Here is a 57,671-nt window from a genome sequence, read left to right as displayed (position 1 = left end):
CGCGGCCGGAATATCGACATTGTCGACACCGATGCCGGCGCGGCCGATGACCTTGAGATTGGTCGCAGCAGCGATGATCTTCTCGGTCACCTTGCTGGCCGAACGGATGGCGAGGCCATCATACTGGCCAATGGCTTCAAGGAACTTTTCCTTGTCCTTGCCGAGATCGGGCAGGTAATCCACCTCGACGCCATTGTCCTTGAAAATCTGGACGGCGGTCGGGCTGAGCTTATCCGAAACGAGAACCTTGGGCATTGCGCCCTCCTGCATATTGGTTGCGGGAGCAGGATTTGAACCTGCGACGCCGCGAGAATGAGTGGGAGTGCCCCGCCGCGTGGCGGGGCCAAAAATTCAGGCAGCAGTCTTGAGGGCGGCCTTTTCCTGAGCAAAAGCCCAGTCGAGCCACGGGGTCAGGGCCGCAAGGTCGGAAGCTTCCACCGTCGAACCGGCCCAGATGCGCAGGCCTGCCGGAGCGTCCTTGTAGGAGCCGAAATCGTAGCCGACGCCGAGCTTATCGAGGCGGGCAACGATAGCCTTGGCAAACGCGGCCTGGCCTTCGTCGTCGAGCGCCATGATTTCCGGATCGACGATCGAGAGACATACGGAGGTGTTCGAACGCTGGTCGGCCTTCTTGGCGAGGAAGTCGACCCAAGAGGTCTCTTCCACCCAATCGGCCAGCACCTTGAAATTGGCATCGGCGCGGGCCTGCATACCCTGCAAACCGCCAACCTGAAGGCCCCACTGCATGGCGTCGATCGCGTCTTCAATGCAGATCATCGAAACAGTGTTGATCGTTTCGGCCTTGAAGATGCCTTCGATCAGCTTGCCGCCCTTGGTCATGCGGAAAATTTTAGGTAGCGGACGGTCGGGCTTGTAGGTCTCGAGACGTTCAACGGCGCGCGGCGACAGGATGAGAATGCCATGCGCGGCTTCACCACCCAGCGCCTTCTGCCAGGAGAAGGTGACGACGTCGAGCTTGGCAAAGTCGAGCTTCTGCGCGAAGGCGGCCGAGGTGGCATCGCAAATGGTAAGGCCTTCGCGATTGGCCGGGATCCAGTCCGCATTCGGCACGCGCACGCCCGAAGTCGTGCCGTTCCAGGTGAAAACCACATCGCGGTTGAAATCGACCTGCGTCAGGTCAGGCAGTTCGCCATAGGGCGCTTCGAGCACGCGAACGTCAGGAAGCTTGAGCTGCTTCTGCACGTCGGTCACCCAACCGGCGCCGAACGACTCCCAGGCCAGCATGTCGACGCCCCGAGCGCCCAGCGCGCTCCAGAGGAACATTTCGACGGCGCCGGTATCGGAAGCAGGAACGATGCCGATGCGATAATCGGCGGGAACTTCGAGGAGTTCGCGAGTCAGGTCGATCGCCTGCTGAATGCGCGCCTTGGCGATCTTAGCCCGGTGCGAACGACCGGTCAAGGCGCCAGCAAGCGCTTCAACCGTCCAGCCTGGACGCTTGGCACAAGGACCCGACGAAAAATTGGGGTTAGCCGGTTTTACCGCCGGTGCGGTCAGGGGCGTATCAGCCATCTCAAGCGGCCCTCCCAGGCCTATGCGCCTCGCGTTAGGGCGAGGTGTCCTGAGGCCGGAGATACTCCTTGTCCGGTTGGTCGTCAATGGGGATTGGGAGGGTACATTGCACGATATGGAGCGAGCGTGCGGAAACTGGGAAAGCGCATCTTTTGGCACCATGAGGCTTGCTGCAGAGAAAACGCCCGGCCCCTGCGGTAAAGACCGAAGCGGGGTGACAGTAGACAGATGGGGGCGGCGCATAATAGCTCCGCCCGACGTTCTCAAGGGACAGTGGCCATTCCCCCGTGGCGATCAGACCAGTTCCAATTGGTCCGCGACGACACGACCCTGGTGCAAGACGGTTCGGTCCGTGGGGCGGTCCATGACCGCGGAGGTCGGCGACTCGCCGGCAAGGAGGAGCAGGTCGGCCGGGTTGCCGACCAAGACTCCCTGGTGGCCGCCGCGAACCAATCGCGAAACCGGATTTGGCGTCATGATGGACGCGCTGCCGATGGTGGCGACGCCCAGGCACATTTCGATGTCCTGATCGTGCGAGAAATTATTGGTGAAGGCCAGTTGCCAGGTGCGGTCGAGCATGTCGGCATTGCCGTAGGGCTTCCAATAATCCCGCATGCCGTCTTCGCCCAGGCCAACGCGAACACCCGCCTCGACCAGGCCGCGAATTGGCAGAGCCGTGCTGACGGACGGGGCGACGGTACACATGGAAATGTCGAGCTCTGCGAACTTCTCGATCAACCGTCGCGTGGTGGCTTCGGACACGCCGCCAAGGGAATAGGCATGCGAGATGCTGACCTTGCCCTGCATACCCAGCGCGCGCACGCGCTCAAGGATCAGATCGACGCTGAAGACGCATAGATCGCCCGGTTCGTGCAGGTGGAAATCCACCTCGACCTGATACTTCCGAGCCAGCCCGAATACGACATCGAGATGGTAGATCGGATTGCGTTCGAGCTGGCAGGGATCGATTCCGCCCATGACGTCGGCACCCGAGGCAAGCGCTTCCTCGATAAGCGGTATTACCCCCTCCTCGCGCGAAAACCCGGTTTGCGGGAAGGCGATGATCTTGACCTCGGAACGCGCACGATGCGCCTCGCGGGCGGCCAACACGGCCTCAAACCGTTCCAGCCGGCAATCGGCGTCGATCTGAGCGTAGCTGCGCACCTTGGTCGTGCCCCGCGCGATCATCAGCTCCAGCGTGTGGATGGCCCGCGACGCGGCGGTGCCGGGGGCCGAGCGCCAGTTGGCGCGATCGTTCATCACCATGCCCCACACGTCAGGAGCGCCGCTATGCGAACGGAACGGCAGGCCAAGCCGGCTTGAGTCGAGATGGGTATGAATATCGGTGAAGGCCGGCAGCACGAGCCGCCCGCGACCATCGACGATTTCGCCCTGCCAAGTCGCGTCAGGCCGGTGTGGCACGACCTGGGCAATGACGCCGTCAATGATTTCGATATCGGCGGCTTCGTCGCCCCAGGGGCGGGCGTTGACGATGGTGGTGCGGTTCATGAGTTCAGGACACCTTTTTTGTTGGATTGGCAGAGACCGGCGCGAGCGGGAAATGGCATTTCACGGCCCGGTCAGGACCACCAGCCAGTATCGGCGCGGTACGCCGGCAAATATCCTGCACGATGGGGCATCTTGTGTGAAAGCGGCAGCCAGACGGAGGATTGGCCGGTGTCGGAATATCACCCCGAAGTGCTTGATGCTTGCGCTGGCGCTCGACCCGAGGATCGGGGTCCAGCGTCGCATCAAGAAGAGCCTGTGTATAGGGATGGGCCGGTGCCCGATAAATCTGCTCGGTATCGCCAATTTCGACGATTTGGCCGAGATACATCACTGCCACGCGATGGGCGAGCCCAGCCACGACAGCCAAGTTGTGGGCAATGAAGAGGTAGGCAAGGCCGCGCTCGGCCTGGAGATCGGCGAGAAGCCTGGTGATCTGCGCCTGGATCGAGACGTCGAGCGCAGAGACAGGCTCATCCAGCACGATCAGGCTGGGATTGAGCACCAGCGCCCGCGCCATGGCGACGCGTTGCCGCTGCCCTCCAGAAATCTGGTGCGGGTAGCGCGTCAGCGCATCGGGAGCGAGGCCGACCCGGTGCAGCAAGTCGGCAGCGGCCTTGGCCCGCTCCGCTCTCGTGCCGATACCGAAGACGTTGAGAGGTTCGGCAATGAGGTCGCCAATCCGCATGCGCGGATTGAGCGAGGCATAGGGGTTCTGGAAAACGGCCTGCATCTTGCGCCTGACATCGCGCAACTGACGGTCGCCCATGGTGCTGATGTCGGTGCCGTCTAGCCGAACCGCTCCGCTGGTCGGCTTCTGCATCCTGAGGACCAGCGAGGCAGTGGTCGACTTGCCCGAGCCAGATTCTCCCACGAGGCCAAGCGTTTCGCCCGGCCGGATCTGGAAGCTGACACCATCAACCGCCGAAATCTCGATGGGCGTGCCATCGGGCCTGACCCGACCCAAGTCGAACTTCATCACCAGATCGGAAACGTCGAGCAGTGCCTCAGGCATGGGACAACTCCTGCGGCTGCAGCGGGCGGAAGCAGGCGACACGCTGCTCCGAGCCGACGAATTTTTCGAGGACGGGAACCGCTTGGCTGCAGGTGTCTGCGGCGCGGTCGCAGCGGGGGTGGAAGCGGCAACCCTTGGGGAAGTCGCGAATGGAGGGCGGCATCCCCGGTATTTGCTGGGGCAAGGTCCGCCCATCGCCCAGCCGCGGCGTCGCGGCCAACAAGGCCGCGGTATAGGGATGACGTGGGCGCAGCAGAACCTCGTCAACCGTCCCGGACTCCACGACCCGGCCGGCATACATGACCGCCACATCATCGGCGAGCGAGCTGACCACGCCGAAATCGTGGGTGATCAGGACGATGGCCATGCCAGTGTCGCGCTGCAATTCGCGCAGCAGCACAAGCACCTGGGCTTGCACCGTGGCATCGAGGGCCGTGGTCGGCTCGTCGGCGATGAGCACCTTCGGCTCGGCCGAGAGCGCCATGGCCAATAGGACGCGTTGCCGCATGCCACCTGAGAATTCGTGGGGGTACTGCCGAGCCCGGGCCTCGGGGTCGGCGATTTGCACCTTGGCCAGCATCTCGATGGCACGCTGGGTCGCGTCGCGATGCGATGTGCCGCGATGCACCCGGATCATTTCGGAGACCTGCGAACCGACGGTGAAACAAGGGTTCAGCGAGGTCTGGGGGTCCTGCGAAACCATCGCGATCTCGCGGCCCCGCAGCTTGCGATGCTCCCTTGGATCGAGCGAGCTGACCTCGCGCCCCCCCAACCAGATTTCGCCCGCGCTGATCCGTGCGTTGGTGGGGAGCACACCCATGACGGCCTTGGCCGAAATGGATTTTCCCGAGCCAGATTCCCCAACAATTACCAGCGTCTTGCCGGGTTTAACGCCCCAGGAAACGCCATCGACGGAATCCACCCAGGCGCCTTTGACGGGAAAGGCGACGCTGAGGTCCCGAACAGAGAGAACATCGTCCATCAGGCACCTACCTGGAGTTGTGGGTCGAAGCGGTCCCGCAGCGCATCGCCGAGGAGATTGATGGCCAGGGTCACGATCGAGATCACGATGCCGGGCATGATGGCGACCCACCAGGCCGTCGAAATATAGTCGCGGCCGTCGCTGACGCTGGAGCCCCAGGTAGCAGTGGGTGGCTGGATACCCAGCCCGAGGAAGCTCAACCCGCTTTCGGCGATGATCACCTGGGCCACCACGAAGGTCCACACGACCAGCAGCGCCGGCGCCATATTGGGCAGCAGGTGCCGGAACAATATCCAGCCATCGCTGGCACCGGCCGAGCGCGCAGCCTTGACGTAGTCGGCGCGCTTGAGCGCTTGAGCGAGGCTAAAGGAAAGTCGGGCGAAGGGCAGCCAGGTCCAGAGCGTCAGCACCACGATAATGGTCAACACATTGGCACCGATGACGCCCACCACCGCAATGGCGATCACCAGGAACGGAAACGCCGTCTGGATATCGAGCACGCCACGCACCGCGGCGCCCAGCTTGCCTTCTCGATAGCCGCCCAACGTGCCGATGCCGATACCGATAACAGCGGCCAGCGAGGCAGTGACGAGGCCGATCGACAGGCTCACGCGGCCGCCATAGAGAATGCGGGTGAAGATATCGCGGCCATACTGGTCGGTGCCGAGCAGATGCAGCAGTCCGTCCCGGCCATAGGAGAATGGCGCCAGCAGACGACTGGCCAGTTTCTGGGCATTGGGGTCAAAGCCCGAGATCAGCGGCGCGGCGACGGCAGCGATGATCGCAATAGCCAGGACCGCGGCGCCGATGATGCCGGCAATCGATCCCGCGTTGGAGCGGGGAACCTTGGGTTCCCGCCTGCGCCTGATCTCAGCCGGTTTGGTAGTGCTCAATGTCGTGCTCATGCGGAAGTTCGCAATCTGGGATCGATTTGGTTGCTCACAAGATCGACCAGCCGGCTCACGATGAAGACCGTAACGGCGATCACGAAGATGGCGGCCTGGACCAGCGGGAAGTCGCGCTGCAGCACGCCATCGACCATCAGGCGGCCGATACCGGGCCAGGCAAACACCACCTCGACGATCACGGCGCCGCCGAAATAGACGCCGAAGTCGATGCCCAGCAGGGCAATGACCGGAATGGCGACATTGCGCAGCGCATGCTTGAACAGCACTCGGAACGGACCATAGCCATTAGCCTGCGCCACCATGATGTAGTCGCGAGAGAGTTCCTCGAGCATGTAGGTGCGGATCAGGCGGGTCTGTCGCGCTGCGAGAAACGCCGCGAAGGTCACCGTCGGCAGCACCAGGCTCAGCGGCCCGTCAAAGCCGAAGCTAGGAAAGATGGGAATGCCGACCGAGAACCATCGGATCAGCAGCACGCCTAGCACGAAGCCGGGCACGCTCTGCCCCACCAGGGTCAAGGCGACGATTAGCTGGCCGCGTTTGCTGCCACGGTGAACAGCCGCATAGATGCCGGCGGGAATGGCAATCAGCGCCGCCAGCGCGATACCGGCAAAGGCCAGCAGCAAGGAAGCGGGCACCCGGTCGAGCACCGCGTTCAGCGCCGGCTGGCGCAATTGGTAGGAATCGCCGAAATGCAGGCGCGCCGTGTCGCCGAGGAACGTGATGTATTGCACGAACAGAGAACTATCGAGCCCCAGCTCACGCCGGACCAGGCCAACCTGGTCCGGCGTGGCATAAGGACCTGCGAGCAGTGCAGCAGGGTCACCGTTGATGCGCAGGATGAAGAACAACAGCGTGCTCAATCCCCACACAACGACCACAAAGCTCGCCAGGGTACGCAACCCCACAAAGAGCCATTCGGGGAGTTGCGTATTCATTGGCATTTAGTTCCCAACCTCGACGGCTTCGAAACGCGGGTCGCCTTCGACGCCAAGCTCGAACCCGGTGACGTTCTTGTTGCTGGCATAGAGCACCGGCAGGTTGAGCCCGAATAGCGTGGGCGCATCTTCCCGAACCAGCGCGATACCATTGCACAAAGCGGCCAGGCCCTTTTCCTCACCCTCGGACTGCCATGTGGCATAGTCCTGGTCGAACTGGGGGTTGCTGTAGCCGGTGGGGTGAGTGGTCGCCCCGCTGAGATACCAGCGCGCCGAAAGGTCTGCGGTCATGAACGGCGCCGTCGTCAGGCGCCAGGCGAAGATCGGCGCCCGTTTGCTTTGGTTGCGATAGGCGTCCTGGAACGTGCTGAGCTCGAGGAACTTGATGTTGGTATTGACGCCAACCTCGGACAGCATGGCCGCGGTGGCCTCGGCCAAGGCACGATCATTGGTCACAAAGCCGCTTGGGCTCTGGAAGTCGAAGGTGAGCTCGCCCGGTGCATAGCCGGCCTCCGCCAGCAGCGCCTTGGCCTTTTCCGGATCGTAGGGATAGGCCTTCACATCAGGGCAATAGCCGGTGACGCCTTCGGGCACGACCTGGCCCTGCGACACGGCGCCGTAGCCGCCCATAACCGCCTCGAGCAACAATTCCTTGTCCACGGCATAGTTGAGCGCCTGACGGACGCGCTTGTCGTTGAGGGGACCCGCTTCCTGATAGATGGTCATCTGCCAGGAACCCGGCTCGACCTTGTCCACGATGTTGAAGTCGTTGATCAGCGAGGCAACCTGATCGGAGGGAATGCCCTGGGCGATGTCGACGCCACCGCTCTGGAGGGCGGCGATACGGCCGCTGGCTTCCGGGATGGCCCGGAATTCGAGGCGGTCGGACTTGGGCTCGGCGCCGACGGTGTCCGGATTGGGCACCAGGGTCAATGACTCGTTGGGCACCCACTTTTCGACCATCCACGGACCGCTGCCGATCGGGGCGGCCATGAACTTCTGCGGATCGGCCATGAACGCCACCGGCGGCACCACGGCCAGCGCCGCGAGGCGCCGCGGGAAGATACCGTCAGGGGTCTTGGTCTCGAAGCGGACAGTGGCAGCGTCGACCACCGTGACGCCAGCGATCATGCTCAGAGCGCCCAGCAGGCCCTTGGCGTTTTCCGGGTTCAGCAGATAGTCGGCCGACGCCTTGACCGCTGCCGCATCGAGCGGTTCGCCATTGGAGAAAGCCAGCCCGGCGCGGAGCTTGAATTCCCAGGTGGTAGGATTGATCTGGCTCCAGGATTCAGCGATGCCTGGCGTCGTTTCCACCTTGCCGTCTGGCGTGGCGCTAACCTGGGTCACGTAGGAATAGATCGCGCGGTTGGCGATAGAATAAGGCGGCGTGGCCGCCTGGAACGGGTCGAGCACTGCCGGCAGGGCGCCGAAAGCGACCCTAACCGTCGAGTCCTGCCCATAGGCAGTGAACGTGCTGGCCGCCATGAGCACGCCCGCGACCACTGCGAGAATTCCGGCTCGCGCTGTTGACTTCTTCATTGTGGCACCCTTTCTCCATCCATTGTGACACACTCCATGTCAGTCCTTGAACGCTGTCCCGGCACAGGAACAGCGCGGCATACGAAGTCGCTCAGGCGCCGGCAAATGCCTCCGGCGGATAGTTTTTCTGGAAGTAATCGCTGATTTCCCCGCCCGTGGTGATCCACACATCGGAGTGTTTGGCGACGTGCTCGAGGATACGGTCGAGCATATCGATGCGGTGCGCTGCGCCCACGATGTAGGGATGCAGGTTCAGCGACAGCACCTTGCCGGTCTTTTCGCTCTCTCGGTAGAGAACATCGAACTGCCGCCGGCAGATCAGTTCGAACTCATCCGGCGAAATCTTGTCGGACTTGATCAGGACGTCATTGGCTTCCCAGGAATAGGGCATGGAAAGCAGCTTCCTGTCGCCAACATCCATGTAATAGGGCTGGTCATCGTTGACCCAGTCGCAGACATAGTCGGCGCGTTCGGCCACCAGGTGGTCCAGCGTGTTCCAGGTCTCAGCCAGGCCCGCGCCGAGCCAGCCACGCGGCCGCCTGCCGGTCGATTTTTCAATCGTGCCGAACACGTCTGATATCAGCGCCCGCTCCTCTGACAGTTCGACCTCGTTGAGGCGCACCGCATTGGTCCGGCCATGGCCGATAAACTCCCAGTTGAGCGCCTTGCAGGCCTCGATGATCTGCGGGTGGTAGAGGCAGACGTCGCTGTTGAGCGCAACCGTGCCGCGCATCCCATAGCGCTCCATGACCTCCATGACGCGCCAGACGCCGACCCGGTTGCCATAGTCGCGATGCGCCCACGAATAGACGAAGGGGATCTTGGCCAAGTGCTTGGGCACGCGCTCGTTGCTGTCGCCCGGCATGGGCTCGCGCAGGTCGAAAAACTCGATATTGGGAACCACCCAGAAGGCCAGGCGCTTGCCATCGGGCCAGTGAATGGTCGGACGTTCATGCGGCGCGAGAAACTGAAACGGGCCGTAAGGCGAAGGTTGCATAGCTAAAACTCCTTGACGTCCCTGCGGCTAGAGCTTGGCGATCGCCTCGACGAGCCGGTCCGTGTGAAAGACGTCCGCATATTTGTGATGCATGTCGAACAGGTTGATCTTGTGCGTCAGCAGCGAGCGATCGAAGACGCATTCCTCGGCGACCACGGCGTGAAAGCCATGCGAGAAAGCATCGACCGTGGATGCACGCACGCAGCCGCTGGTGGTTTCGCCGGCAATGACAACGGTATCGACCCCGTGCTGCACCAGCGAAGTGGCCAGCGGCGTGGCGAAAAAGGCGCTGGCGCGCTTCTTGTAGATGAACTGCTCGCCCGGCGCCGGAGCGAACTCCTCCTTGATCGTGAACAGGCTCGGATCGAACACCTGCTTCTTGCGGAAGGTGGGATTCATCGCCTGGTGATCGGTTTCGGGCCGGTCGTCATAGGTCACATGGATGACCGGCAGACCCTTGGCCCGGAAGGCGCCGATCAAGCTCTGGATCGGCTTGATCGCCGCCCAGGCATATTCGCCGCAACTTGACGGATATTGGTCGACCAGCTCACCGACCGGACGGTCGCCACCCTGGAAAACCAGGTTGTAGAGATCGACCAGCACCAAGGCCGGCTTCCTGCCGATCCTGATCTGGCGCTCGTAATGCGCATAGATCCGACGCATCTCCGGCGTCAGTAGATCGCGCCAGACATAATCCTCGAAATCGTCGGATGCCATGCTGCCCTCCCCGGCGTCGACAAGCCAAAGATTGTCGACAATACGAACTACTGTCAACGATCTTTATCATAGTTGAATGATTTTTTTAGTTGCCGACAATGTGTGCAGCATGCTCAACTTGTGAGCGATGGTTCGACACAGGCTGGGAGACAGGGGCGAATGGCGCGACGATTGACGTTTGGGCTGGGGCGGAATGACCGCACCCAGGCAATCATCGACGGGTCGGTCGCGCTGCCCGGCTGCGAGGCAGTCTTTGACAGCAGTCCACATGAGGAACTGTTTCGCGTCGCGCTCGACGAACAGCGCAATGACGTGACCGAGCTGTCACTGGCCAACTACGCCCTGCTGCACGCCGCCGGAGGCTGCGGATACCTGGCATTGCCGGTTTTCATCTCACGTATGTTCCGGCATGCGGCGATTTATGTCCGCACCGATCGCGGTATCGATGCGCCCGGCGATCTCAACGGCAAGACCCTCGGCCTGCGCGAATTCTCCAATACCGCCACGGTGACGGCGCGCGGGATGCTGAGCGACGACTATGGCGTCGACCACCAGAGCATTCTCTGGCGCTACGGCCGCATCAACCGGGGCGAAAAGGCCCCCATCGTGCGCCGCATTCCGTCCAATGCCAGCGCCCAGCCCATTGGCACCGACGACAACCTTTCCGACCTCTTGGCCGGAGGCGAGCTGGACGGCATCATTGCCTATGATCCACCGCAATGCTTCCTTGATGGACATGCCAAGGTCAGGCGGCTGTTTGCCGATCACGGGCGGGTGGAACGGAACTATTTTTCCCGGACGAGTATCTTTCCCGTCATGCACCTGCTGGTCATCCGCGAGTCGCTGGCCGCTGACGCGACTCTGTGCACGCAAATCTGCGACGCCTTCGAGGCCGCCAAGCAGCACGCCCTGCGGGAGTTGCACAGCACCCGCGCACTGCCGGTCATGCTGCCGTGGCTCGATGAAGCACTCGCGCAGACCGAAGCTACCCTTGGCGCCGACTACTGGCCCTACGGCGTCGACCCCAATCGCACCGCCCTCTCGGCCACCATGCGCTGGCTCCACGAGCAGCGGCTGATCGATGCGCCGCTCGACCCCGACCGGCTCTTCGTACCATCGACCCTGAGCTGGCAGCCGCAATCGGCCGCCGCCCATCAAACAGCACATTGAAGCAGGATATCTCACCATGACGGATGCAAAATCCTTCCCCAAGGGCGGCTATAGATATGCCAAGGGCGTGTTCCAGTATTCCGCCGGCGTTGCGGCCGAGCCCGGCTTCGAAATCGTGCGTGCGCGGTTCCTCAAGCCGGTCCCGCTCGAAGAGGGCTTTGCGCGCATCAAGAACCATCTCGAAAGTGCCGGCCGTCCGCTGACAGCCTTCGCCGCATGCGAGCTGCGTTCGCCAAAGCCATTCGACGAGCAGGGCTTTCTCGCTTTCAACAAGCGCTATGTCGAACCGCTGCACGCCTGGGGACTGATCGAAGGCGACGAAAATCCGGTCGCACGCAGCAATGTCTGCCCCATTGCCGACCCGCCGTCCGAGCCGAGCTTCCACGCCTTCAGCTATACTATTCCCTCAACACGCAAGGAGGGCACCTTCATCGTCGCCGGAGGCGCCGAGGCGCCTGAAGGAACGGCGTCCTATGAACAGCACACGGTGAGGCTGCGCGACCGTTCACCCGACGCGATCAGGGAAAAGGCGCAATGGGTGCTGGCCGAGGCCGAGCGCCGTATGGCATCGCTTGGCTTTGGCTGGAATGACTGCACGGCGACCCAGCTCTACACCGCCTACAACGTCCACCACATTCTCGAAGACGAGATTTGGCGCCGGGGCGCGGCAAGCGCGGGACTGACCTGGCAATATTGCCGGCCGCCGGTCGACGTCCTCGATTATGAAATGGATATGCGCGGAGTCAGTGTGGAATATGTGCTCTCCTGATCATCCCGGCTCCTGCGATTCCCACGCTCCGGATAGTAGCCCGGCCACCGATTCCGGCGCGTCCGACTTGACTTTGGCCGCCGCGAAAAGCCACATGAGCAGCGCTTCGCGCCAAATCGCGGTGAATCCACTGACAGCCAAAAAGAAAACCCCGGCTCAGCCCGCTGTCGCAGCGACGAAAACTGCACCGACGGGCGAAACCAGGACTGCCGCGAGTCGCGCGGCGGTGGTGGAGACCATTCGCGCGGCCATCATGGATGGCCGCCTTCCTGCCGGCGTAAAGCTGGGTGAGGGCGATCTGACCAAGGCGTTTTCGGTCACGCGCAATGTCGTGCGGGAAGCCTTGTCGGAACTCAAGCAACTCGGCTTCGTGTCGCTGGTGCCTAATCACGGCGCCTACGTCTCCCAGCCGACGCCCGAGGAAGTCAGCGACGTGTATGGCGCTCGCCGGATCATCGAGGCAGGTATCTTCACGGAGTTCGCACAGAATTGCACGGCGCGCGACATCCGCGCCTTGCGCGAGCATGTGCGACTTCAAGAAGAGGCCAACCGGCGCGGCGATCATCAGGAATTGCTGCGCCTGCTGGGCGAGTTCCATCTGCTTGTGGCACGACTCAACGGCAATGCAGTCCTGGCCGAAATCCTGGAACGGCTCATTGCGCGCACCAGCCTGATGACCATGCTCTACCAGGAATCGCATGGTCAGTGCGCCGTGGACGAGCACACCAGGCTGATCGAACTGCTGGCCGCAGGCGAGTCAGTGGAGGCCGCCGAATACCTGCAAGCGCATCTGCGCGGCAATAGCAGCAGGCTGACGCCCAAGCACACGGACGTCCAGGTGGATATCGTGCAAGTTTTCGCCACCAAAAAAAGCGCCGGCTAAGAGGCGACGCCGTCGAGTCCATCATTGGACCGTCGCGCCGGGCCAAATCCAAACCACACTGTGACCATCGGTGGTCATAGCTCCGTCACGCCGCTTGCTCGTCAGTCCGAGGCCGCGAGCCAAGCTGCCCGTTTGTCGAATATGGAGGACCACATGAAGTTGTGCCGATATGGAGAATTGGGTCAGGAACGGCCCGGAATGGTCGATGCAGGGGGGCAGTTGCGTGACCTCTCGTCGCTATGGGCCGACATCGACGGCTCAAAGCTCGCCCAGGATGAAATCGCCAAACTGCGCGACATTGACACGGCGGCCCTGCCCGTCGTGCCCGGATCGCCCCGCATGGGCGCACCGATATCGGGCATATCCAAGTTCATCTGCATCGGCCTCAACTACTCCGATCATGCAAAGGAATCGGGGTTGGCAGAACCGACTGAGCCCATAATCTTCCTCAAGGCCGTCAGCGCGATTTGCGGTCCGAACGACGATACGCTGAAGCCAAGGGATTCCACCAAGCTGGACTGGGAAGTCGAGCTCGGCATCGTTATCGGCACCAAGGCTCAGTATGTCTCCGAGAGGGACGCGCTCGACTATGTCGCCGGCTATTGCGTGATCAATGACGTCTCCGAACGCGCTTTCCAGATGCAATCGGCACAGTGGGACAAGGGTAAGGGCTGCGATACCTTCGGTCCCATCGGCCCATGGCTCGTCACAGCAGACGAGGTGCCCGACCCTCAGCAGTTGGACATGTGGCTCGACGTCAACGGCAAGCGCATGCAGCGGGGCAATACGCGCACCATGATCTTCGATGTGCGCACCATCGTTTCCTACTGCAGCCGCTACATGACCCTGATGCCGGGCGACATCATTGCCACCGGCACGCCGCCGGGCGTCGGCATGGGTATCAAGCCGGAACCGGTATGGCTGCAAGCCGGCGACGTTGTCACCCTCGGCATCGACGGCCTTGGCCAGCAGAGGCAAAACATCGTTTCCTGGAAGGGCTGACCGGTTGAGCTGTGGCCGGTCGCCTGCAGCGGAGAACGCGCCGACCGCGCAATACCGCTTAGTAGCCGGCCCAGTGTGCCTGCCGATGTGGACAACCTGAGGCTCTGCCAGATCACGCTCGTCAACGAGGCATCGATCAAGCGGACCAGGTTGTCCAGATTGCAGGGCAAACGTTCAACCTGCGCCGCCTTTCATGCACAGGCTGACACAGTGGCCTCGCCTAAAACCGCCCCAACGAAGCGGCAGCGCAGTCGCCACGCTGCAGGCCTTAGTCCGGACGTGCATAAACATCGCCCGGACCGTGGTTTATCCGCTTCAGGGCATCGCGAGAAAATTGTGAACCGCGTCGGCCCCTGACCTCAAATCCACTGGAATTGCCTGATGGCCAGCATGTATGCGGACGCTCCGGTCATTGTTGCTGCGGGCGCGCATCCAGGTCACGCGCCCATCCTCCCAGGCGAAGTCGAGTTCGACCCCGCCGCGGGCGCGGACGCCGCGTATCGCTCCTCGCGTCCAGCCTCGCGGCAGGGCGGGCAACAGCCAGATCTCGTCTTCGTTCGACTGCACCAGCATTTCGAGAATCCCGGCCGCGCCGCCGAAATTGCCGTCGATCTGGAAGGGCGGATGCGCATCGAAGAGATTATTGTAGCTGCGCGCTGGGCTGAGGAGCAGGTTGAGCACGGTCTTGGCGTGTTCGCCTTCGCGCAGGCGCGCCCAGAGATTGATGCGCCAGCCAATGCCCCAGCCAGTCGCTTCATCGCCGCGGATTTCGAGCGAGCGGCGTACGGCGACGGCAAGGTCGGGCGTCTTTTCGACCGAAATCTGGTTGCTGGGATAGAGCCCATAAAGATGCGAAACGTGCCGATGATGGATTTCGGGGACCTCCATGTCCCAATCTTCCATCCACTCCTGCAATTGCCCAGCTTTCCCAACGCGGTGCTCGGGGAGACGCGCATGGGCCGCAAGTGCCTGCGCAGCGAGATCAGCATCTTCGCCCAACTGTTCCGCCGCTTCAGCGAAGGCAGAGAGCAGATCACGAAGTATCTGGTTGTCCATGGTGGGGCCGGCGCAGAGTGAGGCGCCGTGCGGGTGGCGGTTTTCCGGCGAAATGGAAGGGTTGGTGACGAGATAGTTGGAGCCCGGCATGGGCACCAGGGTGTCCAGGGCAAAAAGGGTCGCGCCCTTGAGCGGGCCGTAGAGCCTGCGGACAAGATCGATCGGCCGGCCGGCGAAGCGGACATGGTCCCAAAGTTGCGCCATCAGCCAGGCGCCGCCCGTGGGCCACACGCCCCAGTAGGCGCCGTCAACCGGTCCGGTGGCGCGCCAGATATCGGTATTGTGGTGCATGACCCAGCCGCGGGCGCCATAATGGGCCTTCGCCATTTCGGCACCGGTGATGGCCAGTTCCTCGGCCATCTGCAGCACCGGTTCCACCATGTCGGGCAGGTTGGCTGGGTCGGGCAGCCAGTAGTTCATCTGTAGGTTGATATTGGCGGTATATTTGCTGCCCCAAGGCGGCCGCGTGTCCTTGTTCCAGATGCCCTGCAGCGTCGAAGGCTGTGTGCCCGGGCGGCTCGAGGAAATCATCAGGTAGCGGGCATATTGCACATAGAGGGCGGCGAGATCGGGATCGTCGCCGGTGGCGAAATTGGAAATGCGCTCGTCGGTCGGCAGATCACTGCGTCCCTCGCCGAGGTCGATATCGAGGCGATCGAATTGGGCGCGATGTGCTGCGATGTGGCGCAAGAGGAGCGCGTCGAAATCGAGCGCATCATACCGTTTGCGTCCGGCTGCAAGGCGAGCGTCCGGGTCGCCGGAAACGTCGTCAAAACGGACGAAACTGGTGGCGATGTCGACGAGGATAAGCGCCTTGGTCGCGTCGCGCACGACGAGGCGACGGCCACGCCGCTCGACGCTGCCGCCTTCTATCCGCAGATGCGTGTCGATGCCAAAGGTTAGTTGGCCCTCGATGCCGTGCTTGCCGAAATTGTGTCCGCGATAGCTCAGCGTTTGGGCGTTGCTGCCGATCAGATCGCCCGGCTGCGGGCTGTCGAGCCAGAGTTCAAAATCGAGTTTCCCTGGAAGCGAGCATTGAAGCTGGAGCACGAGAACATCGTCGGCGGCCGAGGAGAAGGCCGTGCGGGTAAACACCGGCGCATCGGGATCAAGCCCTGAGCCAAGCAGGGTGTATTGCGTCGTCGTCACGGCCGTCGTGATATCAAGCTTGCGCTCATAACTCCCGGGCACGGCTTCATGCCGAAAATCGACAAAGAGATTGCCAGCGGGCTGGTAGCTCATTTGCAGGTATGGCTTGGCCATGAGATGCGCCTGCGCGATGTCGTGCGCTTCTTTGTAGCGCCTGGCAAAGATATGCTCGCGCACTTTGGCAAGGTTCGGCAGCGCTTCGGGATTCGTCGGCTGATAGGGGCCGCCGGACCAGAGCGTTGACTCGTTGAGCTGCAATTCCTCGCGGCCGACGCCGCCATGCACCATGGCGCCGAGGCGGCCATTGCCTAAGGGGAGAGCGTCCGTCCACTCGGTGGCCGGTTGGCGATACCAGAGAATGTTTGTCATCAGATGTTCCGCAGACGCGTGCCAGAAGTGGAGAAAAACATGGCCCGCTCGGGCCTTATGCCGAAGGAAATGGTGTCGCCGGCCTTGAGGCCCAGCCGCTCGCGCGCCTCGATGACGACGCTTTCGCCGGAAGAAAGCGTGCCATAGACAAAGCGCGTGCCGCCGAGATTTTCGACGACGTCGACAGTGACGGCAATATCGGCAGCCCCCTGCCCCGCCTCGACGAAGTGCTCGGGACGCACCCCGACCAGCACCTTGTCTTCCGTGCCGGTGGCCGGCAGCGCGCCGCCGCTTTCGAGTTTTACCTGACCGCCGCCCAGCGTGCCGCGCAGAAAATTCATGCGTGGGGAGCCGATAAAGCCGGCAACGAAGAGATTGTCGGGATTGTCGTAGAGCTCTTCGGGCGTCCCTGCCTGTTCGATCTTGCCGGCGCGCATGACAACGATTTTGTCGGCCAGCGTCATGGCCTCGGTCTGATCATGCGTCACATAGATCATGGTCGAGCCGAGCTGATTGTGCAGCTTGGCGATTTCGACGCGCATGGAGACACGCAGCTCGGCATCAAGATTGGACAGCGGTTCGTCGAACAAAAAGACTTCGGGATCGCGAACGATGGCGCGGCCAATGGCAACACGCTGGCGCTGGCCGCCCGAAAGCTGGCCGGGCTTGCGCTTGAGCAGAGGTTCGATCTGCAGCGTCTTTGCCGCCACCGCGACACGCGACGCAATCTCGTCCTTGGTCAGCCCCGCCATGCGCAGCGAAAAGCCGATATTTTGCTCCACCGTCATATGCGGGTAGAGCGCGTAATTCTGAAACACCATGGCGACGCCGCGCTCGATCGGGTCGGCCTGGTTCATGGTCTTGCCGTCTATTTGCAGCGTGCCTTTGGTGATGGGCTCAAGGCCGGCGATCATGCGCAGGAGGGTGGATTTGCCACATCCGGAGGGGCCGACGAAAACGGTGAATGAGCCATCCTCGATCTGCAAATTGAGGCCCTCGATGACCTCCAGGCTCCCGTAGGATTTGCTGACTTCACTCAGCGCAACATTTGCCATTCTCGCCTCCTCCAGGCGGGCCCTCTACCGTCGCAGGCGACGGGTCGAGCCTCTCAAGGTTATTTCCGCATCGATGCGCATGGTTCTCTTGCCAAGCGCGCCATTGGGGCCCAGCCGCTCGGTCAGAATGGACACGATGGCCTCGGCCATCTTGTCGACCGGCTGGCCGACGGCGGTAATGCCGGGGCTGTGGACAGAGAAGGCCGGCACATCGTCAAAGCTCACCAGCGAAATGTCTTCGGGTATGGAAACATCGTGCTCGCGCAGCCAGCGCAGCGCGCCAATGCTCATATTGTAGTTGGCGCCGAACACGGCCGTCGGTGGATTGGGCAATGCCATCAGGTCGCCCATGCAGGTATAGCCGCGATATTCATTCCAGCCGGCATCGACGACCAGCTCGGGATGCTCCGGTACGCCATGAGCCTTGAGGGCATCCCGATAGCCTTCGAGGCGGTCGCGGGCGACGGAGTCCCTGAGATTGCCATGAATGATGGCGACCCGCTCGTGCCCGAGGTCGAGCACGTGGTCGACAAGGCGTTTGCTGGCGCGGCGGTTTTCGACGAAGACCCGGTCGGCCGAGAGTTCGGGCAGGTCATTGTCGTAGAGAACCACCAGCATGCCTTCGGCGATATAGGGCGCGAGACGCTGGCGCAGGTCTTCATTGCCGTCCATCACCACGGCATCGACACGATGCCCGGCGAAAAATTCGAGCCCTTCCATGAAGGAGGTCGGCTCGGTGTCGTGGCAATAGCAGAGCACGGCGCGGCCGGTCTGGCGCATCCGCCGCGTCAACCGGTCGAGCAGCGCCGCGTGGAATTCGCCCACGGCCGGCACCAGGAGGCCCACGATATGGGTCGTATTGGTTTTCATCGACGCCGCAGCGCTGTTGCGGCGATAGCCCAACTCGTCGATCACCTGGGCGATGCGGTCCCGATTGCCGCCGCGGATCGGCTGGCCGTTGAGATAGCGCGAGACCGTGCCGACGGCGACTCCGGCTGCCCGGGCGACATCGATAATGGTGGCCGGGCGGGCCCTGGTGATCACTTGGTCGGTCATTTTCTTGTTCCTTGGTGAAAACGCCCGAGAGACATGCGTCGGGCGCCTTCTGCTTGCATAGTCCGGCTTTGGCCGGCTTGCCAATGCAAGTGGCCAAAGCGGCAATGCGCTAGGCATTCTGTTCGAACACCACGGCGGCATGGATTCGCAGCGATGGCAGCGTCACGCCATACTGGCCGTCACCGAAATCGGTCACCTCCAGCGGCTCGCCGGACACGGCCTCATAGGCCCGCTTCGGAGCGTTGGGCAGCCGCACCTTGGCGCTGACCGGGCCGATGGCCGGAATGTCCTCGATCATCTCCATGACGCGAACACCGTCGCGGTTGGGCACGGCATTGCCGCGCACCTGCGGCGCGCCATAGAGCATATGCAGCACATGCCGCCCGCGCGCTTCCTGCCGGGTCAGCGAGGCGCGCCCGGAGCTCGGGAGATCGGTCGTCAGCGCCGGATCGGGCAATAGGCGATCCAGCAGACCACGGATGATGTAGCGATAGAGCGGCTGCCCCATGGCCCGATAGATCGAGAAGATCGGATAGGCGACGTAAGCGACGCCTGCATTGATGGTGACCCCAGCCCCGAGCGGGGCCGCCGCCACATCGTCGGGCGCATGCGCGTGCGACGAAAAATGCTTGTAGCTGCGGTTGAAATAGGGCGGCACGACCTCGGCCAGAACCTCGGCACCTTCCGCCACGATCGCTTGCGCCCGTCCATAGACGACGAAGGGCGAGGCAGTCATCGATTTGTCGAGCTTGGAACTCGCCCGCAGATAGGACGGATCGAAATCCACCGGCCCCACATTGCGAATGCCGGCAGGCACCGCAAATGAGCCATCGTCCTGCAGCGCCGAAATCCCGCTCAGCAACAGCTTGCCGCCGCCGCGCACATAGGCATTGAGGCGCTCGGTCAGTTCATCCTCAACCGGCACTTCGTCAGGCAGGATGATGACGCGATACTTCGAAAAATCCGCCGAGGGGTCGATGACGTCGAACGGCCGCTGCAATTCCTGCAGCATCTGCGCCGCGCCATCGTCGGCATTGTTGTTGCGATCGCCGGCATGGTGGAAATACTCGGCTGAGAGAATGGCCACTTCCGAGACCTGTCTGGCGTCCTCGAGATAGGGCTCGAGCTTTTCTATACGGGCATAGGCCGGTCCGATCGACGCATAGGTATCGGGGTTGATTGCACCGCTCGGATGCAATTGGTCACCCACAAGGCATTTCGAGCCCAGCGCCACCATTTGCGCCGCTTCAAACTCAAGCGCGTCGGGATGCTTGAAGCCGCCGAATTCGCCCCATGACGTATGGAATTTGCCCGTATGGGCGACGAAATCGAGCCCGAGTGTCGCCGCATAGCGCGCGCTGGCCGGGAAGTGGTTGTAGCCCCAACCACCCGTCGGCAGGCTTTCGAGTTCGAGGTGGCTGTAAGGCGCAAAGCGCTCCGGCCCCTGCTTATGGATATGGCCGCAATTGTAAAAGACGCGCAGGCCCGGGAATTCGGCATTGAGCGCCGCGCTCATTTCTGTGCGGAACCGCTCGTTGACCCACTCGTCCTTGGTCAGGCGATCGGCATGGATTTCGGGATCGAGATCCATCGCATCCATTGTCTGCAAACACTCCTCGCAGACGCAGTCCGGCGCGAGGACGATGTCGAAGAAGATGCCGGGCGTCGCATAGGTGCTGGCGACTTCGCGTGCCATTTCCAAGAGTTCGTCGCGATAGGCCTTGTGGTTGAGGCAGAGCGTGTGCCAGCCGGCCTTGAGCTGGCTCGGGTCGAAGCGATTGTCGGTTGCCGAACGCACCCGCCATTCCGGATGCAGCCGCGCATTGCGCTCGTCCCACTGCACGGTGATGTAGATCGGGCATTCGATATCGGCGGCATTGAGCGAATCGACCATTTCGCCGAGGAGGTCCGGCCGCGAGAGGTTCGGATGTGGCGCGCCGGCCTTGGTCGGATAATAGGCCCAGCCATGATGGCATTTGGCAAAGACGGTAATGGAATCGACATGCGCCTTCTTCAGCGTTGCGACGAAATCTGCCGCGTCGAAATCCTTGCCGATATCCGGGATGTGCTCGGACGTATGAAAATCCAAATGAATCTGGCGATAGCGCAGCGGCTTGTTGGTACGGGTTTTGGTCACTCTTTGGCCCCTGTGCGGGTCTGCGACCCGGCGGCAAATTGACGTTGGAAGATGACGAAGACGATGAGCGGGACGATGGTGGTGACGATGGCCGCCACGCTCCGCAGGTCCCAATTGCTCTCATAGGTGCCGGCCACTTTGGTCAGCAGCACCGGCAGCGGCTGCATGCTCCTGAGGTACAGCATCGGCAGCAGCAGGGCATTCCAGGTCCAGAGGAACTGCAACACGCCCACGGCAAAGATCGGGCTTGTGGCATTGGGCAGCACCACATGGCGCAGGGTCGAGATCGGGCCACAGCCGTCGATCTTGGCGGCCTCGATGAGTTCCTTCGGAAAATCCTCGAGGAAATTCTTCACGAGGAAGATCGACCAGGCAAAGCTCAGCCCAATGTAGGGGATGAGAACCGCCGCGATGTTGTCGATCAGTTTGAGATCCCGCCACAGCGTGAAGAGCGGAATGACCACCACCTGTTGCGGCAGCACGAAGGCGTTGATGATGAGGATCAGCAACAGCCGCCGGAACGGAAATTTCAGGAAGTGGAAGGCATAGGCCGCCACCGGTGCCAGCAGCATGGTGCCGAGGGTTGCCAGCGCCGCCAGCATGCCGGTGAACCAGAAGGCCTGGGCCAGCGGATATTCATCCCACACCCTGATCCAGGCGCTGAAGGTGATGCTGAACGTGTCGAGCCGCCACCAGCCGAGCGCCACTTCGCTGGGCGGGCGCAGCGAGGTCACGACGATTCCCAGCACCGGAATGATCCAGATGGTCGCGATCACGCCGACGAGGATCACCGTCCACCAGTGAATGCGCCCGATCATTTGGCACCTGCCGTACGCTGGATGATGGCGGGGATGGAGATCACGAGCACGGCCACGAGCAGCACCACGGTCGCGGCGGCGCCATAGCCCAGTTTGAACTGGGTCATGGACTCTCGATACATGAAGTAGCCCACGGTTTCCGTCGCGCGGACGGGACCGCCGCCGGTCATCACATAGATGATGTCGAAGGCCCTGAGCGCTCCGAGGAGGTTAATGAAGATCGCGACACGCACACCCGGCAGCGACAGCGGCATCATGATGTGCCGCATGATCGAGGTCGGCTTGGCGCCATCCATATAGGCGGCCTCAAGCACAGTTTTGGGAATGGACTGCACGGCAGCAAAGCACAACATCAGCGGAAGGCCGACCCCGCTCCATGAGGCGACGAAGATCAGCGCCCAGAGCGCGGTATTCGGGTCGCCAAGCCATGAATGGGCATAGCCGGGCACGAAAATGCCGATGACGGCATTGAGGAGGCCCGCTTTGTCGGGGCGCAGGATGTTGAGCCACATATAGCCCGACACGGCTTCGGAAATGCCGAAGGTCACGAACATCATGCCGCGGAACGGGGTCGTATGCACCGGCGCGAAGGCGCAGAGCATGGCCAGAACCCAGCCGAGACTGACCGAAATCACCGTCGTCCCGAGCGTGAAGATCAGCGTGGTAAGCAGCGTGTTGCGGAAGGTCGCGTCATTGAACAGCGTGACATAGTTGCCGATGCCGACCCATTTGGCCGGCGCCAGGCCTTTTATGTCGAAGAACGACAGGCGAATGGTGTCGATCAGCGGATAGACAACTGAAATACCGAAAAGAATGATGACGGGCGCGATGAGCAACCAGGCCGCCGGCGCCTCCTTGATGCGCCAGCCGCGGGTGGTGGGCAGCCGAAGCTGTCCACCCCCAGCGCGGGAGGGAACTCCCGACCGGTCTGTCACTGTTTCTGCGACAGACCGGATCATCAGTAGGCCGTCGCTGCCTTGGCCTCGATAGCGGCCAGGACTTCGTCGACAGTGGCTTCAGTCGGGTTCTGCAGGAATTTCTGCAACTGCACGCGATATTCGTCGACGAGATCACCCGGCAAGAGATCGCCAAGCACGAACTGCACCTTCGAGCTCGACACCGCCCCGGTCGCGATCTGTTGCACCGGACCAAGCAGCGAACCATCCATCGCCGTGCTCGGCGAAGCGTAGCCGTAGTTGGCCATGATATTGGAGGCTTCCGGGCCGACGATGAAGTCGAGGAAAGCATCCGCCGCCGCCGGATTGGCGCCATTGGTCGTGACGTTCAATTCCTTGGCGTCGACGCTCGATGTATCGTCAAAGCCCATGCCGAGGCTCGGGAACTGGAAGATCGAATAGTCGACGCCTTCTTCAAGCGCGAGATCGTTCTTCAGCGCCGAATTGGTCCACATGCCGAAGAGCAGATAGCTCGAATCTTCGGACGTATAGAGCGTCGGATAAGGCTGCTCGATGGCCAGCATGGTTGCTGGGTCGGCGCAGCACCCGGCCTGTAGCATTTCGGCATATTTCATCAGCGCCGTTTTGACCTTGGGATCGGTCCACGGAATCTGATGTGCGGCCAACTGGGCCGCAGCCTCGACGCCGGCCGTACGTAGCAGCAGCGTTTCGAACCATTCGGTATGAGCCCAGTATTTTGCCGGGATCACGACGGGAGCGGGATAGCCAGCGGCTTTCAGCTTGTCGAAGCTTGCCAGAAACTCTTCCCAGGTCGCGGGCGGCGTAATACCGGCCTTTTCGAGCTGGGCGGTTTTGTACCAGATCGCCGAGCGGTCGCCGTAGGTATAGGTGATGCCATAGGTCGTGCCGTCGATCGAACCGAGATCGCGCCAGGACTGGCTCAGCTTGTCGTCCCAGCCAAAGCTCGCCCACTGGTCGTCGATGGGCCTGAGGATGCCGGAATTGACGAGTTCGGCGCGGAAAGCGGGCCAGGTGTTGATGATGATATCGACCACCTCGCCACCGAGCAGTGCCGTGCGCATGCCGCCGCGCGCATCGCCCTGGCCACCGGCCGGCTGGAATTCGCGAACGGTGACGCCCGGATGCAGTTCCATGAATTTGGCCTCGACGTCTTTCCACATCTGGCCATCGGTACCGGTCTGCCACTGCAGGATAACGAGCTCGCCACTGAGATCCTGAGCGAGGACGGATGGGCTGACCCCGGCAAGAGCTGCGAGCATGACGCCGGCCATGACGGTACGGCGCCGCAAAGTGCGGTTGAACATGATTTTCTCCTCCCTTGACGCGGCTGTATCGCCGCTTCCGTCAAGTAAGTTGAAACGTTATCAACTACGACCAACTTTGCAATAGGAATTTGACGTGTGGCTCGAAGCCAAAGGGAAGCCGGTTTGGGGCACGGCAAATTCACAAGGTGCAAAGCGTGTTTGTAAAAGACGCGGACTTACGGCGAAGGAATGAGCCGCTTTAGGCCCAATCCAGTCCTAGGATGTCTCGAAAGAAATTCCTTGGTCCCGTTACGATCCGCCGTCGCACTGGCCATCTTGGGACAGAGTGCGAGCGATCCGCAAAACGGCAGGTCGGCAACGGGAGGGGTTAGCAGCGCCTACCGGTACGCAGATCCTCGAACACCACGCAGTCTCGCCCGGGCCCGCCCGCACAGGTGGTGTCGCACTGCTCCGCGAATGCTTCTAGGTTCGCCTCGAGCGCTTTTAGCTCGGCAAGCTTCTCCCGGACCTGGCCGAGATGAGTGTGCGCCATGTCGCGCACTTGGCTGCAATCCTTTTCGGCGCTGATCGACAACCCGGCAAGAACACGAACTTGATCGATGGAAAAACCAAAGTCGCGGCAGCGTCGAATGAAAGTGAGGCGTCCGAGTTCGCTTTCGGCATATATTCGCTGACCAGCGGCGCTGCGTCCGGCCTTCGGCAAAAGACCAATCTCTTCGTAGTAGCGGATTGTCGGGGTTGTTACGCCCGCTGCCCTGGCAAGCTGACCAATGGTGAGCACGGGAACGTCCATCGCGAAGGCCTCCTATTGCTCTTCAAGTTACTTGAAGGATTATCTTGCTGTCCATCATCGAAAGGAGATGGACATGATGACCGCATCTGCCTGCTGCGACACCTGTTTCACCGGGGACAACGACACCACGCTGCCGATCGCCTGTACTCTTGAGGCGGACGACTTCAAGGAGCGCGTCACCGGCATCCGCGCGCTTGCCGCCCGCTCGCTTCGCAGCAGTCGTCGCGAACCACTTCAGCTCATTCTCGTCTACGCACCAGAGGCCCTTACCGAGGTCCAGGACCTAGTGGCAAAGGAATCGAATTGCTGCAGTTTCATGGACTTCGACCTGCAGCACGATGCTCAGGCCGTTCGGCTGACGATTACCGCACCAATTGAGGCACTGGCCGCTGCTGACGAGCTTTTCGCCCATTTCGCTCCGGCGCTGGCGAGGGAAGTCGCATGAACTCAGCAGCCAAGAAGGGGATCGTCGCGACCGCCGGCCTGACCGCGGCATGCGCCGCCTGCTGCGCCGTCCCCATTGTAGCCGGAGCTGGCATGGTCACCACGGCCGCTCCGATGGGGATCGCAGCAATTATGCTCACTGGCATAGCCAGTGCGTGGGCATGGTTCAGGAGACGAAGCCGGCAATAGCACTAGGAACAAAATGCTGGTGATCAAGGTGGCCGCAGCGATACTTACCCGCAAGCGCTAGCTGGATTTGTCACCATCGATGATGGCCTGCACCTCGCGCTCGACCACATCGATGATGCGGCCGATGGCATCGACGGCGCCGTCCGGGCTTTCCGCGAGAATGGCATCGGCGAGGTCGCGGTGGATCGGGAAGGAATCGAGGCCGAAGACGTCGGCGGCGAAGGGCGAGGAGCCGCCGCGTTCCAGGGCGTGGTCGAGGTTGACCAGCAATTGCCCATACATGGGGTTGCCCGAGGCGTCATAGATGGCGCCGTGGAAGGCATGGTCGGCCTTGCGCCAGGGGCGGCCGGCATAGACTTCCACCAAGAGTGCATCGCAGAGCCGCGAGATTTCCTGGCGTTGCTCGCGTGTCGCCTTGATCGTCGCCTTGCGCACCACGTCATTTTCGAGCGTGCGACGGATTTCGAGGAGGCGCAGCAGCGCTTCGCCTTCAAGGCGCACCATGGTGGGCACAAGGCCGCGGGAAGTCTGCACGCGGGCCGAAAGATAGGTGCCGTCGCCGCGCCGGCGGCGGATGATCCCGAGACCTTCCCAGCGATTGAGCGCTTCGCGGATGGTGGAGCGGCCGACGCCGAGCGTTGCAGCAAGCGAGACTTCCGGCGGCAGGCGATCGCCGATCTTGAGGCCCGAGCGCTCGACCATATCGGCGAGCGCGTCGAGCACGGCCATGCCCCTTGTACGGGTTTCCAGCGGCTGGAGATAATCCAGGGCAGCCTGGCTCACGGCGTCATTCCTTTGCTTCGGCGCGGGCCACCTTTCACCACAGTTTGCGCCATTTGTCAGCCCTAGCCGGCCGTACCGGTCCCCGCCTTGCTGAGGTTGAGCAGTTCGGAAAGGGCATCGAGCAGTCTATCCATCTGTGGCCGCGAATTATAACCCTGGACCGAGACGCGCACGATGCAGTGATCCTGCCATTTGAAGACGGGGATTTCGATGCGATAGTGCTCGAAGAGCTGCTTGTGGATCTCGGCCGTATCGCATTCGGGGATCGGCATGGCGACCATTTGAGGCGCCGAGAATTCGGGGCTGCTGAGCGGGGGAAGACCGGTCAGTTCGCCAAGGCGCCGTGCCGTGTCCTGCGCCAGTTGGCGGCAGTGATCGGCAATGGAAGTCCAGTCGTTCTCCTTGCGGAAGGCGATGGCCGAAGGCACGGCCAGCCAGGCGGATGGGTCGCGCGTGCCCTGCATTTCGATGCCGTCGATGAAGGGGGAATTGCCGAAGGCACCCAGCGCGCCGGGCTCTTTGGACTCCTTGGTCCAGCCATGGCTGATAACGAGCGGATCGAGCAGACCCTGCACTTCGGGCCGCGCATGGAGGAAGGCCGAGCCCTTGGGCGTCATCATCCACTTGTGGCAATTGCCCGAATAAAAATCGGCGCCAAGGGTATCGAGCGACAGCGGGATATGGCCGGGCGTATGGGCGCCATCGATAACCGACCAGATGCCGCGCTTCCGCGCTTCGGCAAGGGAGCGCTCGATGGGGAAGACGAGGGCGGTCGGCGAGGTGATATGGCTGAGGAACAGCACCTTGGTGCGGTCGGTCATTCCCCCGATGATTGCGTCCGTGAAAGCTTCTTCGGACACAAGCGGCATGGGCACCTTGACGACCACAATCTCGGCACCGGTCTTGCGGCAGACATAGGCCCAGGTTTTTTCGAGCGCCGAATATTCGTGATCGGTCGTGAGGATCTGATCGCCGGGTTTGAGCGGCAGCGACTGGGCGACGATGTTGAGGCCGCTGGTGGCGTTGATGACGGCGGCGATATTGTTGGGATCAGACCCAAGTTCGGCGGCGACGGCCTCGCGCGGGGTTCGCATCAGGTCGTTGAGGCGGCGGCCCAGAAATTCCACCGGTTCGCCTTCGAGTTCGAGCTGCAGCGCCTGATAGGCCGCAAAGACCGGGCGAGGGCAGGCGCCGAAAGATCCGTGGTTCAGGAAAGTCACGTCCTCGCGAATGAGGAACTGACGGGCAAGATTGTCGGACACTTCAGCGGCCTTTCAGGGTCGGGTCGAGCGCATCGCGCAACCCGTCGCCGAAGAGCGAGGTTGCGAGCACGGTGATGGCAAGTGCGGCGGTCGGGAAGACGGCCAGATGCCAGTAGAAGAACATGAAATCAATGCCCTCATTGATCATCTGACCCCAGGTCGGGGTCGGCGGGGGCACACCGACGCCGAGGAAGCTGAGGCTGGCTTCGAGCATCATGGCCATAGGAATGGCGAGGACGAAGCCGATGATGATCGGGCTGATCGAATTGGGAATGAGATGGCGGCGGATGATGTACCAGGGCGAAGCGCCGAGCGCCTGGGCGGCGCGCACGAATTCCTTCTCGCGAAAGGCTTTTATCTGGGCACGGACCAGGAGGCAGACGTTTACCCAGCCAAAGAGCGCCGCGATGAAAACGATGGTGCCGTAGCCACCGCGGGTCAGCGCGCCGAGAAGGAGCGCGGCAAGAAGGGGCGGGACCACCGAAAAAACCTCGATGATGCGCATGATGACCCAATCGGTACGGCCGCCGAAATAGCCGGCGAGGGCGCCGAGGGGAATGCCCACAAGGACGCTGAAGAGGGCGGCCGTGAACCCGATGGTCAGCGAAACGCGGGCACCATAGACGATTCGGGAATAGAAGTCGCGGCCGAGATTATCGACTCCGAACCAGTGTGCGGCGGAGGGAAAGGCCAGGGCTTCGGTGAGGAAGCTTTGGGCTTCCGGATTGTATGGCGTGATGAGCGGGGCAAAGACCGCCATCAGGATCAGGATGCCAAGCACGACGCCGCCGATGACGGCTGCCTTGTTGGAGAGGAAGCGACGCCAGGCGAACCAGAGTGGGCTGCGCTGACGGGTGGTGGTGATGGGTGCGGTCGCATCGGTCATTCGGCGCCTCCCACGCGAATGCGCGGATTGAGCAGCGCATAGGCGATGTCAGAGAGAAGATAGGCGAGGCAGTACATGAAGGTGATCAACAGCATCAGCGCCATTTGCAGCGTGTAATCGCGCACCTCGATGGAGGAGACGAAATAGGCGCCGAGACCCGGCACGCGGAACATGGCTTCGACGAAGATCGAGCCTGTGGCCGTGCCGATAAACATGGGCAGGAAGACCGTCACCAGCGGGATCGCGGAATTGCGCATGACATGCTGGAAAACGATGCGGCGCTCGCTGAGACCTTTGGCGCGGAGCACCGTGACAAAGGGCCGGTTGAGCGTGTCGAGCACGGCGGAACGCGTGTAGCGGGCATAGGTCGCCAAGGGGATGGCAGCATAGCAGGCGATGGGGAGGATCCAGCGGTTGGGCTGCGGCCAGCCGCTCGCCGGCAGCCAGTTGAGCCAAACCGCGAAGATCAGGATAAGCAGCATCGAGGTCACGAAGACCGGGATGGTGAGCCCGAGCGTTGCCAGCGTCGAGGCCAGATAGTCGATCCAGGTATTGCGATTGAGGGCGGCGGCCATGCCGAGCAGGATCCCGAGGGGGGCGCCGATAAGAACGCCTGAACCACCGAGGATGAGGCTAGGCACCCAGGCTCGCGAAATCAACTCGACGACCGTTTCGCCAGGGCTCTGGAAGGGCACGCCGAAATCGAGATGCAGCACGCCCCACATATAGTTGAAGTATTGCACATGCAGCGGCTGATCGAGGCCCCACTGAGCCATCATCTTGGCGCGCACGGCTTCTGAAACCGGCATGTCATTGGCATCGAACGGCCCGCCGGGAACCGAATGCATCATCAGGAAGATGATGATCGACACCACGATGAAGGTGAAGGCGACCGAGAGAATGCGACGGATGATATGGGCTGTCATCGCGGTCTCCTCAGGGCGTCACGATCGCCTCGACCCGGTGGCCCGGGGCGATGGTGACCAATTGCGGAGCGGCATTGGGTGCCGACCCTGTCTGGATGACGGTGTAGCGCGGCGTCCGCGCCTTGATTTCATCGGCGGAGAGAAAGGTGCGCAGGCGCTTTTCCCGCGGATTGGTCGCCGGGATCGCGTCGAGCAGGGCGCGCGTATAGGGATGCTGCGGCTCGGCAAAGAGGCGTTCGGTCGGCGCCTCCTCGACGACCCGGCCGCGATACATGACGACGACGCTGTCGGTCAGCGATTTCACCGTGGAGAGGTCGTGGCTGATGAAGAGGATCGAGAGCCCCAGTTCGGCCTGCAACTGTTTGAGGAGATTGATGATCTGCGCCTTGACCGTGACGTCCAGAGCCGAGGTCGGTTCGTCGGCGACAAGCACGGTGGGTTCGAGGATGAGGGCGCGGGCGATGGCGACGCGTTGGCGCTGGCCGCCAGAAAGTTCGTGCGCATAGCGGTTGCCGAAATTGCGCGGCAGGCCGACGCGTTCGAGCCAGTTCAGCGCCTTTTCGGTTTGCTCGCGCGGCGTTCCCAATCCGTGGATATGGAGCGGCTCGGCGATGATCTGGGCCAGCGTCATCATCGGATCGAGTGCCGAATAACTGTTCTGGAAGACGATCTGCATGCGCCGGCGGAATGGGATGAGCGCGGCCGGATCGAGTTGGGAAATATCGGTGCCATCGACGAGGATCTGGCCGCGACTCGGTTCGGTCAGGCGCATGGCCATGAGGCCGGTTGTGGTCTTGCCCGACCCGGATTCACCGACGAGCGCGACGATGCGATTGCGCGGCAGGACGACATCGACCGTCTGCACGGCCTGGAACTCCCCCTGGACCACGCGAAAACCGCTGCGGCGGCGGGTATGATAGGACTTTGCGACGCCGCGCAGTTCGAGCGCAGGCGCCACGGTATCGGGCGCGCCTTTGGACGGCTCGAAGCGGGAGTGAAGGCTTGCAAGCAGGGTCTTGGTATAGTCGTTTTTCGGGGCTTCGAAGACGTCGGTGACGGCACCTTCTTCCATGATCTCGCCGCCATACATGACGACGACGCGGTCCACGGTTTCGGCGATGACGCCGAGGTCGTGGGTGATCATGATCAGAGCCATGCCGAACTCGGCCTGGACCCTCTTGATGAGCTGGAGAATTTGCGCCTGGATGGTCACGTCGAGCGCGGTGGTGGGCTCGTCGGCGATAAGAAGTTTTGGCCGGCACGAGAGCGCCATGGCGATCATGGCGCGCTGCAGCATGCCGCCTGACAATTGGTGCGGATAATAGCCGAGCACATCAGCAGCGTTCTTGATCTCGACGCGCAACAGGAGCTGTTCGGCTTCCGCCAATGCCTCGCGCTTGCCGACCTTGCGATGCGCCCGAATGGTTTCGGCGATCTGGTGGCCGATGGTGAAGACCGGATCGAACGCGGTCATCGGATCCTGGAAAATCATGGCGGCGGAGCGACCGCGCAGGCGCGCCAAGTCTTCCTTGTTGGCCTTGAGCACATCGACGCCATCGAGGCGGAGAGTGGTCGCTTCGACTTCGGCGGTCGCCGGCAGAAGGCGCAGCAGGGCGGAGCAGCTCACGGATTTGCCGGAGCCGGATTCCCCGACAATGCCAACGCTTTCGCCTTCACTGACCCTAAAACTGACATGGCGCACGGCATCGACCTTGCCGCCATATTGGCGAAAGCTGACGCGCAGGCCTTCGATTTCGACGAGAGGCATGAATTGGCCCTTGGTAGAGGACGCTTCCCGGCAAAGCCGGGAAGCGCGTGGGTCGAAATGGGGCTACTGCTTGGTGATGTGCGTGAAGAAGTAGTGGCCGAGGCGATCGAGCTGGGTGAACCCGAGCGAGTTCGGCGCCACGCCATCGCCGGTCAACTGGTCTGACACCACGGCGATGGTCACCGGATGCACCAGCGGCACGATGAGGCCCTGGTCGATCATCAACTGCTCTGCTTCCGCATAGAGCTTGTAGCGAGTGTCCCAATCGCTTTCGCTATCGGCCTTGGCGATGATCTCGTCATATTCGGGAATGAAATAGCCGTGGCGGCCACCATTGTAGAAGATGCCGTAGAAGTTCGACGGATCGAGATAATCGTATTCATAGGGCGCGATGAAGATATTGTTCTTCTTGCCGCGCAGGCCATCCATCCATTCCGGCCCGGGCAGGGCGCGGATGTTGAGCGAAATACCAAGCACTTCCTTGAATTCGGCCTGCAGGTACTGCGCCATGGCCGGAACGATGGCACCGTTATAGCCGCCTTCTTCGCGATACCAGATTTCCACCTCAGGGAAGCCTTCGCCATTGGGGAAGCCTGCATCGGCCAGGAACTGCTTGGCCCTTTCGGGGTCAAATACAGCTTCGGCAGCGATATCCGGGTTGTAGCCAGGATAGCCGGGCGGCAGGATCGAACCGGCCGGGATGGCAATGTCCTTGAGCACGGTGGATGTCAGCTCGGCGCGATCGACGGCATAGTAGAAGGCGCGGCGAACGTTGACGTCATTGAACGGGGCGGCATCGAGATCGTAGGAAATGTACGAGGTCGCAAACACGGCATTCTTGCGGATGCCATCCGGGTAACGCGCGGTGGCGACCGGCACCTGTCCGGTGTTGAGGAAGGAATAGTCAGCATCGCCGGCGAGGAAGGCGGGCAGGCCGACTTCGGGGGCATTGAGCGTCGGATCGAGTTCGAGGCGATCGATCAGCGGCGACCAGGGGCCGGTATAGGTATCGGACTTGGTGAGGACCACCGAGTTGTTCGACTTTTCCCAGCTCTCGATTTCGAACGGACCGGACGAAACGATGGTGGCGACGTCGAGCGCCCAATCATCGCCCAGCTCGTCGACCTTGTGCTTTGGCACCGGGTACCAGAGGCTGGTAACGGATGGCAGATAGGGCTTTGGCGCGACAGTCGTCACTTCGATAGTGACATCGTCCACGGCCTTGAGGCCAAGGGTCGAAACGTCGGCCGTGCCTTCGGTGACTTCCTTCCAGCCCCTGATGCCGCCGGCAAAGTCCCAGTACCAGGCAAAGTCATAGCCAGAGGTCGCTGCGCGCTGCAGGGCGAAGACGAAGTCTTCCGCAGTAAGCGGCTCGCCATCGGACCAGACGAGGCCGGGACGGAGCTTGAAGGTCCAGGTGAGACCATCCTCGGACTGGGTCCAGCTTTCGGCCGCCATCGGCGTCAGCTCGAACTCCTTGTCGAAGGTCGCGATCGGGATCTGCAGCAGCTCGGAGCCGGTGCCGCGATCGTAGACGGTCTTCATGTAGTCCATGTAGGTGCCGGCGGTGCTGCCGCTCGGTGCCACCACGGTGGTTTGTGCCAGCACCGGCGCGGATAGCGCCGTTGCAGCCACCATGATGCCTGCCAGTCTCACAAGTGCATTCATAGAGCTCCCTCCTTGATAAAGAGCCAGATGGACGTTCCCTCATGCGCCGTTACGTGCGGGTTCTGGCCCGCCGGAACGGTCACTCTCTTTGACGCAGGGCCCCCTCAGGCCCGGCGATGAGACGGTTCGATTTCCCCTCAAATCCGTCTAATGACATATGTCTGACAAATACGAACAAGCTTGGCAAGGCGTGATCGCCGGAGAAGTGGGGATCATGCATTTGCCGTCCGCCCCGGCATGAAACTGCGCGCTGCAGCGGTCATCGCGGCGGCGTCGATGCCGAAATGGGCGTAGAGGTCGTTGACCGTGCCGGTCTGGCCAAAGTGCTCGACGCCGAGCGTGACGGTGCGGTGGCCGAGGACACTGCCGAGCCAGCCGAGTGTGGCGGGATGCCCGTCGATGGCGGTGATCAGGCCCGCCCGGTTGGGCACGTCGGCGAGCAAGGTTTCAATGTGGCTTCGGGCTTCGCTGTCGCCATGAAGCCGCGCCCTTTGGGCGCCGTGCCAGCCGGCATTGAGGCGATCGGCCGAGGTGACGGCGAGCACGGCAACATTGCGCCGGTCGCCGCCAATCCGTGCTGCCGCCTCGATGGCTTCATTGGCCAGCACGCCCTGATAGGCGATGACCACCTCGCATTGCGGCGTTGGTGGTTTCAACCAATAGGCGCCGCGAATGATGCCGTCGAACAAGGCTTTGTCCATGGTTCGCGTGGGTTGTTCGATGGTGCGGGTGGAGAGGCGCAGATAGACGGAGCCGCCGGTAACGTCGCGCGGCCAATCGGCAAGGTCGGGCCGGGCATCGCCCTGGCGCTGCATGTAGTCGAAAGCCCAGTCCATGATGACCGAGAGTTCGTCGGCAAAGGCCGGCTCGAAACTGGCAAGACCATCCTGGGCCATGCCGATCAGCGGCGAAGCTATCGACTGATGCGCCCCGCCCTCCCCGGCAAGGGAAACGCCCGACGGCGTTGCGACCAAAAGGAAGCGCGCATCCTGATAACAGGCATAGTTGAGGGCATCGAGGCCGCGGGAGATGAAGGGGTCGTAGAGCGTGCCGATGGGCAGCAGGCGTTCGCCGAAGAGCGAATGGCTGAGCCCCGCCGCACCGAGCATCAGGAACAGGTTCATCTCCGCAATGCCCAGTTCCATATGCTGCCCATCGGGGGCGAAGCGCCACTTCTGGGTCGAGGGAATGGCTTCGCGCTGGAAGACGTCGGCGACTTCGCTGCGGGCGAAGAGGTTGCGCCGGTTTACCCACGGCCCGAGATTGGTCGAAACGGTCACGTCGGGCGACGTGGTGACGATCCGCCGCGCCAGATCGCTGTCGGTCTTGGCAATGGCATCGAGGATGCGGCCGAAGGCGGCTTGGGTTGAGGTCGGCCCCGAGCCGAAAAATTGCGGGCCAATGGTTGCGACCTGCGGCGAGGTCAGCCGGCGGGAACCGGCAGCGTTGAACGGCACTTCGCCGAGAAAGTCGTTTATGCCACGAGGGTCTGTCATTCCCTCGAGCGGCTCCCATTCGTGGCCCTCCCGGACATTCATCGATTGGCGCAATTGCTCGATCTGCGCTGATGTCATCTGGCCGGCATGGTTGTCCTTGTGACCAGCGAGCGGCGTCGCCCAACCCTTCACCGTGTAGGCAATGAACACGGTCGGCTTGTCGCCCTGTGCCGCCTCGAATTGTTCGAGGAGGCTCGGTACGCAGTGACCGCCGAGATTGGCCATCAGCTCCGCCAGTTCTGCATCGCTGCGCCGCGCCAGCAGGGCACCGACCGGACCCTGATCGCCGATCTCGTCGGACAGCCGCTCGCGCCAGGCCGCGCCGCCACGGAACATCAGGGCGGAGTAAAGCGCATTGGGAGCAGCATCAATCCAGGCTTTCAGCCTCTCCCCGCCGGGCTCGGCAAAGGCTTCCTGTTGCAATGCACCGTACTTGAGCGTGACGACGTTCCAGTCGAAGGCGCGAAAAATGGCTTCGATCCTGTCGTAAAGCCCTTCGCGCACGACGCCATCTAGACTCTGGCGATTGTAGTCGATGACCCACCACGTATTGCGCAGCCCGTGCTTCCAGCCTTCGAGCAGGCATTCATAGACATTGCCCTCGTCGAGTTCCGCATCGCCCACCAGCGCCACCATGCGGCCTTCCGGTCGGCTCGTGTCCGCCCAGCTCTTGGCGCGAACATAGTCCTGGATCAGCGAGGCAAAGGCGGTGAAGGCGACGCCGAGCCCCACCGAGCCGGTGGAAATATCGACATCGTCCGTATCCTTGGTGCGACTGGGATAGGACTGCGCCCCGCCAAAGGCGCGGAAGTTGATGAGTTTCTCCAAGGTCTGCTTGCCCAGAAGATACTGGATGGCATGGAACACCGGCGCCGCATGCGGCTTGACGGCAACGCGATCCTCGGGCCGCAACACGCCAAAATAGAGCGCGCTCATGATCGCCGCCATGGAAGCGGAACTGGCCTGGTGTCCGCCCACTTTCACGCCATCGACATTGGGACGGATATGATTGGCGTGGTGGATCATCCAGTTCGAAAGCCATAGGGCCTTCTTCGTCAACGCCTCGATATACCAGATGCGCCGGTCACTATCCTTCACGACGAAACCTCCTCTTCCTCCCTTCCAGCCTGCACCTTGCTGTCAGGCAGATTTCGTCTAATTTAGCCAATGGAACGCCTGGCTACGCAGGATTTCTCTTGTTTGGAGAGGATAATTGGCAGAATCCGCCAAGATCGAGCTGACTGCGATAGACCGCAAAATCCTGCGGGCGCTGCAGGAGGACGGGCGCATGACCATCCAGGCGATCGCCGACCGGGTGGGGCTCTCACCATCACCCTGCCTGCGTCGCATCCGCCAGATGGAGCGCGCCGAGATCATCACCGGCTATAGCGCAATGGTGGATCAGAAAGCGGCAGGCCTGCCGGTCTCGGTGTTCATTTCCATAAAGCTGGAGCGCCAGCGGGCGCGCGAACTGGACGCCTTTGCCGCGGCCATAAGCCGATGGCCCGAAGTCATGGACGCCTATCTCATGACCGGCCAATTCGATTTCCTTCTCCGCGTCGTCTGCGCCGACCTCGAAACCTATGAACATTTTTTGCGCGAGAAACTGACCCAGGTGGAGGGCGTCGCGTCGATCGAATCAAGCTTTTCGCTGGGCACTGTAAAGGTGGGGCGGGCGCTACCGCTCTAGACTTTGCTGCAACGCGGGCACTGGTTTTTCGAAGAACAATATCGGTTCGGAGCGGTCGGAACCCGACCGCTCCTTTCTTGTCCTTATTGAGCGGCGACGGGCTCAAGCTTGGCGGCGATGAACTTGAAATTGCTCCACCACCACCATGGGCCTTCGTAGTAATTGTCGGCCGATGGATAGTTGGTCCAATAGGTCTCGTTCACTGGCACGAATTTCGAGGTGCCGAACATTTCGATGGCCGGCAGGCCTTCGACGAGTTCCTTGAGGATATCGGTGCCGAGCGGGACGATCTGCGGGTCGTCGGCCGGGATGGTGCGCAGCGTGTCGATCAGGGCGCTAAGCTCATCGTCGACATAGCGACCCTGATTGGACGAGGCGGGCGTGCCATTCTCGCGCACATAGTCCTTGTGCCAGCCTTCCATGCGCACGAAGGGGTCGGGCACGATGCCGCAGGACATGCCCCAATAGGAGCCGACTTCATAGTCGCCGGTATTTTCGGCGGTGAAGAAGGCGCCGGCCTGCATCTGCTGGACCTGGGCGGGAATGCCGAACTGCGTCCATTCATTGGCGACGGCAAAGGCGAGACGCTGCGACTGCACCTCGAAATCGGCCGGGGCCAGGATGTTGATGGTGAAGGGCGTGCCGTCGGGCTTTTTCCAGACCCCGCCATCATTGGTGAAGCCGACATCGAGCAGGAGTTTGGTCGCCTGTTCCGGATCGTGCTTCCACCAGCCGACGCCGAGCAGTTCGCGCAGGGCTTCGGGATCTTCGGGGATATTTTCGACCCCTTCCGAGCGCAGCCGTTCGCCGAGGCGCACGGCATAGTCGGGATCAAAGGGCTTGTAGCCGTCCTCGAGAGCGAATTCGCTGAGCCACTGGGCCATGGGCTGGTGATAGGTATCCATCAGCACGGTGGTCGGCGGCATGGCGAGGGGCGAGGCGCGCATCATGCCCGAGAAGGTGGCGATGCTGGCCTGTTCGGCGTTGATGGCAAGGGCCAGCGCCCAGCGTGTCCTTGCGTCGTCATAAGGCGCCTTGGACGTGTTGAAATGCATGCCGCGCTCGCAGGGGTCATCGAGATTGGCATAGGGGAAGTCGGTGAACCAGCCGCGCACCTTGTCGTTCTGGTTGCGCAGGATATCGAGGCTTTCGGGCGAGATGTCGGTCAGAATGTCGATCTCGTTGGAAGCCATGGCGAGGACGCGGCGCTCCTCGGTGCCATAGCTGCGGAACAGCACATATTGCGGCTTAGGCTCGCCCACGATCTGCCCGACGTCGGAATTCTGCCAGTCTTCGCGCTTCTCCCAGAGGAACCAAGTGCCGTTGGGATCGTGGTCTTTGTACTTGTACGCGCTGATGCTCACGGGCGGGAAGTTGGGGAAAGTTGCCGGGTCCTGTCCTTCCCAGACGTGCTGGGGCACGACATGGAAGGGATTGCCGTAGATAACCGAGCCCAGGACGATGGAGAGGCGCGGCGTCGGCTTGGTGGTGGTGATCTCGACCGTGTGGTCATCCACCTTGGTCATCGAGGCGATCTGGGCGGTATAGGCGGCGCTGTAGCCGAGGGCCGGCGTGTTGCGCAGCATCTGGTCGGTGAAGATCACGTCGTCGGCGGTGAAGGCTTCGCCATCGCTCCAGGTCAGGCCCTGGCGCAGCGGCACCGTGAAAACAGTAAAGTCCTCGTTGGCGATAGGCATTTCAGCGGCAAGATCGGGGATCTGCGAGCCCTTGGCCGTGTCGATGTCATAGAGCAGCGCGCCGGCCATCTGGTGATAGCCGTGATTGGTGGTCACGCCCTGCTGATACATGTTCATATTGGTCGGATTGCCGACGCGGGCGTTGAGCATGTCCACGATCAATGTCTCGGCGCGGGGCGTGCCCACATCGGTCATTTCCTGGGCCCATGCCGGCGCCGCGGCGCCGGACAGCATGGTGCCGCCCATGAGGACGGCGAGCCCGAGAGCCATGAGGGCTCTTTGCGGGCGGTGAACTTGAATTGGCGACATAATTTCTCCTCCGTTTGTTTCAGGCGTTGGCCGGCGGCTGGTTCAAGCCAGTCTTTTGCCGGGATGAATGGGTGGGATAGGTGCTGTCGATGGCGTCGAGCTCGCTCCAGCGTTCCCCAACCGTGGGGATCGCCGCCATCAGTTCGCGCGTATAGGCCTCGCTCGGATTGTCGAGGATGTCGGTGGGCACGCCGCTCTCGACCACGCGGCCGTGGTTCATGATCGCCACCTGATCCGAGAGGTAATAGGCGGTGGAAAGGTCGTGGGTGATGTAGATGAAGGACACGCCCTGCTCTTCCACGATGGTGCGGAAGAGATTGACGATGGACATGCGCAGGCTGGCATCGACCATGGAAACCGGCTCGTCGGCGACGATCAGCTTGGGCTGCGGGATAAGCGCCCGCGCGACACTGATGCGTTGCAACTCACCGCCCGAGAACTGGCGGATATATTTGCCGCGGATGCGCTCGAGGCTGAGATTGACGGAGCGCAAGGCCCGGTCGGCCAAGCGATCGGCTTCCTCGACCGACCTCGCGACCTTCAGGTTGAGCGCGGTGCGCCTGAGATAATCCTCGATCGGCAGATAGGCGCTGAAGGCCTCAAACGGGTTCTGGAAGATCGGCTGCACCAGCCGGCGGAATTCGAGATTGTCGATCCGCCCCTCCTTGCCTGTAAGCGGGCGGCCGAGAAGACGAATATCGCCTTCGCTCGGCTCGACGAGGCGAAGGACCATGCGCGCCAGCGTGGTCTTGCCCGAACCGGATTCGCCGACGATCGAGAAGACCTGCGGCTTGGCCGGCAGGGTGAAGGAGACGTTGTCGACCGCCTTGAAATGGGTGCCGCCGAAGAAGCCGCCCTTGCGATAAGAGCGGCTGACATTGCGGACTTCGAGAATGGGAGCGTCGCTCATGCGCCCGCTCCCACCCGATCCACCGCCCGCTGGCCGTGGAGGCGCGGCAGCGAGGCGATGAGATTGCGGGTATAGTCGTGTCGCGGATTGGCAAAGATTTCGGCGGTACGGCCGGCCTCGACGATCCGACCCTTGTACATGATCACCAGCCGGTCGGTGATCTGGTAGTGGACGCCGAGATCGTGGCTGACCAGCACAAGCGTGTTCTGCAGCCGTCGCTGGATTTCGACCATCATGAGCAGGATCTTTTTCTGCACCACCACGTCGAGCGCCGTTGTCGGCTCGTCGGCGAGGATGAGGCGTGGATTGACGAAGGCGGCGATGGCCACCAGCACACGCTGCCGCATGCCGCCCGAAAGCTGGTGCGGATAGGCGTCGAGCACATTTTCCTCGAGCCCGAAACCGGCCAGGAATTTTGCGATACGGGCCCGCAATTCCCTGCGGCTGCCGCCCCGTTCGCGCTTGGGCAGCCCGTCGACAACCTGCTTCTCTATTTTCATCAGCGGGTTGAGCACGCTCATCGAGCCCTGCGGGATATAGCTGATCTGGTCCCACCAGAGATCGCGGAACTGGCTCGACGGCTTTTCGATCGCCTTGCCAGTCGCAGCGTCGGTGAAGCGGCCGGTTACGGTGCCGGACTTGATACGGAGGCCGGTCGAGAAGTCGCCATAGAGCGCTCGCATCAGCGTCGATTTGCCCGAGCCGGATTCCCCGGCAATGCCGATGATTTCGTTGCTGCCGATGGTGAAACTGACGCCATCGACTGCGGTGATGAAGCCGGCAGTGCCATAGCCGACAGTGACATTGTCGATGCTGATCATACGCTCATCCTCTTCGCGGCGGACTGCATGGAGAGGCCCGAGGAGACGAGGAAGAGGCCGATGAAAAGAAGGACGATGGCGACCACGGGGGAGCCGATCCAGACGTATTTTCCGCCCAGCAAAGCCTGATAGTTGATGGCCCAGTAGATCATGGTGCCGAGCGTAGCCTGCTGGGCGCTCGAGAGACCGATCACCGCCAGGGCGCTCTCGGTCGAAATGCCGACCAGCACCGTGTTGATGAAATTGGCCGCCGACCAGCCGGCGATATAGGGGAAGATGTGCCGTATGAGGATGCGGGTGCTCGACTCCCCCGAAAACCAGGCGACATTGATGAATTCACGTTCGCGCATGGTGAGCGCCACGGCGCGCACCTGCCGGGCCGGATAGGGCCAGTTGAAGACCACGAGCAGCAAGCCGACGATGGGTAGCGCCAATTGGCCGCCGAAGAGCGCCGCCATCAGGATCAGGATGGGCAGCGTCGGAATGCAAAGCAGCGCATCCATGAAAAAGCTCAGCACCCGATCGAGCCAGCCCCCGGCATAGCCGGCGGCAAGGCCGAGAAAGACGCCGATGACCGTGGACAGGCCGGCGACGATCAGCCCGAGGATGATCGAATTGCGCAGGGCATAGGTGAGGAGCCAGAAGACGTCCTGGCCAAGGCTGGTGGTCCCCAGCCAATAGGCCCCGCTGGGGTTCTGGTTGCGCGGAGCCGAATACCAGACGAGCGGATCGCCGGGCGCCAGCCAGGGCAGAATCCCGCCGACGACGATGCACACCGCCAGAAGCAGAAGGCCTAGATAGAGCCGGAACGGCGCGTGGGTAAAGAAACTGCGCATCGGTCTACCTGTGCCGGATACGAGGATCGAGAAGGGGATAGATGAGATCGATGATCATGGTCGCGGTCGCGACGGCGATCACCGAAAGGCTAATCGTGCCCATGAGCAGGTTGAAATCGCCCTGCAGCACGGCCGTGTAGATCAGCAGCCCAAGGCCCGGATAATCGAAGAGGATTTCGGTGATCAGCGAGCCGTTGAACATCAACCCGATCTGCAGCGCCAGAAAGGTGATCTGCGGCAGGAGGGCGTTGGGCAGGATATAGGCGGTGAGGATGCGCCCGTCGCTCAGGCCTTTCAGCCTTGCATAGCGCGCGAACTCCTCTTCCTTGAGGGCTGATGTCTGGGCCTTGACGCTGATCACCCACCAGCCGAACACCACGATGACGATCGACATGGCCGGCAGGAACGAGTTCCAGACGATGCTGGAAACCAGCTCCCAACTCCATGGCGCGCCGCGAATGGTGGTGGTGAGCGGAAAGATCTTCCACACATAGGAAAAGAGGATCGAGAGCACGAGCGCGAGGATGTAGTAGGGGATCGGATAGAGGCAGATGGCGATCCCCTCCATCACCCGCGAACTGTTCGAATTGGGTCGCCAGCCGGAGAGCAGGCCGACGAAATTGCCCAGTATCCAGGCAATCAGCGTCGAACTCAGCAGCAAGCCAAAAGTCCAGGGCAGTGCATTCCAGATCAGCTCCATCACCGGGGTCGGATACATGGAGAGCGATGGGCCAAAGTCGGCGCTGAAGACGATGCGATTGACGAAGGCGCCGTATTGTTCCCAGAGCGAGCCGCCGAGCCCAAAAGTGTCGATGAGCGACTGGCGCAGCTTGTCGACCTGCGCGGGGTCCATATAGGCGCCCTGCGAGGCGACCTTGGCCAGCATGGCCTCCACCGGATCGGTGGGGCCAAGGCGCGGCACGAAGAACAGCACGGTGAGCGCGAAGACGATCACCAGCGCATAGACCACGAGCCGCCCGGCAATGAAGCGGAGAAGGTGCATGGTCAGATGATCTCGAGATAGTCGCGATCGGGCAGTTGCGAGAACGGCGCCGTGGGCAAGGTCTGGTACCAGAAGGCGACCGAGGCGATGTCATCCTGCAATGGCAGGTAGCGCCGATCCTTCTTTTCCGTGCGCCAGCCAAGGGCCTGAATGGTGACGCGCAGGTCGCTGTCGAAGCGGATCGGATCGTGGACATGCCAGCGATACATACCGAAGCGCGTCTGGCTCTGATAGGTGCCGTCGGGCCGCAAGACCTGCGGCAGGCCGGCATAGGGCGTGGTAAATTCGCGATAACGGCTGTCCATGGTGGCATCGACGACGCCGCCGTCAAAGTTATAGGCGCCGCAGAAATAGTCCTCCGTGCCGGTGCCACAGATGGTGGGGAATTGCTTGTCCCCATCCATGAAGAACTTGATCTCGCCCTCGCCCCACCAGCCGGCATTGTTGACGCCCCAGGCCATGTAGGTGCCCACATATTGACCCTGGCCGCTCACGCCATCGAGGACGGTGTAGTCCTCCTTGAACGGCAGCGGATTGGTGCGGCGGAACTGCGCGTGGAAATAGGCGGCGTCTTCCGGGACCTCGGCCAGCGCATAGTTGATCTGGTAATAGATGATGCCGAAATCGTCGGGATCGCGGTTTTCGATGGTGATGCGGGCGCGCTTCTTGAACGGCATCTGCCAGTAGCAATTGAAGGCGCGGCCCGGATTGACGCAGACGGCGAGCGAGGTCACTTGCGCGAAGCGGTTCCAGCCGGAGCAGAAGAAGTCGCCCACCGGCGCCTCTACCGAAGGATGCTCCTGATCGTCCCAATAGATGCGCAGGATCAGGTCGCGCCAGCGCAGATTGGCTGTGGTCAGCCAGATCTGTTGGATGGCGCCCGGCCCTTCGATATCCGCCAGCACGCGGGTTTCATTGGCATCGATGCGGATGGACGGCGACACCTTCCAGCCCTGGCCGAGGCCACGGGCGCAATCGGCGCCAGTTCCTTCGGTGGCCATGCCACCCCTGCCCTTTTCACCGGTGAAATTCTCCGGTGAAATGGAGCGGGTCTTGGCTTGAGACAGGCGGTAAAGATTGCCCAGATTGACGTCGAGGCCGGAAAAGGGAGCGTTCATGTGGTATTCCGCAGCGTTGAGGCAGCAACCATCCGGTCGCGCGCCACCAGGCGCCCGTCGCAATGGCTCGATGAAGCAAAGACGTGACTGCGCAACGCCGGGCGGCGATTGCGAGAGACATTTGCGATGAAGAAGAAGACGGCCGGCGAGGCCCTAGGTGGCAGAGTCGAAGTGCAGCATCGATGTCCTCCCGAAGGTGGATGGACTGCCGGCTTCTTGTCCGTGCTAACCCATTCCCATCCCGTCGACAGCGTCTGGTCGCCATCCGACAAGGGCACCATAACAAGCAATTTCGCATTTGCAAATGCATTCACAAATCAATTTGCAAATCGATTTTGGCAATGATAGCGATCCCTTTATGACAACGATTTCCAAGGTTGCCGAACGCGCTGGCGTCTCCCGCACCACCGTTTCGCACGTGCTCAATCACGCCGACCGCGTCTCCGAGCATCTTCGCACCCGCGTTCTCGCCGCCATCGACGAGATGGGCTATGTGCCCAATCCGCAAGCCCAGAGCCTACGCACAGGCCGCACCAATATCGTGGCCCTGCTCATCCCCGATATCCGCAACCCCTTTTATCCGGAGCTCGTTAAAACGGCGCAGTCTGACCTTGAAGCGATCGGGCTCGACACCATGATCTTCAACTCCGACGTGCCGGGCGGGCATCCGCAGGACCACAACCGCGAATACCTCAGGCAGATTCGCAACAAGCGTGTCGACGGCCTTATCGTGGGCGATTTTGCGCTCCACCGCATGCATGACGAGCTACTTAAGCTCGATATCCCGACCGTGTTCATTGGCGACCTGCCCAATCGCGCCGTGGATAGCGTCAAGATCGACGATTTCGGCGGGGGCTATGCCATGGGAAAGCTTCTCGCCCAAAAGGGCCATCGTCGCGTGGCCCACGTCACCGGCCCCGCTCATTTCGCCGAAGCGATGGCGCGGGCCGATGGTATCGAAAAGGGCTTGGCCGACCACGGCGCTCCGCCGAGCGCCGACCTGCGCTATGAAGGGACCTATCTCGCGCCCTCGGGCGAAGAGGCCGTCGACTGGCTGGTCGAACACCATCGCGGCAACATGCCGAGCGCCATCTTCTTTGCCAATTATCTCATGGCCATGGCCGGACTGGCGCGTCTGCACGATCACAATATCCGCGTGCCCGAGGACATTGCGGTCGCCGCCTTCGGTGACCAGCCGGAAATGCGCTATGTGCGCCCCACCCTGACGAGGGTCGGTGTCGCTCCCTCTGCACTGGCGCACCGCGCCGTTGCAATGCTGATCGAGCGGCTGAATGGGGTCTATACCGGCGAGGTCAGAGCCGAAGTTCTGGAATGCGCCGTTAGAGAATTTGCCAGCGCTTGAAGCATGCGTCGAGCCAGCGGCCTAGACCTCCGCAATGTAGAGCTGAGTGGCGCGACGGCAGCGCAACTCATGGTGTCGTATGGCGGCAAACTTTGGTTTCGCTCCCGCAAGAGCTTTGAAAGCAAAGGTTGCTGGGCCAACTGTGGAAGCAAAACAATGCTAAAACCACATAGCTTCGCGTAGTACTTTGGACACCACGGACGAAGACATCGGCCCATAGTGGTCCCGCACAAGATGTCTTAAATTCTGTCTGCTATTGTGTCGGCCAATGCCGTCAGGCCCAATGGTCTGACACGACACCGAAAATAGCGAGAGCTGCGTGTGAGCCCAACGTCTCGGCCCCGAACGATGACGGATACGACCAAATATTCCTCCCGGCTGATCTTGGCTTACAAGATCTCCGCGGCGGCAGTGTCGGCTTTGTCTGTGTTCTGGGCAGCGGTGTTTGCGGTCCAGGGCCAGCCAATGCTGTCCCTGGGGCAGATTTTTCTGACGCTATTGTGCCTTGTCAGTTTGAAATTGGCCAATGCGGGCCGGGTCACCACCTCGCTTTATGTTACCCAATTTGCCCTGCTGGCCTTCGTGCTTGGCCTGTGCCTGATGTTCGACGTGCCCAATGGAGACTTGCCGCGCGTCTCCCATCTGTTCCTGCTGCCCTTGGCCCTCGTCGGCTATATCAACTTCAAGACCAATCGCTCGCCGATCCAGGCGGTTCTGATCGGCGCCAGCCTGCTGGGCTTCATTGCCCTTTCCAGCACGCATTATGCCCTGCCCTTCGCCCAGCCCATTGCCGACGACATCAGGATCTATGGCGTCTGGGTGAATTCTATCATCGCCACGGCGCTCAGCGCTCTTTGCGTCTATGCGCTGCAGGCCGAGATTGAGCGTACCGATAGATTGGCGCGCAACCTGGCCGACGCGCTCTGGCGCGAAGAGTTCGAGCTTTATTACCAGCCGCAGGTTGATCGCAACGGCCGTCGCATTGGCGCCGAAGCCCTGCTCCGCTGGACGCCGGCCGGCGGCAAGCCGATTTCGCCCGCCGAGTTCATTCCCGCCGCCGAACAGGCAGGACTCATGGGCCGGATTGGCTATTGGGTGCTGCAGCAGGCAATGCAGACGCTGGCGGACTGGGCCAAGAACGAGGAAACGCGACACCTCACGCTCTCGGTCAATGTGAGTGCCAGCCAATTTCTCGAAGACGGTTTTGAACGCTCGGTGCTGAACCTGATCGAGACCTTTGGCATCGACCCAACCCGGCTCAAGATCGAGCTGACGGAAAGCGTCATGGTCGCCAATCCCGAACTGGTCACCGCCAAGATGCACGTGCTGCGCGCCGTGGGCATCGGCATGGCGCTCGATGATTTCGGTACCGGCTATTCGTCCCTCGGCTATCTCCGGCAGTTGCCCCTGACGCAGTTGAAGATCGACCGCAGTTTTGTGCAGTCGATGATGGAGAACAAGCGCAGCGCCGCCCTGGTGCGCAGCATCGTCCAGATGGGGCTAGACTTGGAACTCGACGTGCTCGCCGAAGGGGTAGAGACGCGGGAACAGGTCAATTTCCTGACCCAGAATGGCTGTCAGGCCTATCAGGGCTTTCTCTTCGGCCGGCCAGTTCCGCTTGACGATTTCATGCGGCCTGCTGCGGCAGCGGCGGCCTAGAGAAAGACCGGCTCTTCGTGCAGCACTATGCCAAATCGCGCTTTCACGGTCGCCTTAACACGCGCTGCGAGGGCAGCGATGTCGCCGGCATCAGCCTCGCCGAGATTGACCACCACCAGGGCATGGCGCTCGGAGATGCCAGCCCGCCCCATGGAAAAGCCCTTGAGCCCGCTCTGCTCGATCAGCCAGCCGGCCGAGAGCTTGGTTCGACCATCGGCCTGCGGAAAATTGGGGGCCGCCGGAAAGGCGGCAAGAACTGGTGCCGCTTCATTCAGGCTGACGATCGGGTTCTGGAAAAATGATCCCGCATTCGGCGTCACGCGCCAATCGGGCAATTTGGACCCGCGCAGGTAAAGGACGCGATCCATCACCGTCCGCGGATCAAGCGCCGGTTGCTCGGCCAGTTCTGCGAGACCCGCAAAGCGTAGATTGGGTTTCCAGGGGCGCGGCAGCCGCAAACGCAGCGACAGCACCACATAGCGCCCCGCCTCCCGCTTGAAGACGCTATCGCGATAGGCGAAGGCGCAATCGGCAGCCGTAAACGTCTTAAGGACCTTGTCGACCGTATCGAAAGCCACGAGGCTCTCGAAGACATCGGCCACTTCCGCGCCATAGGCGCCAATATTCTGCACCGGCGCGGCGCCGACGGTGCCGGGAATGCCCGCCAGGTTCTCGATGCCGCCAAAACCTTGCTCGACCGTCCAGACGACGAAGTCATGCCAGGTTTCCCCGGCTGCCGCTTCGACCAGAACATGGTCCTCGGTCTGCTTGATGACTACACGGCCGGTGGTCGCCACCACAGCCGTGATCCCGGCGAAATCTGCTGAAAGCACCACATTGCTCCCGCCGCCAAGGATGCGCAGAGGCAGGCCGCGTTCCCGCGCCAGGGCGAAAAGCGCGGGCACCTGATCGGGGGCTTCCAGCATGGCGCCCCAGCGCGACCGGGCCTTGAGCGCCAATGTGTTGCGCGCAGACAGATCGAAATCGGGCTTGAGGTTGAGATAGGACGTGGTCATGGCCGGGTTATAGGTGCGGTCTGGCTGGCCTGGCAATGCATCAGCCCAATTGTCCGCCCAACTCATCCTCAATGTGAGCGCGAATAATATCATCGAAGCGGCTCTCGGCGACAAAGCCGAGGCTTTCTGCGCGCTTGGCCGAAAAAGCCTGCGGCCAGCCGGCCACGATCCCGGCAATGACCGGGTCAGGTTCGTGCCGAATGAGCTTTACCGCCTTTTCTCCGGCAATGCGCCGCAAGGCTTCGATCTCGTCGCCGACAGTGGCAGCAAGGCCCGGCATGGTGAGCGAGCGGCGCTGCCCGAGGCCGGACGTATCCATCTCGGCGGCGTGCAGCAGGAAACTCACGGCTGCGCGTGGGCTCGCAAACCAGTGGCGAACGCTCGTATCGACCGGCAAGACCGCTTCGACGCCGGCGAGGGGCTCACGGATGATGCCGGAAAAGAAGCCCGACGCGGCCTTGTTGGGTTTTCCAGGCCGGACCACGATGGTCGGCAGGCGAATGCCCACGCCATCGACAAAACCGCGGCGGGAATAATCAGCCAAGAGCAGCTCGCCGATCGCCTTTTGCGTGCCATAGCTGGTTAGAGGAGTCAGCGGAAATTCATCGGGGATTTCCGCCGGCAAGGGCTCGCCGAAAACCGCGATGGACGAGGTGGACACCAAGCGTGGCGCATAGGCACCGTGCCGGCTGGCAAGCCGGATCGCCTCCAGCAAATGCCGCGTGCCATCGAGATTGATGCGATAGCCCTTTTCGAAATCGGCTTCGGCCTCGCCGGACACGATGGCAGCGAGATGAAAGATGAGATCGGGACGCCCGGCAATCAGCTTCTCCGCGGCAGCCGGTGTGGAAAGGTCGACGGCGTAGGTTTCGATGGGGATTGCCGCCTTCGGGGCTTCGGGCGAGACGATGTCGGCGAGCACCAGGGCCGAAATATCGCGACCAGCGACCTGCCCCGCCTTGAGCAGTGCCGCCGTCAGCTTGCGTCCAACCATGCCGGCGGCGCCGATAACCAGAATCTTCAAGACCGTCTCCTCCAATGTCCCTCAACCGACGAAATCATTGCGGCGGCCTGTTGTCTACGGCGCAAAAGAAACGGCACCCACCTGAGGTGAGCGCCGCTGCATGGGAAGACTGGCTGGATATCAGTTGAAGCGGTAGCGCAGCGTGCCGCGCACTTCGTGGATCCAGGCGCCATTGATCGAATAGGGCGCAACGGCAGTGTTGTTGGCAACCTGATCGATATAGAGGCCGCGATAGCCAACGTCGGCAACGATGTGGCCGAAGTCATAGCCGACACCGACCATACCGGCAGCCGCGAGGCTGGTATTGGTACCGTGCGTATCGGCCGGGCCGGGCCCCGTGGTGATGACGTCGTTGAAGGCAAGACCGGCACCGGCGCCGACATAGCCGAAAGCGCCGCCAGCAGCGCCATAGCCCATCTCACCGAAACCGAAATCGTAATAGGCGTTGGCCAGAACGACCGTGGAGCGCAGTTGCAGGCTGTGCACGCCATTGGCCAGGGCGCCCGACGTGTCGGTGATGTTGGCGCGCATATTGTCGTTGGCAAGGTAGTCGACGGTGGCGTCGACGCGCAGGCCCGTGCCGGTTTCGTAGCCGACACCGGCGCCGACCGAGTAGCCATAGCCATAGTCGGTGATGGCATAGGTGCGCGGATTTGCTGTGGGGTGGAAAACTTCCTTGGCCCACATCGCATTGCCGGCGGCGCTGCCGCGCAGGTAGAAGCTGCCCGAGACGCCGTAGTCGACATCAGGAATTTCGATCACAGGCGGGTAATAGGGAAGGTCCGCGGCAATTGCCGGGCCTGCCACTGCTGTTCCGGTCAACAGGAACGCAGCAATGAGCTTGCGCATGGGTTCAGTCCTTTGTTTGCCACGACGCTTCGTCGATTGAGGCAAATATCGGACAAACTCGTTAAAGCTCGCTTAACCCTAGATTTTAACCCTAACGAAGCCCTACGCGATCTGCCTGATGGCCGCTTCGACTTGGCCGACGATATTTTCGACCAAGGCCGCATCGTCCGCTTCGCCCATGACGCGGATCACCGGCTCCGTGCCCGAGGCACGCACCACGAGGCGGCCGGCGCTGCCCAGGGTCGACTGCGCATCGGCGATCGCCTGCTTGACGTGCTTGTCGTCGAGCGGCTTGCCGGACTTGAAGCGCACATTGCGCAGGAGCTGCGGCACTTTTTCGAAGCGGTGGCAGATTTCCGAAATCGGAATGTTTTGTTGCTTCAGCACCGAGAGCAATTGCAGCGCCGCCACGAGGCCATCGCCCGTCGTCGTGAAATCGGACAGGATGATGTGGCCGGACTGTTCGCCGCCGACGTTGAAGCCCTTGGAGCGCATGGCTTCGAGCACATAGCGATCGCCCACCTGGGTGCGCTCAAGCGTCAGGCCAAGGCCGGTCAGATAGCGTTCGAGGCCGAGATTGCTCATGATGGTGGCGACGATACCGCCGCCGACCAGCATTTCGCGTTCCATCCAGCTCTGCGCGATAACGGCCATGAACTGGTCGCCATCGACCACATTGCCCTTTTCATCGATGATGATGACACGATCGGCGTCGCCATCGAGCGCAATGCCGATATCGGCGCGCACTTCCTTGACCTTGGCCGCGACGGCTTCGGGCGCGGTGGAGCCGACCTTGTGATTGATATTATAGCCATTGGGCTCGACGCCGATGGCGATCACCTCGGCGCCCAGTTCCCAGAGCGCCACCGGAGCAACCTTGTAGGCGGCGCCATTGGCGCAATCGAGCACCACGCGCAGGCCCGACAGGTCGACGCCGCGCGGCAGGGTGCGCTTGGCATATTCGATATAGCGCGTACGGGCTTCCTCGTCGCGATAGGCGCGACCGATTTCCATGCCATGCGCCAGAAGCTTGGACGTATCGGTCTCGATCAGTCTTTCGATCTCGGCTTCAAGTTCGTCGCTGAGCTTGTAGCCGTCCGGACGGAAAAACTTGATGCCATTGTCTTCATAGGGGTTGTGCGAGGCCGAGATCATCACGCCGAGATCTGCGCGCAGCGAACGGGTCAGCATGGCGACGGCCGGGGTCGGCATCGGCCCGAGAAAATAGACATCCATGCCCACGGCAGTAAAACCCGCGCCCAGGGCATTTTCCAGCATATAGCCCGAGCGGCGCGTATCCTTGCCGATGACGACGCGATTGCGGTGCTCGCCGCGGACGAACTTGGTGCCGGCAGCCATGCCGACCTTCATGGCGAGATCGGGTGTCAGCTTGTCGCCATTGGCCATGCCCCGAATACCGTCCGTGCCGAAATATTTGCGGGCCATCGCGCACTCCCTCGATAACTGGTCTGCTGCATTCAATACCACTTTCACGGCAAGTAGCGCAGCGATTTGGACAAGAAAAGGGCCACCCGTAGGTGGCCCTTGGAAAAACTAGCCTCAGCTTTCCGGCTGGGGCTCCATGCCGGGCTCCGGCGGCGCATCCGGCCGCTTCTTGCCCGACTTGCCGGCGGTCGGCACGCCGGTCGCCTTGGGCACGGCCGGACCATTGTCGTCCGGGCGCGTCGGCTGCTTGCCATCCATCAGGGCGCGGAGTTCATCGCCGGTCAGCGTCTCGAATTCGAGCAGCGCCTGGGCAATGGCTTCCCACTGATCGTTGTAGGTCGTCAGGATGTTGCGGGCCGAAGCTTCGCCATCTTCGATGAGCTTACGCACTTCCTGGTCGATCAGCTTGGCGGTGTCATCCGACATATGCTGGGACTGGGTGACCGAATGGCCGAGGAAGACTTCCTGGTCATTGGACTTGTAGCGCACGCGGCCGAGCTTTTCGCTCATGCCCCATTCCATGACCATCGAGCGTGCAAGGCTCGTCGCCATCTGGATATCGCCCGAAGCGCCCGAGGTCACCTTGGCCGGACCGAACTTGATGATTTCGGCTTCGCGGCCACCGAACAGCATGGTGAGGCGGGCCAGGGCCTTCTCACGGCTGAACGAGTAGCTATCGGTTTCCGGCAGGGTCATCACCATGCCCAGCGCACGACCGCGCGGGATGATGGTGGCCTTGTGGATCGGGTCGATGCCGGCAACTTTCAGCGCGATGATGGCATGGCCAGCTTCGTGATAGGCGGTCAGCTTCTTTTCGTCATCGGTCATGGCCATGGTGCGGCGCTCGGCGCCCATCATGATCTTGTCCTTGGCGTCTTCGAATTCCTGATGGGTAACGAAGCGCTTGTTCTTGCGCGCCGCCATCAGGGCAGCCTCGTTGACGAGATTCATCAGGTCCGCGCCGGAGAAACCAGGCGTACCACGAGCCAGAACCTTCAGATCCACATCGGGAGCCAACGGCACCTTGCGGACGTGAACTTTCAGGACCTTTTCGCGGCCCGACACGTCCGGATTCGGCACGACGACCTGACGGTCGAAACGGCCGGGACGGAGGAGTGCAGGGTCGAGCACGTCGGGGCGGTTGGTAGCGGCAATGAGGATAATACCTTCATTGGCTTCAAAGCCGTCCATCTCGACGAGGAGCTGGTTGAGGGTCTGTTCGCGTTCGTCATTGCCGCCACCGAGACCGGCGCCACGCTGGCGACCGACGGCGTCGATTTCGTCGATGAAGATGATGCACGGGGCATTCTTCTTCGCCTGTTCGAACATGTCGCGGACGCGGCTGGCGCCGACACCGACGAACATTTCCACGAAGTCGGAACCGGAAATGGTGAAGAACGGCACATTGGCTTCGCCGGCAACCGAGCGGGCGAGCAGCGTCTTACCGGTACCCGGAGGGCCGACGAGCAGCACGCCGCGCGGAATACGACCGCCCAGACGCTGGAATTTTCCGGGATCGCGCAGAAACTCGACGATTTCTTCGAGGTCTTGCTTGGCTTCATCGACGCCGGCGACGTCTTCGAACGTCACCTTGCCCTGGGTTTCGGTAAGAAGCTTGGCGCGCGACTTGCCAAAGCCCATGGCGCCGCCGCGGCCACCGCCCTGCATCTGGCGTATGAAGAAGAACCACACGCCGATGATGACGATGAAGGGGAGCCAAGACGAGAGCAGGATCGACCAGAACGGGCTCGATTCCGGAGCGCGAGCGGTGATCGACACGTCCTGCGCCTCGAGGCGCGAAATCATGTCGGCACCGGCCGGAACAATGGTTTCGAACCGCGTGCCATCATTGAGGACGCCGGAAACGACGTCATTGGTAATGGTAACGCTGGAAACGCGACCCGCGTCGACGTCGGTCACGAACTGGCTGTAGCTCTTTTCGCCCACCGACATGGTGCGCGTAGATGACTGGAAGACCTGGAACAGGCCCATCAGCATAAAGAGAATGACCAGCCAGATGGCAAAGTTGCGGAAATTTCCGTTCATCAATCCTGTCCCGGAGGAAGCCAGCGCGCGACGCGGCAGCATTAGGCCGAATGTAAGACCGTCATTGGGGCGTTACAAGGGCAGTACCTGCGGCGTCCCGGGCTTTACGTCCAGTCATTTTGTCGCGACGGGGTTAACGGGATATGGCCTGACGCGGTTCCGGCCAGGATACCTGTTCGATCATAGCATTTCGCTCCCGCCGACGATGTGTCGCGGGACGATTTTGGTGGACGGACCCCGGAGCGGCATTCGCCTCGAAGTATTTTGATAATTGAAGCGAATACCGCTCCGGAGTGCCCTCTTTTCGGGCGGGAACTATCGGCGACTTTTGATCGCTCGTCGCAAGCGGCCAGCCCCGAACGTGCATGGGAGACGATCCCCTGCCGGGCCCCCTCGCTACTGTCGTCTGCAGACCGTCCATGCGAGGTTGGATGGGGCTATTATGGGGGCATAATTCGGGGCGGGGATAAGATGGATAGATTTGCCCGTACCACCCCCTTTCCCGGTCGAAGAGGGGGTGGCGTATCGAGTTTGCGGCCCTATCCACTCACAAACTCGATGTCACCCCGGCGCAGGCCGGGGCCCATCTCCTGCAATCGACAAGCCACGATGGGGAGATAGAGCCGACACATTTCAGGATGGGCCCCGGCCTGCGCCGGGGTGACAGCCGGTGGGCAAAGAGAAATTCAGCAGTTAGTTGACCAGCACCGTCACCTTGACTCGCTCATCGAAGGACCAGCCACCGAGCGACAGGACGGCCCCGCTCGCATCACGCACGATGGGGGCGGTGCGGATGGCCTCGGCTGGGGTCGTTACCTTGAACCCCAGCACTTCTTCGAGCCGGTGGCGGGGGAAGAAGTCGGTGGCGGAAGCGACGAGACCCGTCTCTTCCGAGACATTGGTGATCTCAAAACGCTCGTCCCAGACGAGCACTCCCTGGGGCGGCAAGGCCTGATCGTCAGGCAGCGCCCGGCCCGGCTCACGGGCAATGGTGACGAAACCGTCCTTGACACGGATGACCGTACCGAGCAGCGTCGTGCCGCGGGGCAGCGTATTGGTGGTGATCTGCTCGAAGAGCCGTTCCACCTGCCCCAAGGCACGCGGCTTTTGCCGCCCGCCGACCACGGCGAGGATACGGCTCAGCACGCGCCGGCCGGTTGCGGGTCCAAGCTGGCTCAGGGCATCGAGCGGCAGGGAGGCGGCGCCAAAGCCATCGATTTCGACCAGCTCGGCAAAGGCGGCATCGGCAAGCTGGGCAAGAGCCTGATCGGCCTCGGCCATGCGGCTGGCAAAGCGCGAGAGCGCGGCGCCATCAAGCCCTTCCTTGGCGAGCGACGGCAGCAGGCGACGCCAGCGGACACGCTCATAGTCTTCGTCATTATTGGAAGGATCATAGGCCGGCGAAAGGCCGGCCTCTTCGACGATCGCGCCGAGTGCAGCGGGCTCGACATCGAGCAGCGGCCGGAAAACCCGCACGCCTTCGACCTCGGAAAACGGCACCATGCCCTTGAGACCATCCAGACCACTGCCATGGGCAAGACGCATCAAAATGGTTTCGGCCTGATCGGCACGATGATGGGCGGTGAGCAGGACATTTGCACCGTCCGAGGCCATGGCATCGCCGATCAGCCGGTAGCGCGCCTGTCGCGCCGCTTCCTGCAGGCCCGTTTCAGGATGGCCTTCGCTCCACTTGAGCCCACGAAACTCGAAGCCGAGTTTTCCCGCCTCGGCCGCCACCATGGCGACCTCATCGGCCGCCTCGGGTCTGAGACCATGATCGAGGCTGTAGACGATGATCCGCGGGGAGGATTCGCCCCCCAAAACCCAGCGATGGGCGAGGAGCATGAGCGCCAGACTATCGGGACCACCCGAAACGGCGAGGCCAATGACGGCCTCGCTCGCGATTGGGGCGAATAGATTTGCCAGGGTCGCCTGATCGGTGAGATCGGGGGTCAGGCTGGCGGGCATTCGGCCTTGGCTTTCTCCTCGGCAAGCCGCGCGACGAAAGCCGGAGGTTGGGTCGTATAGCGCTTGTCGACCTCATTGAAGGTGCGGCAGGCGGTTTCGCGCTCTCCGGCCCCGGAAAGGGCCATGCCGAGCTTCAGCAGCAGGTCGGGCGCGCGCGGGCTATTGGGATGTTTTTGGAACGTATCGAGCAGAACTTCGGCCGCCTGATCGTAGGAGCCCTGCGTCAGCAAGGCATCACCCAGGAAATTGGCAGCTTCCGGCACTTGCGGATTGTCAGGATAGAGCGACACGAACTGGTCGAACTGATCCGCGGCAAAGGCATAGTCGCCGGACGCATAGGCCTCGTAGCCGGCGGCAAATTGCGCGTCGGCATCGGCATCGCCGGTCGAAATCGTGGCTGGGTTATAGCTGAGATCGAGCGGTTGTCCGGTCGTGAGGTCAATGCCGCCCGTCTGCCCGGTGCCCACCAGCGGATCGGACGAATTGCCCAGATCATCCATGGGCAAAGCCGATTGATCGTCAAAGGTCGGATCGAATTCCGCTTCGCCCGGCAGCGGCTTGACGCCCTGTTCGGGGATCTGGGTCAGCGGCACGGCATCTTCACCGGTCGGGACCTGGGTCTGCGGCGACGCCTCGGGCGGCGTCACGCCACCGGGTTGGGTCGCCGCCTCAGTTTTTCCCCCAGCACCGCCTTCCAATTGCTGGAAGCGGAATTCATTGTCTTCCTGCATGCGGTTGACGATTTCCTGCATCTGGGTGAGCTGGAAAGTCAGGCCCTCGATCTGGCCATTGAGCAGGCGAATCTGTTCTTCGAGCTGCTGCATGCGCACCAGCACCTGGGCCTGATCGACCTGGGCCACGAGAATGCGTTCGGGTTGGGTATTGGTGAAGGAGAGACCGCCCAATTCGGCGGGAGGAAGGGTCTGCGCATTGGCCGCGGGCAGGAGCCCCAGCCCGATGGCGATGGCGCACAAACCGGCGCGCGCCTTTCTGTTGATCGTTCCGAGCTTCACGCCGTTTTCTCCAATGGGTCGATGCGCGACAAGATGGGTATCTTTGGCCTCTGGATAAAGGCCAATTTTGGTCAAAACAAAACACCCGGCCCACTTTCGTGGTACCGGGCGTTCCTTGCCTCCAGTTCTTGCGACTGGAATTTGAGCATCGGACCGAAAAGTGTCGGCGGTTTTCGGGAAATCCGATGCGGTAGAGAAAGCTGGAGCGACATTTCTGCCGCTCCGAATTTTACTGCACGACCGTGACCGCGCGGCGGTTCTGGCTCCAGCAGGAGATGTCGTTACAGATGGCGACCGGGCGCTCCTTGCCGAAGGACTGGCTGGTAATGCGCTGGCCGTTGACGCCCTTGGACACGAGATAGTTCACGACCACCGAGGCGCGGCGGGCGCCGAGGGCGATATTGTATTCGCGGGTGCCGCGTTCGTCGGCATGGCCTTCGATCAGCACGCGATAGTTCTGGTACTGGTTGAGCCAGGCAGCCTGCTTGTCGAGGGTGGCCATGGCTTCCGAGGTCAGCGAGCTCGAATCGGTGGTGAAGAACACGCGGTCGCCGACGGTGACGATGAATTCCTGCTGGCTGCCCGGAGCACCACCACCCGGGCCGAGATTACCGGCGCCGGTCAGGCCGACGGCATCATTGGAACTGCGCGAACAGGCAGCGACGACGACGACGAAAAACAGCATCGCGGCAGCGCGCAACGCGGTCGAAATGGGTGCGGGAATGGCCACGGGGTAGCTCCAAAAAGGCAACAATCTTAAGTGCAGCATTTACCGCGCTTAATCTTAAAAACGGGTTCGCCAGAATGGTTAATCTTTGCCTATTCGGGCGCGAATGTGGCGGGAATCCGGGCTTTTTCGTGACGTTGCACTTGAGCAACAGGACGGATGGTCGATCACGTTAAGGTTAAGCGGCAAGGATTCCGGAGAGGAAAAAGGGGGCCGCAGCCCCCTTCTCAAATCAGCCGCGCAGCCCCGACCAGGACGGGTCCGAGGCATAGCTTTCGGTCGCGATGGTCTGGGGATTGCGGCCCCAGATGTCGACGCTCATCAGGCGCGGGCCATCATTGCCGCCCGGATCCTGGAAGAACATGATGACGCGGCCATTGGGCGCCCAGGTGGGGCCTTCGGCGTGATAGCTCGAATAAAGGAGGCGCTCGCCTGAGCCATCTGGGGCCATGATGCCGATATGGAACTGGCCGCCGGACTGGCGGGTAAAGGCGATGAGATCGCCCTTGGGGGACCAGACCGGGGTCGAATAGCTGCCCTGGCCGAAGCTGATGCGCTGGGCGTTACCGCCGCCGGCGCCCATCATGTAGATCTGGGGCGAGCCGCCGCGGTCGCTTTCAAAGACGATGCGGCCGCCATCGGGCGAATAGGAGGGGCCGGTATCGATCGCCGCGCCCGAGGTCAACTGCATCGGCTGGCCGCCGCCCGTGCCCACCGCATAGATATTGGTCGCCCCGCCCTGCTCGACCGAGAAGACGACGGTGCCGCCATCGGGCGAGAAGCGGGGGGCAAAGGTCATGGCGCCGACATTGGCGAGGCGCTGCTGCTGGCCCGAGGAGAGCTGCAGCAGGTAGACCTGCGGATTGCCATCGGCAAAATTCATATAGGTGACGAGATCGCCATTGGGCGCGAAGCGCGGCGTCAGCGCCATAGTGGAGCCATCGGTCAGGTACTGCACATTGGCGCCGTCCTGATCCATGATGGCGAGGCGACGCGTGCGATTGGCCTTGGGGCCGCTTTCGGCGGTGTAGATGACGCGGGTATCGAAATAGCCCGTGCCGCCGGCAAGCTGCTCATAAATGGCGTCGGAGACGATGTGGCCAATGCGGCGCGCCGAATTGGGATCGGTATTGTAGCTCTTGCCCACGACCTGGGCCGCCTGCTGCGTATCCCAGACGCGGACCGAGGAGGAAATCTGCCCGCCGCGCTCGACCGAGCCCATGACCAGAGCATCGACATTGGCCGTGCGCCAGACGTTGAAGTCGGGCGTGCCATTAACGTCGCCCACCTGCACCGGCAACGAAGCCGGATCGAGCGGCAGGAAAAGGCCGGACCGGCGCAGGTTGTTGCGCACGATATCGGCGATCTCGCGCCCAAAGGTCGGGTCGGAAGAGGCGAAGTCCGGAATGGCGATCGGCAGGGGCTGGAAATTGGCCCCTTCAACCACGATGCGCAACTGCGCCATGGCCATGGGAGCGGTTGCCAGCAGGGCGCCACCGGCCAGGCCAAGCTTGAGCGCAGAGCGACGGGTAAGAAGCGTCATGAGTTGGTTGTCTCCAATTTCGCCGTTTGGCCGGTTTTTGGCCAGCAACAGGGCAAATTCAAGGTCACGGTCTGAGTTCCACTTCGATCGAGCGCCACTCGTTGAAGGAATCCGCCGACAGCATCGTATAGGGGCCGCACTGGACGACGGCACGCTGCGCGGCGCGGGCAATGGCCTGGCCGGCAGGGGTCTGGTCGGCCGAAACGATCTGCGGCGTGCCGTTGACGCTGCCATCCTGGTTCATCGAAACGCGCAGGGTCACGTTCATGCCGGAGTTGAAATCGCTCGGTAGCAGGTTCCAGCAATTCTTGATGCGCGCCACGAGCCCGTCAATGGCCGTCTGGCTGAGGCGAGCCGAGGTGCCGGTGGTGTCGCCAAGGGTCGGCGAACCGCCCTGCCCGGTCGTGCCACCGGTCGTCGGGGCATTGTTGATGATCGAGGCGATGTCGTCGGCAAGATCAGAGTCGAGCTGGGTCGGCCCCGGCTGGGTCGGCCGCGGGGTCTGCGATTGCGACGAGCTCTGCGCGGCTGCAGCCTGGCGCTGACGCTCCTCTTCCTCGCGCTTCTTGCGCTCGGCTTCGGCGGCAGCGAACTGCTGGCGGAGCTGCGCCAGATTGCT

The 57,671-nt window shown here is 62.0% G+C and carries 49 protein-coding genes (1 of these 49 running past the window's edge); 8 read left to right on the top strand and 41 right to left on the bottom strand.

Annotated features, from left to right (window positions below; all coding sequences use genetic code 11):
• The 10 genes from serA to JP75_RS18085 all read right to left on the bottom strand — a co-directional run.
• Positions 1 to 255 carry the start of a phosphoglycerate dehydrogenase gene (gene serA, locus JP75_RS18130; RefSeq protein ID WP_035085740.1) on the bottom strand. The gene continues 1,329 nt to the left of window position 1, outside the view, so only the first 255 of its 1,584 coding nucleotides appear in the window; its start codon is at positions 253 to 255; its stop codon lies beyond the left edge, outside the window.
• Positions 256 to 351: 96 nt separating this feature from the next.
• A complete protein-coding gene (locus JP75_RS18125) occupies positions 352 to 1,533 on the bottom strand; it encodes a phosphoserine transaminase (protein ID WP_035085739.1) in 1,182 nt (393 codons plus the stop codon).
• Between the two features lie 294 nt (positions 1,534 to 1,827).
• On the bottom strand, positions 1,828 to 3,042 hold the full coding sequence (locus JP75_RS18120) for an amidohydrolase family protein (RefSeq protein WP_035085737.1): 1,215 nt from the start codon (positions 3,040 to 3,042) through the stop codon (positions 1,828 to 1,830).
• A 4-nt stretch (positions 3,043 to 3,046) separates the two neighbouring features.
• Positions 3,047 to 4,054, bottom strand: a complete 1,008-nt coding sequence (locus JP75_RS18115; protein ID WP_051960894.1) for an ABC transporter ATP-binding protein — start codon at positions 4,052 to 4,054, stop codon at positions 3,047 to 3,049.
• A complete protein-coding gene (locus JP75_RS18110; protein ID WP_035085735.1) occupies positions 4,047 to 5,036 on the bottom strand; it encodes an ABC transporter ATP-binding protein in 990 nt (329 codons plus the stop codon). The genes JP75_RS18115 and JP75_RS18110 overlap by 8 nt, the downstream gene beginning before the upstream one ends.
• Complete coding sequence (locus tag JP75_RS18105; protein WP_160194719.1) at positions 5,036 to 5,929, bottom strand: ABC transporter permease; 894 nt, start codon at positions 5,927 to 5,929, stop codon at positions 5,036 to 5,038. The genes JP75_RS18110 and JP75_RS18105 overlap by 1 nt, the downstream gene beginning before the upstream one ends.
• A gap of 8 nt (positions 5,930 to 5,937) precedes the next feature.
• Complete coding sequence (locus tag JP75_RS18100) at positions 5,938 to 6,879, bottom strand: ABC transporter permease (protein WP_160194717.1); 942 nt, start codon at positions 6,877 to 6,879, stop codon at positions 5,938 to 5,940.
• Positions 6,880 to 6,885: 6 nt separating this feature from the next.
• Complete coding sequence (locus JP75_RS18095) at positions 6,886 to 8,418, bottom strand: ABC transporter substrate-binding protein (RefSeq protein ID WP_035085734.1); 1,533 nt, start codon at positions 8,416 to 8,418, stop codon at positions 6,886 to 6,888.
• Positions 8,419 to 8,509: 91 nt separating this feature from the next.
• A complete protein-coding gene (locus tag JP75_RS18090) occupies positions 8,510 to 9,415 on the bottom strand; it encodes a polysaccharide deacetylase family protein (protein WP_035085732.1) in 906 nt (301 codons plus the stop codon).
• Between the two features lie 27 nt (positions 9,416 to 9,442).
• Entirely contained in the window at positions 9,443 to 10,132 is a 690-nt protein-coding gene (locus tag JP75_RS18085; RefSeq protein WP_051960891.1) for an isochorismatase family protein, read from the bottom strand.
• A gap of 159 nt (positions 10,133 to 10,291) precedes the next feature.
• On the opposite strand from JP75_RS18085, the gene JP75_RS18080 reads away from it, so the two are divergent.
• The 4 genes from JP75_RS18080 to JP75_RS18065 all read left to right on the top strand — a co-directional run bounded on the left by JP75_RS18080 (position 10,292) and on the right by JP75_RS18065 (position 13,956).
• The gene (locus JP75_RS18080) at positions 10,292 to 11,302 is read left to right on the top strand and encodes a substrate-binding domain-containing protein (RefSeq protein WP_051960890.1); all 1,011 of its coding nucleotides are present in this window, start codon (positions 10,292 to 10,294) and stop codon (positions 11,300 to 11,302) included.
• A gap of 16 nt (positions 11,303 to 11,318) precedes the next feature.
• The gene (gene cnbZ, locus JP75_RS18075; RefSeq protein ID WP_035085730.1) at positions 11,319 to 12,071 is read left to right on the top strand and encodes a 2-amino-5-chloromuconate deaminase CnbZ; all 753 of its coding nucleotides are present in this window, start codon (positions 11,319 to 11,321) and stop codon (positions 12,069 to 12,071) included.
• Between the two features lie 94 nt (positions 12,072 to 12,165).
• A complete protein-coding gene (locus JP75_RS25480; protein ID WP_051960889.1) occupies positions 12,166 to 12,954 on the top strand; it encodes a GntR family transcriptional regulator in 789 nt (262 codons plus the stop codon).
• A gap of 153 nt (positions 12,955 to 13,107) precedes the next feature.
• Positions 13,108 to 13,956, top strand: coding sequence for a fumarylacetoacetate hydrolase family protein (locus tag JP75_RS18065; protein WP_035085729.1), 849 nt, complete (start codon positions 13,108 to 13,110; stop codon positions 13,954 to 13,956).
• 315 nt (positions 13,957 to 14,271) lie between these two features.
• Here the strand turns inward: JP75_RS18065 and JP75_RS18060 are convergent, their stop codons facing one another.
• From JP75_RS18060 to JP75_RS18025, 8 genes are all read right to left on the bottom strand, one after another.
• Positions 14,272 to 16,530 carry a glycoside hydrolase family 95 protein gene (locus tag JP75_RS18060; protein WP_051960888.1) on the bottom strand — a complete coding sequence of 753 codons (2,259 nt, stop codon included), beginning with the start codon at positions 16,528 to 16,530 and terminating at the stop codon, positions 14,272 to 14,274.
• Entirely contained in the window at positions 16,530 to 17,585 is a 1,056-nt protein-coding gene (locus tag JP75_RS18055) for an ABC transporter ATP-binding protein (protein WP_035085727.1), read from the bottom strand. The genes JP75_RS18060 and JP75_RS18055 overlap by 1 nt, the downstream gene beginning before the upstream one ends.
• A 24-nt stretch (positions 17,586 to 17,609) precedes the next feature.
• Positions 17,610 to 18,641 (bottom strand): LacI family DNA-binding transcriptional regulator, encoded by a 1,032-nt coding sequence (locus JP75_RS18050; RefSeq protein WP_035085726.1) that lies wholly within the window; start codon positions 18,639 to 18,641, stop codon positions 17,610 to 17,612.
• A gap of 109 nt (positions 18,642 to 18,750) precedes the next feature.
• Positions 18,751 to 20,778, bottom strand: coding sequence for an alpha-amylase family protein (locus JP75_RS18045; RefSeq protein ID WP_035085724.1), 2,028 nt, complete (start codon positions 20,776 to 20,778; stop codon positions 18,751 to 18,753).
• Positions 20,775 to 21,596, bottom strand: a complete 822-nt coding sequence (locus JP75_RS18040) for a carbohydrate ABC transporter permease (RefSeq protein ID WP_035085723.1) — start codon at positions 21,594 to 21,596, stop codon at positions 20,775 to 20,777. The genes JP75_RS18045 and JP75_RS18040 overlap by 4 nt, the downstream gene beginning before the upstream one ends.
• Positions 21,593 to 22,432 carry a carbohydrate ABC transporter permease gene (locus JP75_RS18035; RefSeq protein ID WP_244446351.1) on the bottom strand — a complete coding sequence of 280 codons (840 nt, stop codon included), beginning with the start codon at positions 22,430 to 22,432 and terminating at the stop codon, positions 21,593 to 21,595. Before JP75_RS18035 ends, JP75_RS18040 begins: the two co-directional genes overlap by 4 nt.
• Positions 22,433 to 22,554: 122 nt before the next feature.
• Positions 22,555 to 23,838 carry an ABC transporter substrate-binding protein gene (locus JP75_RS18030; protein WP_035085721.1) on the bottom strand — a complete coding sequence of 428 codons (1,284 nt, stop codon included), beginning with the start codon at positions 23,836 to 23,838 and terminating at the stop codon, positions 22,555 to 22,557.
• 328 nt (positions 23,839 to 24,166) lie between these two features.
• On the bottom strand, positions 24,167 to 24,592 hold the full coding sequence (locus tag JP75_RS18025; RefSeq protein WP_035085720.1) for a MerR family transcriptional regulator: 426 nt from the start codon (positions 24,590 to 24,592) through the stop codon (positions 24,167 to 24,169).
• Positions 24,593 to 24,665: 73 nt separating this feature from the next.
• On the opposite strand from JP75_RS18025, the gene JP75_RS18020 reads away from it, so the two are divergent.
• Positions 24,666 to 25,037 carry a hypothetical protein gene (locus JP75_RS18020; RefSeq protein ID WP_051960887.1) on the top strand — a complete coding sequence of 124 codons (372 nt, stop codon included), beginning with the start codon at positions 24,666 to 24,668 and terminating at the stop codon, positions 25,035 to 25,037.
• Positions 25,038 to 25,282: 245 nt separating this feature from the next.
• On the opposite strand, the gene JP75_RS18010 is transcribed toward JP75_RS18020, so the two are convergent.
• The 7 genes from JP75_RS18010 to JP75_RS17980 form a co-directional block, all read right to left on the bottom strand.
• Positions 25,283 to 26,008 carry a FadR/GntR family transcriptional regulator gene (locus JP75_RS18010; protein WP_035085718.1) on the bottom strand — a complete coding sequence of 242 codons (726 nt, stop codon included), beginning with the start codon at positions 26,006 to 26,008 and terminating at the stop codon, positions 25,283 to 25,285.
• A gap of 62 nt (positions 26,009 to 26,070) precedes the next feature.
• The gene (locus tag JP75_RS18005; protein ID WP_035085717.1) at positions 26,071 to 27,270 is read right to left on the bottom strand and encodes an aminotransferase class V-fold PLP-dependent enzyme; all 1,200 of its coding nucleotides are present in this window, start codon (positions 27,268 to 27,270) and stop codon (positions 26,071 to 26,073) included.
• Between the two features lies 1 nt (position 27,271).
• Positions 27,272 to 28,156, bottom strand: coding sequence for an ABC transporter permease (locus JP75_RS18000; RefSeq protein WP_035085716.1), 885 nt, complete (start codon positions 28,154 to 28,156; stop codon positions 27,272 to 27,274).
• Positions 28,153 to 29,082 (bottom strand): ABC transporter permease, encoded by a 930-nt coding sequence (locus tag JP75_RS17995; RefSeq protein WP_035085715.1) that lies wholly within the window; start codon positions 29,080 to 29,082, stop codon positions 28,153 to 28,155. Before JP75_RS17995 ends, JP75_RS18000 begins: the two co-directional genes overlap by 4 nt.
• 10 nt (positions 29,083 to 29,092) lie before the next feature.
• Positions 29,093 to 30,850, bottom strand: coding sequence for an ABC transporter ATP-binding protein (locus tag JP75_RS17990; protein ID WP_035085714.1), 1,758 nt, complete (start codon positions 30,848 to 30,850; stop codon positions 29,093 to 29,095).
• A gap of 63 nt (positions 30,851 to 30,913) precedes the next feature.
• The gene (locus JP75_RS17985) at positions 30,914 to 32,518 is read right to left on the bottom strand and encodes a peptide ABC transporter substrate-binding protein (RefSeq protein ID WP_035085713.1); all 1,605 of its coding nucleotides are present in this window, start codon (positions 32,516 to 32,518) and stop codon (positions 30,914 to 30,916) included.
• Positions 32,519 to 32,730: 212 nt separating this feature from the next.
• Entirely contained in the window at positions 32,731 to 35,040 is a 2,310-nt protein-coding gene (locus JP75_RS17980) for a hypothetical protein (RefSeq protein WP_084587785.1), read from the bottom strand.
• Positions 35,041 to 35,227: 187 nt separating this feature from the next.
• Here JP75_RS17980 and JP75_RS17975 point away from each other — a divergent pair, with 187 nt between their 5' ends.
• Positions 35,228 to 35,704, top strand: coding sequence for an Lrp/AsnC family transcriptional regulator (locus JP75_RS17975; protein WP_084587778.1), 477 nt, complete (start codon positions 35,228 to 35,230; stop codon positions 35,702 to 35,704).
• Positions 35,705 to 35,787: 83 nt separating this feature from the next.
• Here JP75_RS17975 and JP75_RS17970 read toward each other — a convergent pair whose 3' ends face one another.
• The 6 genes from JP75_RS17970 to JP75_RS17945 are packed head-to-tail and all read right to left on the bottom strand — an operon-like array spanning position 35,788 to position 42,398.
• Positions 35,788 to 37,671: an ABC transporter substrate-binding protein gene (locus JP75_RS17970; protein ID WP_051960885.1), complete on the bottom strand. Its 1,884-nt coding sequence runs from the start codon at positions 37,669 to 37,671 to the stop codon at positions 35,788 to 35,790.
• A gap of 58 nt (positions 37,672 to 37,729) precedes the next feature.
• On the bottom strand, positions 37,730 to 38,620 hold the full coding sequence (locus tag JP75_RS17965; RefSeq protein ID WP_051960884.1) for an ABC transporter ATP-binding protein: 891 nt from the start codon (positions 38,618 to 38,620) through the stop codon (positions 37,730 to 37,732).
• On the bottom strand, positions 38,617 to 39,441 hold the full coding sequence (locus JP75_RS17960; protein ID WP_035085709.1) for an ABC transporter ATP-binding protein: 825 nt from the start codon (positions 39,439 to 39,441) through the stop codon (positions 38,617 to 38,619). The genes JP75_RS17965 and JP75_RS17960 overlap by 4 nt, the downstream gene beginning before the upstream one ends.
• Positions 39,438 to 40,277, bottom strand: a complete 840-nt coding sequence (locus JP75_RS17955) for an ABC transporter permease (protein ID WP_035085707.1) — start codon at positions 40,275 to 40,277, stop codon at positions 39,438 to 39,440. Before JP75_RS17955 ends, JP75_RS17960 begins: the two co-directional genes overlap by 4 nt.
• Positions 40,278 to 40,281: 4 nt before the next feature.
• Positions 40,282 to 41,280 carry an ABC transporter permease gene (locus JP75_RS17950; protein WP_035085705.1) on the bottom strand — a complete coding sequence of 333 codons (999 nt, stop codon included), beginning with the start codon at positions 41,278 to 41,280 and terminating at the stop codon, positions 40,282 to 40,284.
• A gap of 2 nt (positions 41,281 to 41,282) precedes the next feature.
• A complete protein-coding gene (locus JP75_RS17945; RefSeq protein WP_035085703.1) occupies positions 41,283 to 42,398 on the bottom strand; it encodes a glycoside hydrolase family 172 protein in 1,116 nt (371 codons plus the stop codon).
• Between the two features lie 358 nt (positions 42,399 to 42,756).
• On the opposite strand from JP75_RS17945, the gene JP75_RS17940 reads away from it, so the two are divergent.
• Positions 42,757 to 43,761, top strand: coding sequence for a LacI family DNA-binding transcriptional regulator (locus tag JP75_RS17940; protein WP_035085800.1), 1,005 nt, complete (start codon positions 42,757 to 42,759; stop codon positions 43,759 to 43,761).
• Between the two features lie 348 nt (positions 43,762 to 44,109).
• Positions 44,110 to 45,420, top strand: a complete 1,311-nt coding sequence (locus tag JP75_RS17935) for a putative bifunctional diguanylate cyclase/phosphodiesterase (protein WP_051960883.1) — start codon at positions 44,110 to 44,112, stop codon at positions 45,418 to 45,420.
• On the opposite strand, the gene murB is transcribed toward JP75_RS17935, so the two are convergent.
• The 10 genes from murB to JP75_RS26630 all read right to left on the bottom strand — a co-directional run.
• The gene (gene murB / locus JP75_RS17930; RefSeq protein WP_051960909.1) at positions 45,417 to 46,436 is read right to left on the bottom strand and encodes a UDP-N-acetylmuramate dehydrogenase; all 1,020 of its coding nucleotides are present in this window, start codon (positions 46,434 to 46,436) and stop codon (positions 45,417 to 45,419) included. The genes JP75_RS17935 and murB overlap by 4 nt on opposite strands.
• A 40-nt stretch (positions 46,437 to 46,476) precedes the next feature.
• Complete coding sequence (denD, locus tag JP75_RS17925; protein ID WP_035085701.1) at positions 46,477 to 47,460, bottom strand: D-erythronate dehydrogenase; 984 nt, start codon at positions 47,458 to 47,460, stop codon at positions 46,477 to 46,479.
• A gap of 120 nt (positions 47,461 to 47,580) precedes the next feature.
• Positions 47,581 to 48,309 carry a hypothetical protein gene (locus tag JP75_RS17920; RefSeq protein WP_035085700.1) on the bottom strand — a complete coding sequence of 243 codons (729 nt, stop codon included), beginning with the start codon at positions 48,307 to 48,309 and terminating at the stop codon, positions 47,581 to 47,583.
• A 102-nt stretch (positions 48,310 to 48,411) separates the two neighbouring features.
• A complete protein-coding gene (gene glmM, locus JP75_RS17915) occupies positions 48,412 to 49,755 on the bottom strand; it encodes a phosphoglucosamine mutase (protein WP_035085699.1) in 1,344 nt (447 codons plus the stop codon).
• A 114-nt stretch (positions 49,756 to 49,869) separates the two neighbouring features.
• Positions 49,870 to 51,801 carry an ATP-dependent zinc metalloprotease FtsH gene (ftsH, locus tag JP75_RS17910; protein ID WP_035085697.1) on the bottom strand — a complete coding sequence of 644 codons (1,932 nt, stop codon included), beginning with the start codon at positions 51,799 to 51,801 and terminating at the stop codon, positions 49,870 to 49,872.
• A gap of 693 nt (positions 51,802 to 52,494) precedes the next feature.
• A complete protein-coding gene (tilS, locus tag JP75_RS17905; RefSeq protein ID WP_051960882.1) occupies positions 52,495 to 53,769 on the bottom strand; it encodes a tRNA lysidine(34) synthetase TilS in 1,275 nt (424 codons plus the stop codon).
• Positions 53,754 to 54,782 carry a tol-pal system protein YbgF gene (ybgF, locus tag JP75_RS17900; RefSeq protein ID WP_152565903.1) on the bottom strand — a complete coding sequence of 343 codons (1,029 nt, stop codon included), beginning with the start codon at positions 54,780 to 54,782 and terminating at the stop codon, positions 53,754 to 53,756. The genes tilS and ybgF overlap by 16 nt, the downstream gene beginning before the upstream one ends.
• A 229-nt stretch (positions 54,783 to 55,011) precedes the next feature.
• Positions 55,012 to 55,512 (bottom strand): peptidoglycan-associated lipoprotein Pal, encoded by a 501-nt coding sequence (gene pal / locus JP75_RS17895; RefSeq protein ID WP_035085694.1) that lies wholly within the window; start codon positions 55,510 to 55,512, stop codon positions 55,012 to 55,014.
• Between the two features lie 229 nt (positions 55,513 to 55,741).
• On the bottom strand, positions 55,742 to 57,052 hold the full coding sequence (gene tolB, locus JP75_RS17890) for a Tol-Pal system beta propeller repeat protein TolB (protein ID WP_035085692.1): 1,311 nt from the start codon (positions 57,050 to 57,052) through the stop codon (positions 55,742 to 55,744).
• A 64-nt stretch (positions 57,053 to 57,116) separates the two neighbouring features.
• The coding region (locus JP75_RS26630) for a hypothetical protein (RefSeq protein WP_425277294.1) at positions 57,117 to 57,671 on the bottom strand (555 nt) is incomplete at its 5' end.

The organism is Devosia riboflavina, from assembly GCF_000743575.1.
Lineage (GTDB): Bacteria > Pseudomonadota > Alphaproteobacteria > Rhizobiales > Devosiaceae > Devosia > Devosia riboflavina.
Note: the sequence above shows the minus strand (reverse complement) of the source record. Positions and strands in the feature narration are given on the sequence as shown.

Excerpts from the sequence above, each read along its gene's own strand:
- JP75_RS18055 (WP_035085727.1), bottom strand. The coding sequence starts at position 17,585 with ATGGCAAATGTTGCGCTGAGTGAAGTCAGCAAATCCTACGGGAGCCTG.
- murB (WP_051960909.1), bottom strand. The coding sequence starts at position 46,436 with ATGACCACGTCCTATCTCAACCTCAAGCCCGATTTCGATCTGTCTGCG.
- JP75_RS17920 (WP_035085700.1), bottom strand. The coding sequence starts at position 48,309 with ATGCGCAAGCTCATTGCTGCGTTCCTGTTGACCGGAACAGCAGTGGCA.
- JP75_RS25480 (WP_051960889.1), top strand. The coding sequence starts at position 12,166 with ATGAGCAGCGCTTCGCGCCAAATCGCGGTGAATCCACTGACAGCCAAA.
- glmM (WP_035085699.1), bottom strand. The coding sequence starts at position 49,755 with ATGGCCCGCAAATATTTCGGCACGGACGGTATTCGGGGCATGGCCAAT.
- JP75_RS18060 (WP_051960888.1), bottom strand. The coding sequence starts at position 16,530 with ATGACAAACATTCTCTGGTATCGCCAACCGGCCACCGAGTGGACGGAC.
- JP75_RS17980 (WP_084587785.1), bottom strand. The coding sequence starts at position 35,040 with ATGATCCACCACGCCAATCATATCCGTCCCAATGTCGATGGCGTGAAA.
- JP75_RS17965 (WP_051960884.1), bottom strand. The coding sequence starts at position 38,620 with ATGAGCGACGCTCCCATTCTCGAAGTCCGCAATGTCAGCCGCTCTTAT.
- JP75_RS18025 (WP_035085720.1), bottom strand. The coding sequence starts at position 24,592 with ATGGACGTTCCCGTGCTCACCATTGGTCAGCTTGCCAGGGCAGCGGGC.
- tilS (WP_051960882.1), bottom strand. The coding sequence starts at position 53,769 with ATGCCCGCCAGCCTGACCCCCGATCTCACCGATCAGGCGACCCTGGCA.
- JP75_RS18040 (WP_035085723.1), bottom strand. The coding sequence starts at position 21,596 with ATGATCGGGCGCATTCACTGGTGGACGGTGATCCTCGTCGGCGTGATC.
- JP75_RS18020 (WP_051960887.1), top strand. The coding sequence starts at position 24,666 with ATGATGACCGCATCTGCCTGCTGCGACACCTGTTTCACCGGGGACAAC.
- JP75_RS17955 (WP_035085707.1), bottom strand. The coding sequence starts at position 40,277 with ATGCGCAGTTTCTTTACCCACGCGCCGTTCCGGCTCTATCTAGGCCTT.
- JP75_RS17950 (WP_035085705.1), bottom strand. The coding sequence starts at position 41,280 with ATGCACCTTCTCCGCTTCATTGCCGGGCGGCTCGTGGTCTATGCGCTG.
- ftsH (WP_035085697.1), bottom strand. The coding sequence starts at position 51,801 with ATGAACGGAAATTTCCGCAACTTTGCCATCTGGCTGGTCATTCTCTTT.
- JP75_RS18125 (WP_035085739.1), bottom strand. The coding sequence starts at position 1,533 with ATGGCTGATACGCCCCTGACCGCACCGGCGGTAAAACCGGCTAACCCC.
- JP75_RS17970 (WP_051960885.1), bottom strand. The coding sequence starts at position 37,671 with ATGGCTCTCGGGCTCGCCGTCCTCATGGGCGGCACCATGCTGTCCGGC.
- JP75_RS18110 (WP_035085735.1), bottom strand. The coding sequence starts at position 5,036 with ATGGACGATGTTCTCTCTGTTCGGGACCTCAGCGTCGCCTTTCCCGTC.
- JP75_RS18090 (WP_035085732.1), bottom strand. The coding sequence starts at position 9,415 with ATGCAACCTTCGCCTTACGGCCCGTTTCAGTTTCTCGCGCCGCATGAA.
- JP75_RS17935 (WP_051960883.1), top strand. The coding sequence starts at position 44,110 with ATGACGGATACGACCAAATATTCCTCCCGGCTGATCTTGGCTTACAAG.
- tolB (WP_035085692.1), bottom strand. The coding sequence starts at position 57,052 with ATGACGCTTCTTACCCGTCGCTCTGCGCTCAAGCTTGGCCTGGCCGGT.
- JP75_RS17960 (WP_035085709.1), bottom strand. The coding sequence starts at position 39,441 with ATGATCAGCATCGACAATGTCACTGTCGGCTATGGCACTGCCGGCTTC.
- JP75_RS17990 (WP_035085714.1), bottom strand. The coding sequence starts at position 30,850 with ATGCCTCTCGTCGAAATCGAAGGCCTGCGCGTCAGCTTTCGCCAATAT.
- JP75_RS18095 (WP_035085734.1), bottom strand. The coding sequence starts at position 8,418 with ATGAAGAAGTCAACAGCGCGAGCCGGAATTCTCGCAGTGGTCGCGGGC.
- JP75_RS18115 (WP_051960894.1), bottom strand. The coding sequence starts at position 4,054 with ATGCCTGAGGCACTGCTCGACGTTTCCGATCTGGTGATGAAGTTCGAC.
- JP75_RS17940 (WP_035085800.1), top strand. The coding sequence starts at position 42,757 with ATGACAACGATTTCCAAGGTTGCCGAACGCGCTGGCGTCTCCCGCACC.
- JP75_RS18080 (WP_051960890.1), top strand. The coding sequence starts at position 10,292 with ATGGCGCGACGATTGACGTTTGGGCTGGGGCGGAATGACCGCACCCAG.
- cnbZ (WP_035085730.1), top strand. The coding sequence starts at position 11,319 with ATGACGGATGCAAAATCCTTCCCCAAGGGCGGCTATAGATATGCCAAG.
- JP75_RS18050 (WP_035085726.1), bottom strand. The coding sequence starts at position 18,641 with ATGACCGACCAAGTGATCACCAGGGCCCGCCCGGCCACCATTATCGAT.
- JP75_RS18030 (WP_035085721.1), bottom strand. The coding sequence starts at position 23,838 with ATGTTCAACCGCACTTTGCGGCGCCGTACCGTCATGGCCGGCGTCATG.
- JP75_RS18100 (WP_160194717.1), bottom strand. The coding sequence starts at position 6,879 with ATGAATACGCAACTCCCCGAATGGCTCTTTGTGGGGTTGCGTACCCTG.
- JP75_RS18065 (WP_035085729.1), top strand. The coding sequence starts at position 13,108 with ATGAAGTTGTGCCGATATGGAGAATTGGGTCAGGAACGGCCCGGAATG.
- JP75_RS18000 (WP_035085716.1), bottom strand. The coding sequence starts at position 28,156 with ATGACCGATGCGACCGCACCCATCACCACCACCCGTCAGCGCAGCCCA.
- JP75_RS17985 (WP_035085713.1), bottom strand. The coding sequence starts at position 32,518 with ATGAATGCACTTGTGAGACTGGCAGGCATCATGGTGGCTGCAACGGCG.
- JP75_RS18120 (WP_035085737.1), bottom strand. The coding sequence starts at position 3,042 with ATGAACCGCACCACCATCGTCAACGCCCGCCCCTGGGGCGACGAAGCC.
- JP75_RS17945 (WP_035085703.1), bottom strand. The coding sequence starts at position 42,398 with ATGAACGCTCCCTTTTCCGGCCTCGACGTCAATCTGGGCAATCTTTAC.
- JP75_RS17995 (WP_035085715.1), bottom strand. The coding sequence starts at position 29,082 with ATGACAGCCCATATCATCCGTCGCATTCTCTCGGTCGCCTTCACCTTC.
- JP75_RS18085 (WP_051960891.1), bottom strand. The coding sequence starts at position 10,132 with ATGGCATCCGACGATTTCGAGGATTATGTCTGGCGCGATCTACTGACG.